General features: G+C 68.9%; 55 protein-coding genes, 3 tRNA genes and 1 pseudogene (1 of these 59 running past the window's edge). 39 read left to right on the top strand and 20 right to left on the bottom strand.

What is annotated here, in order from left to right; all coding sequences use genetic code 11:
- On the bottom strand, window positions 1-748 hold the 5' portion of the coding sequence (locus tag ACFYQ5_RS07365) for an aminotransferase class IV family protein (protein ID WP_389194399.1). The gene continues 47 nt to the left of window position 1, outside the view; 748 of the gene's 795 nt are visible here — the first part of the coding sequence; the start codon lies at window positions 746-748; the stop codon falls past the left edge of the window.
- A 76-nt stretch (window positions 749-824) separates the two neighbouring features.
- Here ACFYQ5_RS07365 and ACFYQ5_RS07360 point away from each other — a divergent pair, with 76 nt between their 5' ends.
- Genes ACFYQ5_RS07360 through ACFYQ5_RS07350 form a run of 3 tightly spaced genes read left to right on the top strand, consistent with a single transcriptional unit; the run spans window position 825 to window position 2,269 of the window.
- On the top strand, window positions 825-1,406 hold the full coding sequence (locus tag ACFYQ5_RS07360; protein ID WP_389194396.1) for an NADPH-dependent FMN reductase: 582 nt from the start codon (window positions 825-827) through the stop codon (window positions 1,404-1,406).
- 57 nt (window positions 1,407-1,463) lie between these two features.
- Window positions 1,464-1,802, top strand: a complete 339-nt coding sequence (cutA, locus tag ACFYQ5_RS07355) for a divalent-cation tolerance protein CutA (protein WP_389194393.1) — start codon at window positions 1,464-1,466, stop codon at window positions 1,800-1,802.
- On the top strand, window positions 1,799-2,269 hold the full coding sequence (locus ACFYQ5_RS07350) for a gamma-glutamylcyclotransferase family protein (protein WP_389194390.1): 471 nt from the start codon (window positions 1,799-1,801) through the stop codon (window positions 2,267-2,269). Before cutA ends, ACFYQ5_RS07350 begins: the two co-directional genes overlap by 4 nt.
- Here ACFYQ5_RS07350 and ACFYQ5_RS07345 read toward each other — a convergent pair.
- Window positions 2,232-4,307: a molybdopterin oxidoreductase family protein gene (locus tag ACFYQ5_RS07345; protein ID WP_389194387.1), complete on the bottom strand. Its 2,076-nt coding sequence runs from the start codon at window positions 4,305-4,307 to the stop codon at window positions 2,232-2,234. The two genes, ACFYQ5_RS07350 and ACFYQ5_RS07345, sit on opposite strands and share 38 nt — an antisense overlap.
- Window positions 4,308-4,402: 95 nt before the next feature.
- A complete protein-coding gene (locus tag ACFYQ5_RS07340; RefSeq protein WP_389194384.1) occupies window positions 4,403-5,131 on the bottom strand; it encodes a vancomycin high temperature exclusion protein in 729 nt (242 codons plus the stop codon).
- 181 nt (window positions 5,132-5,312) lie between these two features.
- On the opposite strand from ACFYQ5_RS07340, the gene ACFYQ5_RS07335 reads away from it, so the two are divergent.
- The 5 genes from ACFYQ5_RS07335 (at window position 5,313) to ACFYQ5_RS07315 (ending at window position 12,194) form a co-directional block, all read left to right on the top strand.
- Window positions 5,313-6,221 carry a sirohydrochlorin chelatase gene (locus ACFYQ5_RS07335; protein ID WP_389194382.1) on the top strand — a complete coding sequence of 303 codons (909 nt, stop codon included), beginning with the start codon at window positions 5,313-5,315 and terminating at the stop codon, window positions 6,219-6,221.
- A gap of 36 nt (window positions 6,222-6,257) precedes the next feature.
- The gene (locus ACFYQ5_RS07330; RefSeq protein ID WP_389194380.1) at window positions 6,258-7,568 is read left to right on the top strand and encodes a deoxyguanosinetriphosphate triphosphohydrolase; all 1,311 of its coding nucleotides are present in this window, start codon (window positions 6,258-6,260) and stop codon (window positions 7,566-7,568) included.
- A 118-nt stretch (window positions 7,569-7,686) separates the two neighbouring features.
- Window positions 7,687-8,946, top strand: coding sequence for an NAD(P)/FAD-dependent oxidoreductase (locus tag ACFYQ5_RS07325; protein WP_389194377.1), 1,260 nt, complete (start codon window positions 7,687-7,689; stop codon window positions 8,944-8,946).
- Window positions 8,947-9,041: 95 nt separating this feature from the next.
- Window positions 9,042-10,949 carry a DNA primase gene (dnaG, locus tag ACFYQ5_RS07320; protein ID WP_389194374.1) on the top strand — a complete coding sequence of 636 codons (1,908 nt, stop codon included), beginning with the start codon at window positions 9,042-9,044 and terminating at the stop codon, window positions 10,947-10,949.
- Window positions 10,950-11,126: 177 nt separating this feature from the next.
- Window positions 11,127-12,194, top strand: a complete 1,068-nt coding sequence (locus tag ACFYQ5_RS07315; RefSeq protein WP_389195346.1) for an RNA polymerase sigma factor — start codon at window positions 11,127-11,129, stop codon at window positions 12,192-12,194.
- A 16-nt stretch (window positions 12,195-12,210) separates the two neighbouring features.
- On the opposite strand, the gene ACFYQ5_RS07310 is transcribed toward ACFYQ5_RS07315, so the two are convergent.
- The 5 genes from ACFYQ5_RS07310 to ACFYQ5_RS07290 all read right to left on the bottom strand — a co-directional run bounded on the left by ACFYQ5_RS07310 (window position 12,211) and on the right by ACFYQ5_RS07290 (window position 18,059).
- Window positions 12,211-12,420 carry a hypothetical protein gene (locus ACFYQ5_RS07310; RefSeq protein ID WP_389194371.1) on the bottom strand — a complete coding sequence of 70 codons (210 nt, stop codon included), beginning with the start codon at window positions 12,418-12,420 and terminating at the stop codon, window positions 12,211-12,213.
- A 42-nt stretch (window positions 12,421-12,462) separates the two neighbouring features.
- On the bottom strand, window positions 12,463-14,388 hold the full coding sequence (locus tag ACFYQ5_RS07305) for an ABC transporter ATP-binding protein (RefSeq protein WP_389194368.1): 1,926 nt from the start codon (window positions 14,386-14,388) through the stop codon (window positions 12,463-12,465).
- Window positions 14,388-16,121, bottom strand: a complete 1,734-nt coding sequence (locus tag ACFYQ5_RS07300; protein ID WP_389194366.1) for an ABC transporter ATP-binding protein — start codon at window positions 16,119-16,121, stop codon at window positions 14,388-14,390. The genes ACFYQ5_RS07305 and ACFYQ5_RS07300 overlap by 1 nt, the downstream gene beginning before the upstream one ends.
- Window positions 16,122-16,233: 112 nt before the next feature.
- Window positions 16,234-17,679, bottom strand: a complete 1,446-nt coding sequence (locus tag ACFYQ5_RS07295; protein WP_389194364.1) for an FGGY family carbohydrate kinase — start codon at window positions 17,677-17,679, stop codon at window positions 16,234-16,236.
- A gap of 68 nt (window positions 17,680-17,747) precedes the next feature.
- Complete coding sequence (locus ACFYQ5_RS07290; protein WP_389194361.1) at window positions 17,748-18,059, bottom strand: YtxH domain-containing protein; 312 nt, start codon at window positions 18,057-18,059, stop codon at window positions 17,748-17,750.
- A gap of 183 nt (window positions 18,060-18,242) precedes the next feature.
- Between ACFYQ5_RS07290 and ACFYQ5_RS07285 the strand changes: the two genes are divergently transcribed.
- The 3 genes from ACFYQ5_RS07285 to ACFYQ5_RS07275 all read left to right on the top strand — a co-directional run bounded on the left by ACFYQ5_RS07285 (window position 18,243) and on the right by ACFYQ5_RS07275 (window position 18,687).
- Window positions 18,243-18,315 (top strand) — tRNA-Asn (locus ACFYQ5_RS07285).
- 5 nt (window positions 18,316-18,320) lie between these two features.
- Window positions 18,321-18,393 (top strand) — tRNA-Asn (locus tag ACFYQ5_RS07280).
- Window positions 18,394-18,613: 220 nt separating this feature from the next.
- Window positions 18,614-18,687: transfer RNA gene (locus ACFYQ5_RS07275), tRNA-Ile, on the top strand.
- Between the two features lie 552 nt (window positions 18,688-19,239).
- Here ACFYQ5_RS07275 and ACFYQ5_RS07270 read toward each other — a convergent pair.
- Both ACFYQ5_RS07270 and ACFYQ5_RS07265 read right to left on the bottom strand, forming a co-directional pair.
- The gene (locus tag ACFYQ5_RS07270) at window positions 19,240-19,716 is read right to left on the bottom strand and encodes a peroxiredoxin (RefSeq protein ID WP_389194358.1); all 477 of its coding nucleotides are present in this window, start codon (window positions 19,714-19,716) and stop codon (window positions 19,240-19,242) included.
- 55 nt (window positions 19,717-19,771) lie between these two features.
- The gene (locus ACFYQ5_RS07265) at window positions 19,772-20,647 is read right to left on the bottom strand and encodes an alpha/beta fold hydrolase (RefSeq protein WP_389194355.1); all 876 of its coding nucleotides are present in this window, start codon (window positions 20,645-20,647) and stop codon (window positions 19,772-19,774) included.
- A 239-nt stretch (window positions 20,648-20,886) separates the two neighbouring features.
- Here ACFYQ5_RS07265 and ACFYQ5_RS07260 point away from each other — a divergent pair, with 239 nt between their 5' ends.
- From ACFYQ5_RS07260 to ACFYQ5_RS07200, 13 genes are all read left to right on the top strand, one after another.
- A complete protein-coding gene (locus ACFYQ5_RS07260; RefSeq protein ID WP_389194352.1) occupies window positions 20,887-21,477 on the top strand; it encodes a TetR/AcrR family transcriptional regulator in 591 nt (196 codons plus the stop codon).
- Window positions 21,478-21,545: 68 nt separating this feature from the next.
- Window positions 21,546-22,385 (top strand): helix-turn-helix transcriptional regulator, encoded by an 840-nt coding sequence (locus tag ACFYQ5_RS07255; protein ID WP_389194350.1) that lies wholly within the window; start codon window positions 21,546-21,548, stop codon window positions 22,383-22,385.
- A gap of 98 nt (window positions 22,386-22,483) precedes the next feature.
- Complete coding sequence (locus ACFYQ5_RS07250) at window positions 22,484-23,464, top strand: helix-turn-helix transcriptional regulator (protein WP_389194347.1); 981 nt, start codon at window positions 22,484-22,486, stop codon at window positions 23,462-23,464.
- A gap of 173 nt (window positions 23,465-23,637) precedes the next feature.
- Window positions 23,638-24,666, top strand: a complete 1,029-nt coding sequence (locus ACFYQ5_RS07245) for a saccharopine dehydrogenase family protein (protein WP_389194344.1) — start codon at window positions 23,638-23,640, stop codon at window positions 24,664-24,666.
- Window positions 24,667-24,825: 159 nt separating this feature from the next.
- Window positions 24,826-25,284 carry a nuclear transport factor 2 family protein gene (locus ACFYQ5_RS07240; RefSeq protein WP_356324453.1) on the top strand — a complete coding sequence of 153 codons (459 nt, stop codon included), beginning with the start codon at window positions 24,826-24,828 and terminating at the stop codon, window positions 25,282-25,284.
- A 69-nt stretch (window positions 25,285-25,353) separates the two neighbouring features.
- On the top strand, window positions 25,354-26,253 hold the full coding sequence (locus ACFYQ5_RS07235; protein ID WP_389194341.1) for a helix-turn-helix transcriptional regulator: 900 nt from the start codon (window positions 25,354-25,356) through the stop codon (window positions 26,251-26,253).
- Window positions 26,254-26,309: 56 nt separating this feature from the next.
- Window positions 26,310-27,749 carry an NADP-dependent phosphogluconate dehydrogenase gene (gndA, locus tag ACFYQ5_RS07230; protein WP_389194339.1) on the top strand — a complete coding sequence of 480 codons (1,440 nt, stop codon included), beginning with the start codon at window positions 26,310-26,312 and terminating at the stop codon, window positions 27,747-27,749.
- A gap of 166 nt (window positions 27,750-27,915) precedes the next feature.
- Window positions 27,916-28,971 carry an aldo/keto reductase gene (locus tag ACFYQ5_RS07225; protein ID WP_389194336.1) on the top strand — a complete coding sequence of 352 codons (1,056 nt, stop codon included), beginning with the start codon at window positions 27,916-27,918 and terminating at the stop codon, window positions 28,969-28,971.
- Window positions 28,972-29,011: 40 nt separating this feature from the next.
- The gene (locus ACFYQ5_RS07220) at window positions 29,012-29,314 is read left to right on the top strand and encodes a hypothetical protein (protein WP_147963305.1); all 303 of its coding nucleotides are present in this window, start codon (window positions 29,012-29,014) and stop codon (window positions 29,312-29,314) included.
- 13 nt (window positions 29,315-29,327) lie between these two features.
- Window positions 29,328-30,443, top strand: a complete 1,116-nt coding sequence (locus tag ACFYQ5_RS07215) for a DNA alkylation repair protein (RefSeq protein WP_389194334.1) — start codon at window positions 29,328-29,330, stop codon at window positions 30,441-30,443.
- Between the two features lie 198 nt (window positions 30,444-30,641).
- A complete protein-coding gene (locus ACFYQ5_RS07210) occupies window positions 30,642-31,013 on the top strand; it encodes a hypothetical protein (RefSeq protein ID WP_147963303.1) in 372 nt (123 codons plus the stop codon).
- Between the two features lie 365 nt (window positions 31,014-31,378).
- Entirely contained in the window at window positions 31,379-31,786 is a 408-nt protein-coding gene (locus ACFYQ5_RS07205) for a cupin domain-containing protein (protein ID WP_202076274.1), read from the top strand.
- Between the two features lie 200 nt (window positions 31,787-31,986).
- Entirely contained in the window at window positions 31,987-32,367 is a 381-nt protein-coding gene (locus tag ACFYQ5_RS07200) for a VOC family protein (protein WP_389194332.1), read from the top strand.
- 88 nt (window positions 32,368-32,455) lie between these two features.
- On the opposite strand, the gene ACFYQ5_RS07195 is transcribed toward ACFYQ5_RS07200, so the two are convergent.
- From ACFYQ5_RS07195 to ACFYQ5_RS07185, 3 genes are all read right to left on the bottom strand, one after another.
- Window positions 32,456-32,830, bottom strand: coding sequence for a nuclear transport factor 2 family protein (locus ACFYQ5_RS07195; RefSeq protein ID WP_389194329.1), 375 nt, complete (start codon window positions 32,828-32,830; stop codon window positions 32,456-32,458).
- A gap of 175 nt (window positions 32,831-33,005) precedes the next feature.
- Entirely contained in the window at window positions 33,006-33,470 is a 465-nt protein-coding gene (locus ACFYQ5_RS07190; protein WP_202076284.1) for a cupin domain-containing protein, read from the bottom strand.
- Window positions 33,471-33,679: 209 nt separating this feature from the next.
- Window positions 33,680-34,291 carry a TetR/AcrR family transcriptional regulator gene (locus ACFYQ5_RS07185; protein WP_147963298.1) on the bottom strand — a complete coding sequence of 204 codons (612 nt, stop codon included), beginning with the start codon at window positions 34,289-34,291 and terminating at the stop codon, window positions 33,680-33,682.
- A gap of 338 nt (window positions 34,292-34,629) precedes the next feature.
- On the opposite strand from ACFYQ5_RS07185, the gene ACFYQ5_RS07180 reads away from it, so the two are divergent.
- The 6 genes from ACFYQ5_RS07180 (at window position 34,630) to ACFYQ5_RS07155 (ending at window position 40,422) form a co-directional block, all read left to right on the top strand.
- Window positions 34,630-35,106 carry a nuclear transport factor 2 family protein gene (locus ACFYQ5_RS07180; protein ID WP_389194325.1) on the top strand — a complete coding sequence of 159 codons (477 nt, stop codon included), beginning with the start codon at window positions 34,630-34,632 and terminating at the stop codon, window positions 35,104-35,106.
- Window positions 35,107-35,316: 210 nt separating this feature from the next.
- On the top strand, window positions 35,317-35,781 hold the full coding sequence (locus ACFYQ5_RS07175; RefSeq protein WP_389194322.1) for a nuclear transport factor 2 family protein: 465 nt from the start codon (window positions 35,317-35,319) through the stop codon (window positions 35,779-35,781).
- Between the two features lie 412 nt (window positions 35,782-36,193).
- Entirely contained in the window at window positions 36,194-37,183 is a 990-nt protein-coding gene (locus ACFYQ5_RS07170; RefSeq protein ID WP_389194319.1) for an aldo/keto reductase, read from the top strand.
- Window positions 37,184-37,396: 213 nt separating this feature from the next.
- Window positions 37,397-38,506, top strand: coding sequence for an alkene reductase (locus tag ACFYQ5_RS07165; protein ID WP_389194317.1), 1,110 nt, complete (start codon window positions 37,397-37,399; stop codon window positions 38,504-38,506).
- 1,209 nt (window positions 38,507-39,715) lie between these two features.
- The gene (locus ACFYQ5_RS07160; RefSeq protein ID WP_389194315.1) at window positions 39,716-39,979 is read left to right on the top strand and encodes a hypothetical protein; all 264 of its coding nucleotides are present in this window, start codon (window positions 39,716-39,718) and stop codon (window positions 39,977-39,979) included.
- Window positions 39,976-40,422, top strand: a complete 447-nt coding sequence (locus ACFYQ5_RS07155) for a hypothetical protein (RefSeq protein WP_389194312.1) — start codon at window positions 39,976-39,978, stop codon at window positions 40,420-40,422. Before ACFYQ5_RS07160 ends, ACFYQ5_RS07155 begins: the two co-directional genes overlap by 4 nt.
- A 543-nt stretch (window positions 40,423-40,965) precedes the next feature.
- Here the strand turns inward: ACFYQ5_RS07155 and ACFYQ5_RS07150 are convergent.
- Together ACFYQ5_RS07150 and ACFYQ5_RS07145 are read right to left on the bottom strand one after the other, a co-directional pair.
- Window positions 40,966-41,952: a DUF4387 family protein gene (locus ACFYQ5_RS07150; RefSeq protein ID WP_389194309.1), complete on the bottom strand. Its 987-nt coding sequence runs from the start codon at window positions 41,950-41,952 to the stop codon at window positions 40,966-40,968.
- Window positions 41,835-42,470: an acyclic terpene utilization AtuA family protein gene (locus ACFYQ5_RS07145; protein ID WP_389194306.1), complete on the bottom strand. Its 636-nt coding sequence runs from the start codon at window positions 42,468-42,470 to the stop codon at window positions 41,835-41,837. Before ACFYQ5_RS07145 ends, ACFYQ5_RS07150 begins: the two co-directional genes overlap by 118 nt.
- Before the next feature lie 296 nt (window positions 42,471-42,766).
- Between ACFYQ5_RS07145 and ACFYQ5_RS07140 the strand changes: the two genes are divergently transcribed.
- Both ACFYQ5_RS07140 and ACFYQ5_RS07135 read left to right on the top strand, forming a co-directional pair.
- Window positions 42,767-43,087, top strand: a complete 321-nt coding sequence (locus ACFYQ5_RS07140; RefSeq protein WP_389194303.1) for a hypothetical protein — start codon at window positions 42,767-42,769, stop codon at window positions 43,085-43,087.
- A gap of 191 nt (window positions 43,088-43,278) precedes the next feature.
- Complete coding sequence (locus tag ACFYQ5_RS07135) at window positions 43,279-43,671, top strand: hypothetical protein (protein ID WP_389194300.1); 393 nt, start codon at window positions 43,279-43,281, stop codon at window positions 43,669-43,671.
- 93 nt (window positions 43,672-43,764) lie between these two features.
- On the opposite strand, the gene ACFYQ5_RS07130 is transcribed toward ACFYQ5_RS07135, so the two are convergent.
- A complete protein-coding gene (locus tag ACFYQ5_RS07130) occupies window positions 43,765-44,982 on the bottom strand; it encodes an IS110 family transposase (RefSeq protein WP_389194297.1) in 1,218 nt (405 codons plus the stop codon).
- A gap of 321 nt (window positions 44,983-45,303) precedes the next feature.
- Here ACFYQ5_RS07130 and ACFYQ5_RS07125 point away from each other — a divergent pair, with 321 nt between their 5' ends.
- Complete coding sequence (locus ACFYQ5_RS07125; RefSeq protein ID WP_389194294.1) at window positions 45,304-45,588, top strand: hypothetical protein; 285 nt, start codon at window positions 45,304-45,306, stop codon at window positions 45,586-45,588.
- A gap of 322 nt (window positions 45,589-45,910) precedes the next feature.
- Here the strand turns inward: ACFYQ5_RS07125 and ACFYQ5_RS07120 are convergent, their stop codons facing one another.
- Window positions 45,911-46,441, bottom strand: a complete 531-nt coding sequence (locus ACFYQ5_RS07120; protein ID WP_389195343.1) for a transposase — start codon at window positions 46,439-46,441, stop codon at window positions 45,911-45,913.
- Window positions 46,442-46,491: 50 nt separating this feature from the next.
- Window positions 46,492-46,974 (bottom strand): winged helix-turn-helix domain-containing protein, encoded by a 483-nt coding sequence (locus ACFYQ5_RS07115; protein ID WP_389194291.1) that lies wholly within the window; start codon window positions 46,972-46,974, stop codon window positions 46,492-46,494.
- Window positions 46,975-47,810: 836 nt separating this feature from the next.
- Between ACFYQ5_RS07115 and ACFYQ5_RS07110 the strand changes: the two genes are divergently transcribed.
- The 3 genes from ACFYQ5_RS07110 (at window position 47,811) to ACFYQ5_RS07100 (ending at window position 49,605) form a co-directional block, all read left to right on the top strand.
- Window positions 47,811-48,143 carry a type II toxin-antitoxin system RelE/ParE family toxin gene (locus ACFYQ5_RS07110; protein WP_389194288.1) on the top strand — a complete coding sequence of 111 codons (333 nt, stop codon included), beginning with the start codon at window positions 47,811-47,813 and terminating at the stop codon, window positions 48,141-48,143.
- On the top strand, window positions 48,140-48,478 hold the full coding sequence (locus ACFYQ5_RS07105) for an XRE family transcriptional regulator (RefSeq protein ID WP_030585765.1): 339 nt from the start codon (window positions 48,140-48,142) through the stop codon (window positions 48,476-48,478). Before ACFYQ5_RS07110 ends, ACFYQ5_RS07105 begins: the two co-directional genes overlap by 4 nt.
- A 698-nt stretch (window positions 48,479-49,176) precedes the next feature.
- On the top strand, window positions 49,177-49,605 hold the full coding sequence (locus ACFYQ5_RS07100) for a hypothetical protein (RefSeq protein WP_389194285.1): 429 nt from the start codon (window positions 49,177-49,179) through the stop codon (window positions 49,603-49,605).
- Window positions 49,606-49,703: 98 nt separating this feature from the next.
- On the opposite strand, the gene ACFYQ5_RS07095 is transcribed toward ACFYQ5_RS07100, so the two are convergent.
- Window positions 49,704-50,102: a DUF302 domain-containing protein gene (locus ACFYQ5_RS07095; RefSeq protein WP_389194282.1), complete on the bottom strand. Its 399-nt coding sequence runs from the start codon at window positions 50,100-50,102 to the stop codon at window positions 49,704-49,706.
- Between the two features lie 177 nt (window positions 50,103-50,279).
- Between ACFYQ5_RS07095 and ACFYQ5_RS07090 the strand changes: the two are divergent.
- From ACFYQ5_RS07090 to ACFYQ5_RS07080, 3 genes and pseudogenes are all read left to right on the top strand, one after another.
- Window positions 50,280-50,576 (top strand): annotated as a pseudogene (locus ACFYQ5_RS07090) (transposase); the annotation flags it as partial.
- Window positions 50,577-51,798: 1,222 nt separating this feature from the next.
- Window positions 51,799-52,080 carry a type II toxin-antitoxin system Phd/YefM family antitoxin gene (locus ACFYQ5_RS07085; protein ID WP_164493698.1) on the top strand — a complete coding sequence of 94 codons (282 nt, stop codon included), beginning with the start codon at window positions 51,799-51,801 and terminating at the stop codon, window positions 52,078-52,080.
- Window positions 52,077-52,340: a Txe/YoeB family addiction module toxin gene (locus tag ACFYQ5_RS07080; protein ID WP_257849240.1), complete on the top strand. Its 264-nt coding sequence runs from the start codon at window positions 52,077-52,079 to the stop codon at window positions 52,338-52,340. The genes ACFYQ5_RS07085 and ACFYQ5_RS07080 overlap by 4 nt, the downstream gene beginning before the upstream one ends.
- 521 nt (window positions 52,341-52,861) lie before the next feature.
- Here ACFYQ5_RS07080 and ACFYQ5_RS07075 read toward each other — a convergent pair.
- The gene (locus ACFYQ5_RS07075) at window positions 52,862-54,175 is read right to left on the bottom strand and encodes an IS701 family transposase (protein WP_389195341.1); all 1,314 of its coding nucleotides are present in this window, start codon (window positions 54,173-54,175) and stop codon (window positions 52,862-52,864) included.
- Between the last annotated feature and the right edge of the window lie 232 nt (window positions 54,176-54,407).

The raw sequence follows: 54,407 nt of genomic DNA, 5'->3' as shown, positions 1-54,407 counted from the left end.
CCATCAGGTTCTCGTCGACGTCGAAGGGCGTGTCGTCGATCCGGTGGACCGGCGCGATGCCCTGCGAGTTGGTGACGAACGCGGCCCGGTACGCGCCCAGCCCGTCCAGGGTCACCCCGCGTCGCACGGAGGGCCGGCCCGTCCGCGCGAGCCCGCTCTCCAGCAGCGCCATCGTGATGCCGGTCAGCGCCGGTGCGTCCGGCCAGACCACCGACGTGCCGTCCCAGAAGCCGATGTTGGTGATCGCTCCCTCGGTCACCATGCCGCCGGGCGAGGTCAGCAGCGCCTCGTCGAAGCCCGCCCGCCGGGCCTGCTGCCCGTAGTAGGTCTGTCCGAACTCCCCGGGGCGCTTGATGTGCGGCACGGAGCGGGCGAACGGGACCGACATCAGGCTCTTCGGCGCACCGTCCATCCGGACCGGCTCCCGGACCGTCACCATGGGTACCGTCGCCGTGCTGTCCGGCGGCAGGAAGCCGTGCACCCGGACCGACGCGTCCCGGGCCCGGGTGCTGTCGAGCGCGTGCCCGATCAGCGCACGCACCCGTTCCCCGTCCAGGGGCAGTCCGAACAGCTCCCGGTTCGCGGAGTCCAGCCGGTCCAGGTGCAGGGCGAGTCCGCGCACCGTGCGGTCCCTGACCTGCATCGCGGTGAAATGGCCGTAACCGGCGAAGGCGGGGATCCGCAGGTCCTCCGCGGTCGCGGGGCGGCCGTCGAACTCGACGTAATGGTCCGGCGCGGGAATCGTCATGACCTCCAGCGTAGATGCCGGATGCCGGGAAGCGGCACTTGACCTCAATCGTGGTTGAGGGGCGAGGCTGCGGTGCATGGACCTCAACACACCTGCTCCCCCCTCGTCCGACACCGCCCCGCTGAAGGTGGCCGTCATCCTCGGCAGCAACCGCGAGGGCCGCTTCGGGCCCGTCGTCGCCGCATGGTTCCTCGGGCGGGCGGCCGGCCGCCCGGACATCGAGACCGAGCTGATCGATGTCGCCGAGACCGAGCCGCCCGCCACCGGAGCCGCGGAGGCGACCCCGCGGCTGGCACGCGCCGACGCCTTCGTCGTACTGACCCCCGAGTACAACCACTCCTACCCTGCCCCGCTGAAGAACCTCATCGACCGGCACTTCACCGAATGGCAGGCCAAGCCCGTCGCGTTCGTGTCGTACGGCGGGATCTCCGGCGGCCTGCGGGCCGTCGAGCATCTGCGCCAGGTCTTCGCCGAACTCCACGCCGTCACCGTGCGGGACACCGTCTCCTTCCACAACGCGGGCGCCCTCTTCGACGACCGGGGCGTGCCCGAGGACCCGGACCAGGTCGACGGGCCGGCCAAGCGGATGCTCGACCAGCTGGTCTGGTGGGGTCGCGCCCTGCGTGAGGCCAGGGCCCGGCACCCGTACGGTGTCTGACGCTTCGGGGACCGACAATCGAGGGGTCACGGACGCCGAGAACGAGGAGACCCGGGGATGACCGAGCCCGCATGGCTGGCCGTACTGACCACGACGGACAGCGAGGAGAAGGCCCACACCCTGGCCCGGGGCGCGGTGGACGCGCGGCTCGCCGCCTGCGCCCAGATCTCGGCGCCCGTCACCTCCGTCTACCGGTGGCAGGGGGCTGTCGAGACCGGCGAGGAGTGGCAGGTGCTGTTCAAGACGACGGCCGAGCGGTACGACGAGCTGGAGACCCACCTCGCCGCGGCCCACGACTACGGGACGCCGGAGATCATCGCGTTGCCCGTCGTGCGCGGCAGCGACCGCTACCTCGCCTGGGTGTCCGCGGAAACGGCGCCCGTGGCCTCGCTGTGACGGACGTCCGGCTGCCCTTCTTCGTATACGGCACGCTGCTCCCCGGAGAGCCCAACCACGACCGGTTCCTCCGGGGCCGGACCCACGAGGAACAGCCGGCCGTGCTGCCGGGCGCCCTCCTGTACGAGGGCCCCGGCTACCCGTACGCGATCGACGGCCACGGCACCGTCCACGGCGCCCTGGTCACCGCCGCGCCCGGTGCGTACACGGAACTGCTCGGGCTCCTGGACGACCTGGAGCAGTACCTCGGGCCGGGCCACCCGCGCAATCTGTACGAGCGGGTGACCCGCCGGGCGGTCCCAGGGCCGCTTCCGGACACACCCGGCGGCCGTTCCGGTGAGCCCGTCCACGCCTGGGTCTACCTCGCCGCCACCGCGGTGACCCGCTCCCTGCGCACCGGCGGCACACCCGTGCCGGGCGGCGACTGGCTCAGCCGGCGGCCTCCACCCGCACGGCGCACACCTTGAACTCCGGCATGCGCGACACCGGGTCCAGCGCAGGGTTCGTCAGGGAGTTGGCCCGGCCCTCGCCCGGCCAGTGGAACGGCATGAACACGGTGTCCTGCCGGATCGACACGGTGATCCGGGCCGGTGCCACCGCCCGCCCACGCCGCGAGGTGACCGCCACGCTCTCGCCCTCGGCCACCCCGATCCGCTCGGCGAGCCGCGGGTGCAGCTCCACGAACGGCCCGGGCGCGGCGGCGTTCAGCTCGGCCACCCGGCGGGTCTGCGCCCCCGACTGGTACTGGGACACGACCCGTCCGGTCGTCAGCACCACCGGGTACTCCGCGTCGGTCTCCTCGGCGGCGGGCCGGTGCGTGACCGGCACGAACCTGGCCCGCCCGTCGTCCGTCGCGAACCGCTCCAGGAACAGCCGAGGCGTCCCCGCGTGCTCCTCGTCCGGGCAGGGCCAGAACACCCCGTCCTCCGCCGCGATCCGGGCATAGGTGATGCCCGCGTAGTCGGCCGGCCCGCCCGCCGAAGCCCGTCGCAGTTCGTCGAAGACCTCCTCCGGATCGGCCGGGAAACCCTTCCCGTGCCCCAGGAGCCCCGCCAGCGCGTTCAGCACCTCCAGGTCGCTGCGCACCCCTTCCGGCGGAGTGACCGCACGCTGCCGCAGCAGCACCCGCCCCTCCAGGCTGGTCGTCGTCCCGTTCTCCTCCGCCCACTGCGTCACCGGCAGCACCACGTCCGCCATCGCCGCCGTCTCGGACAGCACCACATCCGCGACCGCCAGGAAGTCCAGCGACCGCAGCCGCTCCTCGACGTGCCCCGCGTTCGGCGCCGACACGACCGGATTCGACCCCATGACCAGCAGGGACCGCACATCCCGGCCCAGCGCGTCCAGCAGCTCGTACGCACTGCGCCCCGGCCCCGGCAGCGAGTCCGGGTCGACGCCCCAGACGCCGGCCACATGGCGCCGGGCCGCCGGATCCGTGAGCTTGCGGTAACCGGGCAGCTGGTCGGCCTTCTGACCGTGCTCCCGGCCGCCCTGGCCGTTGCCCTGGCCGGTCAGACAGCCGTAGCCGGACAGCGGGCGGCCCGCCCGGCCGGTGGCCAGGCAGAAGTTGATCCACGCCCCCACCGTGTCCGTGCCCTTGGCCTGCTGCTCGGGCCCCCGCGCGGTGAGCACCATCCCGCTCTCCGCCCCGCAGAACAGCTCCACCGCCTCGCGCAGCTGCGGCACGGGCACCCCGGTGAGCCGCTCCACCAGCTCCGGCCAGTGCGCCATCGCACCCGCCCGGGCCTCGTCCCAGCCGTTCGTCCGGGCGCGGACGAACTCCTCGTCCACCCGACCGTCGGCCACGACCAGATGCAGCATGCCGAGCGCGAGGGCCAGATCCGTGCCCGGCCGGGGCGCCAGGTGCAGATCGGCCTGCTCGGCGGTCCTGGTCCGGCGCGGATCGATGACGATCAGCCGCCCGCCGTTCTCCCTCAGCTCGGTCAGGTAGCGCAGCGCGGGCGGCATCGTCTCCGCGAGATTCGAGCCGACCAGGATCACGCACCCCGTCCGGGGGATGTCCTCCAGCGGGAAGGGCAGCCCCCGGTCGAGGCCGAACGCCCGCTGGTGCGCGGCAGCCGCCGACGACATGCAGAAGCGGCCGTTGTAGTCGATCTGCGAGGTGCCGAGCACCACCCGGGCGAACTTTCCGAGGGCGTACGCCTTCTCGTTGGTGAGCCCGCCCCCGCCGAACACGCCCACGGCGTCCGCGCCGTGCTCCGTCCGTGTCCCGCGCAGCCCGTCCGCGATCCGCTCCAGCGCCTCGTCCCAGCTCGCCGGCGCCAGCTCACCGCCCGCGTCGCGCACGAGGGGACCGGTCAGCCGCACACCGGCGGCGAGCACGGCGGGCGCGGTGCGTCCCTTGCCGCACAGCGCTCCCCGGTTGACCGGGAACTCGGTACGCTCGACGACCTCGACCACCCCGCCGTCGGTGACCGGTCGCAGCTTCATCCCGCACTGGAGCGCGCAGTACGGGCAGTGGGTGGACGTCTCGGTGCGGGCCATACGCCCAGCGTGCGAGGCCGGTATTACGAGTACCGGTGCGTCCGGTTACGCCCCCGGTACGCGCACCTCAGCCCGCCCCGCCCGCCGCCGTGAGGTCACCCGCCAAGCGCCTCCGCCACCCCCGGCTCCCGCGGCCCCAGGAAGTGCGGGTCCGGCTCGAACACCACGTCCAGGAGCGCCTTGCCCGCCGCGAACACCTCCCGCGTCCCGCCGTAGTACCAGGTGACATCGTGTACGTCGTCGGCCCCCACCCCGTACGCGTCGATGCCGGCGGACCGGCACAGGGCGATCGCCCGCCGTATGTGGAAGCCCTGGCTCACCAGGACGGCCCGGTCGACCCCGAATATCCTCTTGGCCCGGACACAGGAGTCCCAGGTGTCGAAACCCGCGTGGTCGCTGACGATCCGCCCGTCCGGCACCCCCCGCGCCGTGAGATACGTGCGCATGGCATCCGGTTCGTCGTACTCCACGCGGCTGTTGTCCCCGGTGACCAGCACGACCCGGACCGTGCCGGCCCTGTACAGCTCGGCCGCCGCGTCCAATCGGTGCGCGAGGTACGGCGACGGCCGCCCCTCCCACAGCCCCGCCCCGAACACCACCGCGACCTGCTGCGCCGGGGCGTCGGCCGTCGTCCGCACCCGGGCGTCGGCCGTGGTGTGCAGCCAGGCCGCCGGCGCCAGCGCCACCGCGCAGGCGACCATCAGCGCCTGCACCAGCCGCCGCTGCCCCCGCCGGGTCCGCGGCAGCCGAGGCCGTACGGCGGAGAGCCCTCGCAGGGCCGCGTGCCCCACGTCACGGAGCCTCTCCGGTGTCCTCAGCCGCATGCGGTGCCCCCCGCGCTCGTACCCGATCCCTCGGAGAAGGGGACGAACGACGCACGCGAAAGGTTCGCCGAACCGGTGTGAACAGGTACTGACACCGCACGCCCCCCTCCCGTGAGACAGAGGCAAACACCCGTCACCGGTGCGAAACGGCCCGGCAACGTGCGCCCGTCACCATCGGTTCATGACGGAGACGGCACAGGAACACCCCCGTGAACCCCTGCCCCTCGACAGCACAGCGCAACTCCTGACCCGCATCACCTCCCAGCTCGGGACGCAGCTCAGCCACGTCTCCCCGAACGGAACCCGCAGGCCCATGCACCGCATCCGAAGATCCGCCCCCACCCTGGTCGCCGTCGCGCACGGCAGCCGGGACCCGCAGGCCCTGCACACCGTCCTGGAGCTCCTGGACCGGGTGCGGGAGCTGCGGCCCGCCCTCGACGTCCGGCTCGGTCACATCGAGCTGAACGAGCCCCTGCTGCCGGACACCCTGGACGCCATCGGGCGGGGGGACGCCGTGCTCGTGCCGCTGCTGCTCGGCCGCGGACACCACGTGCGGCACGACCTGCCCCTCGCCGCGGCGGCCGCCGGCCACCTCCGGACCCGGGTGGCGGCCCCGCTCGGACCGCACCCCCTGCTCGTCGAGGCCCTGTACGAGCGTCTCCTCGAGGCCGGCTGGCGGGACGAGGACGGTACGGGCCGCAACGCCGCCGTGGTGCTCGCCGCCGCCGGGTCACGCGACCCCGACTCGGACGTCGACGCGCGCCGCACCGCCGCCATGCTCAGCGACCGCCTCGGCGGCGTACCGGTCGTCCCCGCCTACGCCTCGGCGGCCACACCCGACGTCCCGGCCGCCCTGCGCGCACTCGCCGCCCGTGGCCGCCACCGCGTGGCCCTCGCCTCGTACTTCACGGCTCCCGGCCGCTTCGCGACCGTCTCCGCCGCCGCCGCGCCGGGCATCGCCGCCGCACCGCTCGGCGCGCACCCGGCGATGGCACGCCTCCTGCTGCACCGCTACGACCAGGCCCTGACCGGCACCGCGCCCGTCTTCGGCGCCCTGATGACGCACCCGCCCCTCCTGGCCTCAGCCTGACCCTTCCTGTCGGTCCCCCGGTCTACTGTCGGGGACATGGACGGTACGCACGACCCCAGGGACACGCCCTACGGCGCCGCTGACACCGAGCGCTGGGACACCGAGCCCGACAAGCGGCCCGGCCGCACCGCGTTCCAGCGTGACCGCGCACGCGTGCTGCACTCCGCCGCCCTGCGCAGGCTCGCCGGCAAGACCCAGGTCGTCACGCCCGGCACCCGCGGCCGGGTCTGGGACGCCAGCCCCCGCACCCGCCTCACCCACTCCCTGGAGTGCGCCCAGGTCGGCCGGGAGCTCGGTGCCGCGCTCGGCTGCGACCCGGACCTCGTGGAGACGGCCTGCCTCGCCCACGACATGGGCCACCCACCCTTCGGGCACAACGGCGAACAGGCGCTCGACGACTTCGCGTCGGACTGCGGAGGCTTCGAGGGCAACGCCCAGTCGCTGCGCCTGCTGACCCGCCTCGAACCCAAGCGCTTCGTCCGCGACCCCCGCAGTGGTGAGCTCGTCAGCGTCGGACTCAACCTGACCCGGGCCGCCCTGGACGCCGCCACCAAGTACCCCTGGCCCCGGGGCGCGCACCCCACCGACCCCGGCTCACCCAAGTTCGGGGTGTACGAGGACGACCTGCCGGTCTTCGACTGGATCCGCAAGGGCGCGCCGCAGGACGGCAGATGCTTCGAGGCCCAGGTCATGGACTGGTCCGACGACGTCGCCTACTCGGTGCACGACTTCGAGGACGGACTGCACGCCGGACACATCGACCCCGGATACCTCTTCTCGGAACCGGAGCGCGCCGAGATCTGGGACGTCGCCATCGGCCGGTACGTCCCCGCGGGCACCGACCCCCAGGAGCTCGCCGACGCCCTCGACCGGCTCACCGCCCAGGAGTGGTGGCCGCACGGCTACGACGGCACCGCGGTCGCCCAGGCCCGGCTGAAGGACGCGACGAGCCAGCTCATCGGCAGGTTCTGCCTGGCCGCCGAGACCGCGACCCACGCCGCGTACGGGCCGGGCCGTCTCGGCAGATACGGCGCCGAGCTCATCGTCCCCCGCGAGGCGCGCAACGAGTGCGCCGTACTCAAGGCCGTCGCGGACCGTTACGTCATGCAGCGCGCCGAGCAGGGGGTCATCCGCGCCGGGCAGCGGATCGTCATCGCCGAGCTCGCCGCCGCCCTGACCGCCCGCGCGCCCGAAGGGCTGGAGCCTCAGTTCCGCGCCCTGTACACGGCCGCCCCCGACGACAGGGCCCGCAAGAGGGTCCTCGTCGACCAGATCGCCGCACTGACGGACGCCTCCGCCCGGTCCCTTCACGGAACACTCACGGGCATTGGGCAGACTGGACCATGACCGGGCCACATGCCAATGGCCGTGACCTGATCGGGGCACACCCTCTTTCGCCATCACGCTGCGTGCGGGACGCTCGCAGGTGGCGGCGCCGCACAGCCAAGTACTGAGGAGGCATCAAGTGGTCGACGCACATCGGACGTTCGTCATCATCGGCGGGGGGCTCACCGGAGCGAAGGCGGCCGAGACACTCCGGGCGGAGGGCTTCAGCGGCCGGGTGATCCTCATCGGCGACGAGCGCGACCATCCGTACGAGCGGCCTCCCCTGTCCAAGGGCTATCTGCTGGGCAAGGACGAACGGGACTCCGTCTTCGTCCACGAGACCGCCTGGTACGCGGGCGCCGACATCGAGCTCCACCTCGGCCAGGTGGTCACCTCCATCGACCGGGCGGGGCGGTCCGTGCAGCTCGGCGACAACACGGTCGTCCACTACGACCAGCTGCTGCTCGCCACCGGCGCCGAGCCCCGCCGCCTCGACGTCCCGGGCACCGACCTGGTCGGCGTACACCATCTGCGCCGTCTCGCCCACTCCGACCGGCTGCGCAACGTCCTCGCCGCGCTCGGCCGGGACAACGGCCACCTGGTGATCGCCGGAGCAGGCTGGATCGGCCTGGAGGTCGCCGCGGCGGCCCGCGGCTACGGCGCCGAGGTCACCGTCGTCGCCCCCTCCGCGACCCCGCTGCACCACGTCGTCGGCCCCGAGGTCGGCCAGATCTTCACCGATCTGCACGCCGAGCACGGTGTCCGTTTCCACTTCGGCGCCCGCCTCACCGAGATCACCGGACAGGACGGCCTGGTCCTCGCAGTCCGTACCGACGACGGCGAGGAGCACCCCGCCCACGACGTGCTCGCCGCGATCGGAGCGGCCCCGCGCACCTCGCTCGCCGAGGCCGCCGGGCTCGACATGGCGAGCCGGGCCCAGGGCGGCGGTGTCGTCGTCGACGCCTCCCTGCGCACCTCCGACCCGCACATCTTCGCCGCCGGGGACATCGCGTCCGTGGACCACCCGCTCTTCGGCGGCCGGCTGCGCGTGGAGCACTGGGCGAACGCCCTGAACAGCGGACCGGCCGCCGCGAAGGCCATGCTCGGCCAGGACGTGTCGTACGACCGGGTGCCGTACTTCTTCTCCGACCAGTACGACGTCGGCCTGGAGTACTCCGGCTGGGCGCCGCCCGGCTCGTACGACCAGGTCGTCATCCGGGGCGACGCCGGCAAGCGCGAGTTCATCGCCTTCTGGCTGAAGGACCGCCGGGTGCTCGCCGGGATGAACGTCAATGTGTGGGACGTCACCGAGAGCATCCAGAAGCTGGTCAAGGCCGCCCGGCCGGTCGACCCGGACGTCCTGGGCGACCCGTCCGTTCCCCTGGAATCCCTGCTCTGACCGGCGCCCGGGCATCCGGGACCGGCCGGCGCCCGGGGCGGGGCCCCCGCTGCCGGCCGGTCCCGGATGCCCGGCCCCACCCGTAGACTTCACGCGTGGCAGGCAGGATCAATGACGACGACGTGAAGGCGGTCCGGGACGCGGTCCCGATCGACGCCGTCGTGTCCGAGTACCTCCAGCTGCGCAACGCGGGCGGCGGAAACCTCAAGGGGCTCTGCCCCTTCCACGACGAGAAGTCCCCCTCCTTCCAGGTGAGCCCGGGCAAGGGCCTGTTCCACTGCTTCGGCTGCCAGGAGGGCGGCGACACGATCGCCTTCGTGATGAAGATCGATCACCTCACCTTCTCCGAGACGGTCGAGCGCCTCGCCGGCCAGGCGGGCATCACCCTGCGCTACGAGGAGGGCGGCTACAACCCCTCCCACCAGCGCGGCGAGCGCATCCGGCTGGTCGAGGCACACAAGATCGCCGCCGATTTCTACCGCGAGCAGCTGAACGGCCCCGAAGCGGAGATCGGCCGGAACTTCCTCGCCGCACGTGGCTTCGACCAGGACGCCGCGGCCCACTTCGCCGTCGGCTACAGCCCCGCCGGCTGGGACCACCTCACCCGCTATCTGCGTGGCAAGGGCTTCAGCGACAAGGAGCTCATCAGCTCCGGTCTCTCCCAGGACGGCCGCCGGGGCCCCATCGACCGCTTCCGCGGCAGGCTGATGTGGCCGATCAGCGACACCTCGGGCGAGATCGTCGGCTTCGGCGCCCGCAAACTCCGCGACGACGACAACGGCCCGAAGTACCTCAACACCCCCGAGACCTCGATCTACAAGAAGTCCCAGGTGCTGTACGGCATCGACCTGGCCAAGAAGGACATCGCCAAGGCGAGCCGGGCCGTCGTCGTCGAGGGCTACACCGATGTCATGGCCTGTCACCTCGCCGGGGTCACCACCGCCATCGCCACCTGCGGCACCTCGTTCGGCAACGACCACATCAAGATCCTCCGACGGCTCCTGATGGACAACGGCAGCGCCCGGGTCATCTTCACCTTCGACGGTGACGCCGCAGGTCAGAAGGCTGCTCTGCGCGCCTTCGAGGACGACCAGAAGTTCGCCGCCGAGACCTACATCGCGATCGCCCCGGACAACATGGACCCGTGCGACCTGCGGCTCGCCAAGGGCGACGACGCCGTCCGCGACCTCGTCGAACCCCGCACCCCGCTCTTCGAATTCGCCCTCCGCCAGATCGTCGGGCGGTACGACCTGGAGACCCCGGCCGGCCGCGCCGCCGCGCTCGACGAGGCGGGGCCCGTGGTCGCCCGCATCAAGAACAGCTCCTCGCAGCACGAGGTCGCGGTCCAGCTCGCCGGCCTGCTGGGCATCCTGGACACCCAGTTCGTGGTCAAGCGCGTCGGTCAGCTCGCCCGCTGGGCCCGCGACCGGGGCGAGCGCGGACCCGCGCAGGGCGGTCCCTCCCGGGGCGGCCCCCCGCACCAGCAGGTCCAGGCCCCGAAGGCACCGCCGGGCCCCGCGCTCAACCTCCGCAGCCCCGCCCACCGCACGGAGCGCGAGCTGCTCAAGCTGGCCCTGCAGAAGCCCGCCCTGGTGTCGCCCGCCTTCGACGCCTACGGCATCGACGAGTTCACCGCCCCGCCGTACGCGGCGGTGCGCCAGTGCATCGCGGAGGCGGGCGGCGCCGAACAGGGCCTCGCCGAGACCCGTGACTACCTGGTCAACGTGCTGGACGCGGCCCCGAACGACACCGTGCGCAACCTCGTCACCGAGCTCGCCGTCGAGGTGTTCCACGGCAAGACGATCGACGAGACCTACGCGGGCATGCAGCTCGTCCAGGTCCGCCTCCGCGCCGTCGACCGCAGGATCGACGACGTCCAGGGCAGCCTCGCCCGCCTCGGCAGCAATGTCGCCCCGGACCATCTGGCCGCCGCGCAGAACGAGGTCTGGGTCCTCCAGCAGTACGCCCAGTCGCTGCGGAGCCACGGCGCCGCCGCCCTCTGAGCCGTACCGGCACCCCGTCACACCCCGGACGCAAAAAGGCACCGCACGCCCCTCGTGGCAGCGATGTGTCGTACCCCACACTGGGTGGCGGTGCCTGAGTCATCGGAGCGCGGCGGCCCGCCCAGGGCGGACCTCCATCCCCCGCGATCCGGCAGCGATCACCTGGAGGTCGCCCCCGTGCAGACCCGGACCGTGCCGACCACGACCGAGCATGTCCCGGCGATTCCCGCGCAGATCCGGGTCACACGTCACCCGGAGACGGCGGGCACGCCCGAACCGGTGCTGGAGGAGCCGGTGGAGCCCGCAGAGCCGCGGAGCCGACCGGAAACAGCCGGCCCGACGTCCGACCTCTTCCGCCAGTACTTACGGGAGATAGGGCGGATACCGCTGCTCAGCGCCGCAGATGAGGTGGACCTCGCCCGCCGCGTCGAGGCGGGACTCTTCGCCGAGGAACGGCTCGCCGGCACCCCCGACCCCGACTCCCGTCTCGCCGTCGACCTGGACCGGCTCGTGGTCATGGGACGGATGGCGAAACGCCGGCTCATCGAGGCCAACCTCCGCCTCGTGGTCTCCGTGGCCAAGCGCTACGTGGGCCGGGGCCTGACCATGCTGGACCTGGTCCAGGAGGGGAACCTCGGCCTGATCAGGGCCGTCGAGAAATTCGACTACGCCCGGGGCTACAAGTTCTCCACGTACGCCACCTGGTGGATCCGCCAGGCGATGTCCCGCGCACTCGCCGACCAGGCCAGGACCATAAGAGTCCCGGTGCATGTCGTCGAGCTGATCAACCGGGTCGTACGCGTCCAGCGCCGCATGCTCCAGGAACGCGGCTACGAGCCCACCGCCGAAGAGGTCGCGGCCCAGCTCGACCTGACGCCCGAGCGCGTCGTCGAGGTCCGGCGCCTCGCCCAGGAACCCGTGTCCCTGCACGCGCCCGTGGGCGAGGAGGATGACGTCGCCTTCGGCGACCTCATCGAGGACGGCGACGCCGCCTCACCCGTGGAGTCCGCGGCCTTCCTGCTGCTGCGCGAACACCTGGACGCGGTGCTCTCCACCCTGGGGGAGCGGGAGAGGAAGGTCGTCCAGCTGCGCTACGGGCTGGACGACGGGCGGCCCCGCACGCTCGAGGAGATCGGACGGATCTTCGGCGTGACACGTGAACGCATCCGCCAGATCGAGGCCAAGACCCTCGAGAAGCTACGGGACCACGCCTTCGCCGACCAGCTCCGCGGCTACCTGGACTGAGCGGACCGGCACACGGTCAGGACTCTTCGCCCCGCTTCCTCCCGGAAGCCGACCCCAGCACGGCACCGACGGCCACACCCAGGGCCATCCCGACGCCGACGCCCAGCGCCAGACCGCCGGTCAGCGCACCGAACGCGGACCCGAGACCCGCACCCACGCCGACGCCGAGCGCCACGCCTGTTCCGGTCGTGCCGCCGTTCTGCCGTGCCTCGCCACTCTCCGCCACCGTGCCCACCCCGTCGTCGTGTTCCGCCGAAGGCCGAGGCCGTCAGTCGACCTCGGCCAGCGCCTGCGCGAACTGTGCGGCGTACAGCCGAGCATAGGCGCCCTTGGCCGCCAACAGGCCTTCGTGCGTGCCCTGTTCGACGATCGAGCCGTTCTCCATCACCAGGATCACGTCCGCGTCCCGGATGGTGGAGAGCCGGTGCGCGATCACGAAGCTCGTACGACCGTGGGCCAGCCGCGCCATCGCCTTCTGGATCAGCACCTCGGTCCGGGTGTCCACCGAGCTGGTGGCCTCGTCGAGCACCAGGATCACCGGGTCGGACAGGAACGCCCGCGCGATCGTGATCAGTTGCTTCTCGCCCGCGCTGACCCCGGCCCCGTCGTCGTCGATCACCGTGTCGTACCCCTCGGGCAGCGTCCGGACGAAACGGTCGGCGTGGGCCGCCCGCGCCGCCTCCTCGATCTCCTCCCGGGTCACCTCGCGCGAGGAGCCGTAGGCGATGTTCTCCGCGATCGTCCCGCCGAACAGCCAGGTGTCCTGGAGCACCATGCCTATGCCCGAACGGAGTGCGTCACGCGACATCTTCGCCGCGTCGACCCCGTCGAGGGTGATCCGGCCGCCCGTCACCTCGTAGAACCGCATCAGCAGGTTGACCAGCGTCGTCTTGCCGGCACCCGTCGGGCCGACGATCGCGACCGTGTGGCCGGGCTCCACGCTCAGCGAGAGATCCTCGATGAGCGGCTTCTCCGGGTCGTACCGGAAGGACACGTGCTCCAGCGAGACGCTGCCGCGCAACTCCTCCGGCCGCTCGGCCGGATCGGGGTCGGGCGCCTGCTCCTCGGCGTCCAGCAGGCCGAAGACCCGCTCGGCGGACGCGATGCCCGACTGCACCAGGTTCGCCATCGAGGCGACCTGCGTCAGCGGCATCGAGAACTGCCGCGAGTACTGGATGAACGCCTGCACATCGCCGATCGACAGCGCACCCGACGCGACCCGCAGCCCGCCGACGACCGCGACCAGCACATAGTTCAGGTTCGACACGAACATCATCAGCGGCTGCATGATCCCGCTGTTGAACTGGGCCTTGAAGCCCGCCTCGTACAACGCGTCGTTCTGCTCGGCGAAGTCCCGCGCGGACTCCTCCTGACGCCCGAAGACCTTCACCAGCGTGTGGCCGGTGTACATCTCCTCGATGTGGGCGTTGAGCTTGCCCGTCACCTTCCACTGCGCCACGAAGTGCGGCTGTGACCGCTTGCCGACCCGCGCCGCGACGAGAACCGACAGGGGGACCGTGACCAGCGCGACCAGGGCGAGCAGCGGCGAGATCCAGAACATCATGATCAGCACGCCGACGATGGTCAGCAGGGAGTTGATGAGCTGGCCCATCGTCTGCTGCATCGTCTGCGAGATGTTGTCGATGTCGTTCGTCGCCCGGCTCAGCACCTCGCCGCGCTGCTGCCGGTCGAAATAGGACAGCGGGAGCCGCGCAAGCTTCGTCTGCAGGTCCTCGCGCAGTTGGAAGACCACCCGGTTGATCACCCGGATCGACAGCCGGGTCGACACCCACATCAGCAGCCCGGCGGCGACGTACACCAGGAGCGCCGTCAGCAGGACCTGGCTCACCGCACCGAAGTCGATGCCGTCGCCGGGGACGAAGTCCACCCCGGTCAGCATGTCGGCGAGCCCGCCGTCACCCTGCTCGCGCAGGCCGTCGACGGCCTGCTCCTTCGTCGTGCCGTCCGGCATCTGCCGTCCGACGACACCCGCGAAGATCAGGTCCGTGGCCCCGCCGAGGATCTTGGGCCCCGCCACGGAGAGCCCCACGCTCAGCGCTCCGGCGCCCAGCATGAGCCACAACGAGGACTTCTCCTTGCTGAACCGTCTCAGCAGCCGCTTCCCGGACCCCTTGAAGTCCATGGACCGCTCGGTGGGCCCTCCGGCCATCATCCGTCCGCCCGGTCCTGCCATCAGGCGGCCTCCGCTTCCGTCAGTTGGGAGAGCACGATCTCCCGGTAGGTTTCGTTGCCGTCCATCAGCTCGTGGTGGCTGCCCGTCCCGACGACCCGGCCCTCGTCCAGGACCAGGATCCGGTCGGCGTCACGGATCGTGGACACCCGCTGTGCCACGATCACCACGGTCGCCCCCGCCGTCTCACGGGACAGCGCAGCGCGCAACGCGGCGTCCGTCGCGTAGTCCAGGGCCGAGAACGAGTCGTCGAAGAGATAGATCTCCGGCTGCTGTACCAGCGTCCGCGCGATCGCGAGCCGCTGCCGCTGACCACCGGAGACATTGGTGCCGCCCTGCGCGATCGGCGCGTCGAGGCCGTGCTCCAGCCCTTCCACGAAGTCCTTCGCCTGCGCCACCTCCAGCGCGTGCCACAACTCCTCGTCGGTCGCGTCCGGATTGCCGTAGCGCAGGTTCGTCGCGACCGTCCCGGAGAACAGGTACGGCTTCTGCGGGACCAGGCTCACGGTCTTCGCCAGCAGGACCGGATCCAGCGTGCGCACGTCCGTACCGTCGACGAGCACCTCGCCGTCCGTCGCGTCGAAGAGCCGCGGGACGAGACCGAGCAGCGTCGACTTCCCGCTGCCCGTCGACCCGATGATCGCGGTCGTCTCCCCGGGCCGCGCCACGAGATCGACCGAGCGCAGCACCGGCTCCTCGGCGCCCGGGTAGCGGAACTCCGCGCCCCGTACCTCCAGATGACCGTGGGCGAGCAGCTCCGTGACCGGAGCGGTGGGCGGCACCACGCTCGAATCGGTCTCCAGCACCTCCTGGATCCGCTCGGCGCAGACCTCGGCGCGCGGCACCATGATGAACATGAAGGTGGCCATCATCACCGACATGACGATCTGCATCAGATACGCGAGGAACGCGGTCAGCGCCCCGATCTGCATCCCGCCGCTGTCGATGCGGTGCGCGCCGAACCAGACCACGGCGACGGACGACAGGTTCACCACCGTCATCACCGTCGGGAACATCAGGGCCATCAGCCGGCCCGTCGACACCGCGACGTCCGTCAGCTCCGTGTTGGCGCCGCGGAAGCGTTCCTCCTCGTAGCCGTCACGGATGAACGCGCGGATGACGCGGTTGCCGGTGATCTGCTCGCGCAGCACACGGTTCACCGTGTCCAGCCGCTCCTGCATCGTGCGGAACAGCGGCCGCATCCTCCGCACGATGAGGCTCACCGAGACGCCGAGCACGGGCAGCACGGCCAGCAGCACCGCCGACAGCGGGACGTCCTGGCCGAGCGCCATGATGACGCCGCCGACGCACATGATGGGCGCAGAGACCATCAGGGTGAACGCCATCAGGACGAGCATCTGGACCTGCTGCACGTCATTGGTCGTACGGGTGATGAGCGAGGGCGCCCCGAACCGTCCCACCTCGCGCGCGGAGAACGACTGCACCCGGCCGAAGACCGACGCCCGCACATCGCGTCCGAGAGCGGAGGCGGTGCGGGCGCCGTAGTAGACCGCCCCGATGTTGCAGACGATCTGGATGATGCTGACGACGATCATCACGCCGCCGAATTCGAGGATGTACCCCGTGTCACCCCGCACGACCCCGTTGTCGATGATGTCCGCGTTGAGGCTGGGTAGATAGAGGCTTGCGCAGGTCTGCAGAAGCTGGAGCAGCACCAGCAGCACGATGGGACGTCTGTACGGATCCAGGTAGGTCCGCAGGAGTTTTATGAGCACACGAGTCTCTCGGAGTCGGCGAAGGGCAGAGGCCGGTCCATACTCCGGCACTCCGGACCGCTCCTGCCAACGCTTTTCCTCAAGCCCCGGTCAAAATTCCGGCCCGCGCTCCTCAGACGGTTCCGCCGAAGGCCCCGGGGTGGATCTGGTCCCGGGTCGCACCGTACTGCTGGCGCACCGCGCGGCCCACCGCGAGCTCCTCACCCGGCTCCAGCACCTGTGCCGCCGCACCCTGCCAGGCCGGGGGAGTACGCGCGTCGAGCGTCCCCTGCGAGACGCCGAGGGCCCACGCCGCCTGCCGGGCCGCACCCCGCGCCGCGTACTCGGCGGGCTGCGGCACGACGACCTGGGTGCCGAACACCGCGGGCGCCAGCGCCTGTACGGCGGGCAGTTCGGCGGCCGCGCCCAGCAGGAACACCCGCCGCACCTCCACGCCACGGTCCCGCAGCACGTCCAGCGCGTCGGCCAGCGAGCACAGCATCCCCTCGAAGGCGGCCCGCGCCAGGTGCTCGGGCTTCATCGACTCGCGGCGCAGCCCGCTCAGGGTGCCCGCGGTGTGCGGCAGCTGCGGGGTGCGCTCGCCCTCCAGGTAGGGAAGCAGGACGAGCCCCGAGGCACCCGGCGTCGACTTCAGTGCCAGGGCGGACAGTTCGTCCAGACCCTCCAGCCCCAGCATCTCGGCCGTGCCACGCAGTGCGCGTACGGCGTTCGACGTGTGGACCACCGGCAGATGCATCCCGGTCGCGTCGGCGAAGGAGGTGATCATGCCCGACGGGTCGGCCAGCGCCTCGTGGTGCACGGCCATCACCGAGCCCGAGGCCCCCAGCGACACGACGGCGTCCCCCACGGCGACACCCAGTCCGAAGGCCGCGGCCATCGTCTCGCCGGTGCCCGCCGAGATCAGCAGCCCCTCAGGCGTCATCCCGGCGGAATCGGCCGGGCCGAGGACCTCGGGCAGCGCGGCCTGATGGCCGAGGGCGAGCTCCACGAGTTCGGGCCGGTAGGACTCCGAGCCGGCCGACCAGTAACCCGTGCCGGACGCGGCCCCACGGTCCGTCGTCCGGCGGGCCGGACGGCCGAGCAGCTGCCACACCAGCCAGTCGTGCGGCTGCAGGACGGCGGCCACCCGCTGCGCGTTCTCCGGCTCGGACCGTACCAGCCAGCGCAGCTTCGCCACGGGCTGCGCGGCCTGCGGGACCGCCCCGACGGCCTCGGCCCAGGCCTGCCGCCCGCCGAGCCCGTCGACCAGATCCGCCGCGGCGGCCTGGGCCCGGCGGTCGTTGCCGAGCAGCGCCGGACGTACGAGATTGCCCTGGTGGTCCAGCGGCACCAGCCCGTGCTGCTGCGCGGACACACCGATGGCCTGCACGCCTTCGAGCAGCCCTCCTGAGGCCGCCTCACCGAGTGAGAGCAGCCACGCCTGCGGATCCACCTCGGAGGCCTTGGCCTCGATGGGATGCGCGGCGTACCCCTGCCGCAGCACCTCACCGGTGTCCGTGTCGCAGACGACGATGTGCGTGAAGGCGGATGAACTGTCCAAGCCGGCCACTATGCCCATGGCCTAGATTCTGCCGCACCCGCGGACCGTTCCCGTACCGGGCGGTGTGCCCGGCACGGGAACGGGCCTCAGGTGTTCGTCGTACCCCAGTCGTCGCTGCCGTTGTGGCCGCTGCGCTCCCGCAGCGAGCGCACCCGGTCGGAGACGGAAACGGGGACCTTGTCCCCGACCTTCTCGCTCACCGAGTGGTATGCCTTGCCGGCGAAGTCCCGGCTGCCGTGCGCGGCGGACTCCGCCGCGTTCCGCACAGCGGGATTCTCGGCCAGCGTCTGCGCGGCCTTCTTCAGCTGCTCGTAACGCTCGCGCCCGGCTCGCGTGCCGAGCACGTAACCGAGGGCCACTCCGGCGATGAACGTGAGCCGGTACCGCATGGCTGCCACCCTTCCTTCGCTCCGTGCGACGTGTGCGGGGACGTGTGCTGCCCGCCTACCCGCACACGCCGAGATCACCCCGGGAGATACCGATTGGCGGAGCACCCCCCTGCTTGCGCTAATGTATGTGTCGCAGCGAACGCGCGCCGCTCGGCAGCAGCCAGGCAGGTACGATTCGAGGCAACGCCACAATCCCCTGTAGCTCAATTGGCAGAGCAGCCGGCTGTTAACCGGCAGGTTACTGGTTCGAGTCCAGTCGGGGGAGCGCGATCCCCTGTAGCTCAATTGGCAGAGCATTCGGCTGTTAACCGGAGGGTTACTGGTTCGAGTCCAGTCGGGGGAGCGATACGGAAGAGGGCCCTTCGGGGTCCTTTTTCGTGTGCCCGCACCGGGCGCACAGGGCGGTCCGTGACTCTTTCGGGGCGATTCCGTGCCTCCTGGAACCGGGCAGCACGCAGCGAAGTCTTCATGGTCACGCGAAGCCGACCATCCGAGGCAGGAGATCGTATGACCGGCTATGCTGCGGCAGACGGCGCGCACACTTGTACGCGCCACGCCGAGACGGGGCGGTAGCTCAGCCGGTTAGAGCAGCGGACTCATAATCCGTCGGCCGTGGGTTCGAGTCCCACCCGCCCCACTCAGCATCCCCAGGCAGAATCGTTCTGACCTGGGGAAACGTGGATTTCGCGGCGGTTTTCCGTGCGGTACGAACCGTGCGCCGTGCGGTACTGACCCGCTGTTGCGGAGTGCCAGCGCACCTCAGATGCCTCTGACCTGGCCTTTTACGCCGGTTTCCTGAGGGAGTGTCGTGGCGCGGTCCCACGGCCGCCGCGGGAGGCTGCATACTCCGTCCGCGATCGGCCCGTCGCATGACGTCCCCGCTGTCCCTGCCGTGCCCAGTCTCCCAGGAGCGTTGGCGTGCTCTTGAAACACTGGGTACGGGCTGGACATATGCAGTTTGGCCAAGGGCACGCCCAGGGGCTCCATCGCGGCCGGCAATTGGCCTCGGCCATCCCGAACCGTGGACCGCGCACCACCTTGCTTCCTTTCGCCGGCATCTGTAGGACGAGCTCTGCAGCGCCGCCGCTGCTGCTGAGGCGGCGCTGTCGGGTGCTCAGCCGGCGAGCGCCTGGGCGCCGGCCTGGATGCGGCTTGCTGTCGCTGAAGCCGCACCGCTCGGGATCTAGGCTCAGAGCAGGGCGAGTTCCGTGGTGAGCTTCTCCAGGGGCTGCCAGATCAAGCCGACAAGCGCCGCGTGCTTCCACGCGATCCGCCCTCCGGGAGCGATGAGGAACACCGAGCGCCTGAGGCCGACGCCGGGAGCGGCGACGCCGAAGAGCTTGGCCACGGTGCGGTCCGGATCGCTGAGCAGAGGCACGCGGAGGTTGTTCGTGCGGGCGAACTCCTCATGACTGTCGATGTCCTGTGGGCTGATGCCCCAGACCTCGGCACCCAGTTCGGTGAACTGCTCCAGCCCGCTCGAATAGGAGCGCAACTGCTTGGTGCAGACACTTGAGTTGTCCTGCGGGTAGAAAGCGAGGACCAGGGGACGCGCGCGTCCGGTGTCGAGCCTGTAGGCCCCGCGGGCGAAGTCACCGTTCCGCAGCACCCCTCCGGAGAGGACGAACTCCGGTGCGGTACTTCCTGTTTCTATCGAGCCTGCCATTGCGTCTCCTTGTGTGCGGCCACTGCTGGGTGAGCCGGTGTGAACGTCGTGCCGTTCATCGGGTGGCCGTCGCCGCCTGCCGGATCAGACCGCTCACGGTGTCCGGGCGGGTCAGCATGACGGCGTGGGGCGCGTTGACCTCGGTGGTGTGGGCGTGTGCGCGCTGGGCCATGAAGCGCTGGGTGGTCGGGGGCAGCGCGTGGTCCTGGCGTGTGACCAGGTACCAGGAGGGAATGCCTCGCCAGGCGGCGTTCGTCGCGGTCTCTTCGAGCGCCGCGGCGCTGATCGGCCGTTGCACGGCGGCGAGGCTGTTGGCCTTGCGTGCGGACAGGGGCGCGGCGAACACGTCACGGTACTTGTCGGGCTTGATGGAGAGGTCAACGCCGCTCACCCCGTTGCCCATGTCGAAGGGGACGGGGTTCAGGGCGTCCGGTGTGGCGTGCGAGCCGGGATTCATGGCGACCAGCGCGCCGAGCGACTCGCCCTTGTCCGGCGCGAAGGCCGCAACGTAGACGAGTGCCTTCACATTGGGCTCCTCCGTGGCAGCCTCCCCGATGACCGCACCGCCGTAGGAGTGCCCGACCAGGACGACCGGGCCCTCGATGCTCTCGATCCGGCTCTTCACGTAGGCCGCGTCCGAGGCGAGCCCGCGCAGGGGGTTGGCGATCGCCTGTACGGGATATCCCTGGGCCTGCAACCGGTCGATCACCGGGCTCCAGCTGGAGGAGTCGGCCCAGGCGCCGTGTACGAGCAGGACGGTCGGCTTCGGCGCCGAGTGCGAGGCGGCAGCTGCGGCCGCGATGGTCTTCCCCCCATCGGAAGGGCTGCTGGCGAGGGCGGGGGCTGCGGCGGCGGCCAGGGCTGCCGCGCCGGCGACCGCAAGTACGGCGCGACGGGTACGGCGTACGGGCTGGGTGTGACGTCGGGACATGGTGTGCCTTCTCTGCTGGTGGCATGAGGAGACCCAGAGGGCTCCATAAGTAGATGGAACGTTCTATCTACTTCGCTGACCGTAGTGCTCGCTCTCGTGATCGTCAATCGACGACTGCATCGCTGGAAGCTGCGCTGGCTGCGGAGTTGGCTGGCAGTGAGTCATCTGCGCCCGAGGGGTCGAGGGTGCGGACGTCTCGCCGTCCTGGTGGAGAACGGTCGTTCCGGTAGAGTGGTGAAATGACCCCGCGCCAAGCCCCCGCGACAGCGTCTCCGGCCCGAGCCCGGCTCCTGGAGACGGCCTCCGCCATCTTCTACGCCGACGGCATCCGTCACGTCGGCGTGGACCGCATCATCGCTGAGGCCCAGGTCACCCGGGTCACCTTCTACCGCCACTTCCCCAGCAAGGAAGACCTCGTGCTCGCCCACGTCGAGCAACGCGACCAGCAGATCAGGTCGGTGGTGACGGAGGCATTCCGGACGAGTACCGACCCCGAAGCTCTGCTGCTCATGATGATGGCGGGCATCGGGGCGGAGATCTGCGGGCCGGGCTTCCGTGGCTGCCCGTTCATCAACGCCGCCGCCGAGTACCCGGATCCCGGGCATCCTGTCCGGCGGGCGGTCCAGGCCCACCGGACCTGGTTCCGGCAGACGGTCCTGAACCTCGCGACCGCTGCGGGCTGCACCGACAGCGAGCACACCACCGCAGTGCTGATCCTCCTGCGGGACGGTGCGATGGCTGGGGGAGACCTGGATGATCCGCAATCGGTGCGTGAGCACTTGATGCGGACTGTCTCCGCCCTCCTTGAGGACGGGCGGAAAGCCCGGTAGTGAGGGCGGTGTCCGCCCCGCCGGTCCCTACATCACCTTTCCGTTCGCCCCAACCGACAGGTCGGAAAATGCAGCAGCCGCAGAACGAACTCGGTGCCTTCCTGCGCGCCAACCGCGCCCGCACCGAACCGACCGACGTGGGTCTGCTCGCCGGTGGTGGCAGCCGAAGAGTCAAGGGCCTGCGGCGGGAAGAGGTGGCTGTGCTCGCCGGCGTGAGCGTCGACTACTACGCGCGCCTGGAACAGGGGCGCGAGCGCCACCCCTCACCGCAGGTGGTCGACGCGGTGGGGCGGGCGATGCGTTTGACACCGGACGCGCGGACCCACCTCTTCCGGCTGGCGGGCCTTCACCCCGCGCTCACCTCGGCCGCGGGCCGTGACCTGGTCCATCCTTCTCTGCTGCACCTGCTGGACGCCTTTCCCGCAGCCGCCGCCTATGTGCTGAGCCCCGCCTTCGACGTACTCGCGAAGAACGCCGTCGCCACCGCACTTCTCGCACCCTTCGAGGGCACCTCGAACATGGTCCGGATGCTGTTCCAGCACCCCCGTGCGCGCGAGGTCTTCGTCGAGTGGCCCGTCGTGGCGCGCGCCACGGTGCACGCGCTGCGGCTGCACGCGGGCCGGTTCCCCGACGACCCCGGCATCAGCGGTCTCGTGGCGGAAATGTCGCAGGAATCACCGGACTTCCGGGGGGTGTGGCAGGAGAACGAGGTCGAGAGCATGACCCGTGCGTACAAGGTCTTCGTGCTGCCCGGCGTCGGCCGTATCGAGCTGACGTACCAGACCTTCGACGTCCACGACGCTCCAGGACAGCAGCTCCTGGTCGGCGTGCCCGAGCCCGGCAGTGCGAGCGCCTCGGCGGTCACGTCCCTCGTGGCGCCCGCCGAGCGCGGCGCGACCATCGCGTGATGTCCTGCCGGCGCCGCGACGGCGGTGTGCGAGAGCTCCGCGCCGGCTCCGACCCACGCGGGGCCGCCCCGTTCGCGGCTCCCGGATAGGTTCGTTCCATGATCACCACCTCTGCTCGGCTGCTTCGGTTGGTGTCCTTGCTGTCGAGCAGGCCCACCTGGTCCAACGCGGAGCTGGCGCGGCAGCTGGACGTCACCGAGCGCACGGTGCGCCGGGACGTCGACAAGCTGCGTGAGCTCGGCTACGGCGTGGAGTCCGTACCGGGGCCGGGTGGCGGCTACCGCTTCGGCGCGGGCAATCGCATGCCGCCGCTGAACCTGGACGACGACGAGGTGTTCGCCGTAGCCGTGGCGCTCAGGGAAGCCGCACACGGAGCGGCACTGGGCGCCGACCCGGCAGCACTGTCGGCACTGCTGAAGCTGCGGCAGATCCTCCCCACCCGGATGGCGAGGCGGCTGGAGGGGCTCGATGCCACCGTCGAACACACTCCGCGCTGCGAGACCCCCCGGGCGTCCGCCGACGTGCTCCTGCTGCTGGCCTCCGTCTGCCGGGCCTCCGAGCGCACCACACTCACCTACCGCGACATGCATGGCACCACCACGGTCCGGTGCGTCGATCCGCACCGCCTGGTGTACACCGGCGCACACTGGTACTTCGTGGCCCGCGACGTAGAACGGTCGGCCTGGCGGACGTTCCGTGCGGACCGGGTCGTGGAGGTCGTGTCCACCGGAGAAGTGATCGAGGTGCCGGACGCCCCGGACGCCGCGCAGTTGGTCTCCGACACCATCACCCGCACCGGATATCCCTTCTTCGCCCGCGTCCGGCTTCCACTGTCCTACGACGACGCCCGGCGCTTGGTAGCACCCATCGTCGCCACCCATGAACCCGACGGGCCGAACGCGACGGTCATCAGCATCGGCGGGTCCGACCCCGACCAGCTCGCCGGCTACCTCCTGAGCCTGCGCACGCCGCTGGAGGTGCTGTCCCCCGACTCCGTTCGCGAAGCGCTGCTCGCCCGGCTCGACGCTCTGTACCGAGGGAACGAAGCGGGCCGGCAGGGAGCCGACGAGCAGCCGTGACGAGCCGCTCGTGACGACCGGGCGGGTCACTCGGCGACCGGTGAGAGACCAGGACCGTATGTGTCCGGATCTGCTCCTAGCCTGGATGTAAGGCACACAGCACCGAGCGCGTCACCGCTCGGGACGTGCCTTTCCCGCAGTCCCACCTCATTACCTGTCTATGGGAGCGCATCATGTCAGCCACCCCCCGCCTGCTGGTTTACGGAGCCACCGGTTACACCGGGAAGCTCGTCGCCGAGCACGCCAAGGAGTCGGGCCTCGACGTCGTCGTGGCCGGCCGCAACCAGGAGCGCGTCAAGGCACTCGGTGAGGAACTCGGTGTCGACAGCCGGGCATTCACGGTCGATGACCCCGCACTCCTGCGAGACGCGCTCGACGGCATCACCGTGGTCCTGAACGTCGCCGGCCCCTTCCAGCGCACCGCGGGCCCGCTGATGGACGCCTGCATCGACAAGGGTGTGCACTACCTCGATACCACCGCCGAATACGACGTGTTCGCCACCGCGCGTTCCCGGCACGCCGAGGCCGCGGCGGCCGGCGTGATGGTCATGTCCGGCGCCGGCTGGGACGTCGTGCCCAGCGACTGCGTGGCCGCCCATGCTGCGGCACGCGTCGACGAGCCCATCAGTCTGCGCCTGGCGCTCAAGCTCCTCAGCGCGACCCCCGAGGAGTCGGAGGGCTTGAATCTCTTCTCCCGCGGGTCCATCGTCAGCGCCACTGAGGGCATCGGTGACCTGGGCGTGCTGGTCCGCAAGGACGGGGACATCGTCGCGCTGCCGGAGCCCAAGGCCACCTCGTTCGACTTCGGTGACGACGGTCCGGAAGAGTGCGTATCCGTGTCCATGGGCGACCTGATCACCAGCCACTACGCCACGGGCGTCCCCTCGATCGAGGTGTACGTTCAGGTCGGGCAGCCGCTCCCCATCGACCTGGACCTTTCGACGCTGCCCGACGGCCCTACCGCCCAGGAGCGGGAGGTGGGACGCAGCAAGGTCGTGGCCGAGGTCACCGGCCGGGACGGCAGCGTGGCCCGTTCCCTGATCGACACACCGACCGGCTACCGGTTCACCCAGCTCTCCTCCGTGGAGATCGCCCGCCGCGTGCTGGCCGGCTCCTTCACGCCCGGCTTCCAGTCGCCTTCCTCCGCCTACGGCCCCGAACTGGCTCTCGCCGTCGGCGACTCGCAGATCAAGGACCTGTAGGGGACACCGTGGGTGGGCCGGCCCACCCACGGATCCGAGTGGAACATGGGTGTGTGGCACCCAGGAAGACAGGTCCTTCCTGGCCGGTCGTCGCGCGAACAGACTGAGGGTGTTCGCCCGCCGGGGCGAGCGAATCCCCCCTGTCGAAAGGCCACTGCCATGCCTGCTTCCACCTCCTCGATCTCCAGCGCCCGACAGATCGAGAACCTCATCGCCCGCTACTCGCACCTCGTCGACGACGGTGACTTCGCGGAGTTCGGCGCACTCTTCGAGAACGCGGAGTTCGTGTCCGGTGAGGTGAGCCTCCGCGGGGGGAAGGCCATCGAAAACCTGATCAGCTCGATGCTGGTCGTGCACGACGACGGAACCCTGCGCACCCGGCACCTCACGACGAACATCCTCATCGAAGTGAACGAGGACGACGGCAGCGCCGAAGCGCGGTCGTACTACAACATCCTGCAAGCAGTGCCCGGCCTCCTGCCGCTGCAGATGGTGGCGGGCGGACGCTACCGCGACCGCTTCGAGCGGCGTCAGGGAACGTGGTCCTTCGCCCGGCGGGAGGTCACCATCGACTTCACCGGCAACACCCGCTACCACCTCAAGACTCCGGATGCCTGAAGCGCACCGAAGGGCCGGCTCGCATCGGGCACGCCGACTTCCGGTGCGCCGAGCCGGGAAGGAATGCGGATGCGCATGCATGTGCCCTCCATGGCGCCCGTGGGCTCAGCACGAACCCGCGGGCCCACCGAGGAGCCACAGGAGAACTCCCTGGGGGAGTTCCTCCGGGCCCGCAGGTCCCGGCTGGCTCCCGCGGACGTCGGCCTGAGCACCGGTGGTCGTCGCCGGGTGGATGGACTGCGCCGGCAGGAGGTGGCGGTCCTGGCACACGTCAGCGCCGACCACTACAGCCGACTGGAGCAAGGCCGGCAGCGACACCCTTCGCCCCGGATCGCCGAAGCCCTCGCCCAGGCCCTTCGTCTGGCCCCGGATGCGCGAAGCCACCTGTTCCGTCTCGCCGGGCTCAACCCGAACCTGCGTCCCGACACCGCCCGCGGACAGGTGCACCCGGAACTACTGCGCATCCTGGACGCTTCTCACCAGGCAGCGGCCTACGTACTGAGTCCCTGCTTCGACATCCTGGCGGCCAACGCGCCCGCCCGAGTACTGCTGTCCCCTTTCGCCGACGCGGCCGGCACCGATCGGAACCTGCTCCGGATCCTCTTCACTCACCCCGGGGCACGGACCTACTTCACCGAATGGCCTGTGGCCGCCGCCGGCTCGCTGCACACGCTGCGCCTCAACGCCGTCCGGCTGCCCAACGACACCGAAATCATGGACCTCATCACCGGCCTGTCCGCAGAGTCGGCCGACTTCGCAGGGAGCTGGGAGAACAGCGCCGCGATCGGCCTGGACCACGCGTACAGAAAGGTGGTCCACCCAACAGCCGGACACATCGAGCTCTCGTACCGCGTCCACGGCGTGGCGGCCGTCCCGGGACAGCACCTGCTGGTCGGAGTCCCCGCCCCGGGAAGTCGCAGTGCCGAGGCCTTCACCTACCTCGCGGCCGTGGGCGGACAGCAGCGATGACAGCCACGACCGCCTACTCGTCTTCCGCCGTACAGGTGGCAGAGAAAGAGATCATCGTGAACACACGCGCGCACATCGGAGTCACCGGACTCGCGGTGATGGGCCGAAACCTGGCCCGGAACTTCGCACGCCATGGCTACACGGTCGCCGTCCATAACCGGACCCCGTCGCGTACGAAGGCCCTCATGGAGGAGTTCGGTCACGAGGGCGCCTTCGTGCCGGCCGAAACCGCCCGGGATTTCGTCGATGCCCTGCAGCGCCCTCGCCGACTCATGATCATGGTGCAGGCAGGCGCCGCCACGGACGCGGTCATCGATGAATTCGCCCCGCTACTGGAGTCCGGGGACATGATCATCGACGGCGGGAACGCCCACTTCGTCGACACCCGGCGCCGTGAGGCGGATCTACGCGAACGCGGCATCCACTTCGTCGGAGCAGGTGTCTCCGGCGGTGAGGAGGGTGCCCTGAACGGGCCGTCCATCATGGTGGGCGGTTCGAAGGAGGCCTACGCCGTCCTGGGCCCCATGTTCGAGACCATCAGTGCCCCTGTCGGCGGGGAGGTATGCAGCACACACATCGGGTCCGACGGCGCCGGCCATTTCGTGAAGATGGTCCACAACGGCATCGAGTACGCCGACATGCAGCTCATCGCCGAAGCCTACGACCTGCTCCGCCAGGTCGCCCAGTACAGCCCGGCTGAGATCGCCGGGATTTTCCGCACCTGGGACAAGGGGCGACTGAACTCCTATCTGATCGAGATCACCGCCGAGGTCCTCTCCCACACGGATGCCGATACCGGCAGGCCCTTCGTCGACGTGGTCGCTGATGCCGCCGGGCAGAAGGGCACCGGCCGCTGGACCGTACAGACCGCTCTCGACCTCGCCTCACCCGTCACGACCATCGCTCAGGCGACCTTCGCACGCGCAGCCTCCGGCCAGTCCGCCCTGCGTACCGCATACCGTCCGCTGCCCGGCGGCATGCGCATACCGAAGAGTCGCTCCGAGGCAGAACGCTTCACGTCGCAGGTCGAGCAGGCGCTGTACGCCTCCAAGGTCATCGCGTACGACCAGGGCTTCACGATGATCCAGGACGCCGCGCTCGCATACGGCTGGGACATCGACTTCGCAGCGGTGGCCGGCATCTGGCGAGGCGGTTGCATCATCCGCGCCGCTTTCCTCGATCGCATCCGCACGGCGCACCAGGCCGCCCCCGACCTTGTCAGCCTGCTGGCCGAGCCCGGGTTCGCGGAGGAGATCACCGCCGCCCAGGTTCCCTGGCGCGAGGTCGTCGCCACCGCTGCCCGACGTGGGGTCCCCGCTCCCGCGTTCGCCGCGGCACTGTCGTACTACGACACACTGCGGGCCGACCGGCTACCGGCCGCGTTGCTGCAGGGCCAGCGGGACTACTTCGGCGCTCACACCTACCGGCGTATCGACCGGCAGGGCGCCTTCCACACGCACTGGGCGCATCCCGACCGTCCTGAAACAGACGTCTGAGCCTCGCGTCCACGATCACCGGCGGTCTGCCTGGGTGTGGCACACCCACCCTCGCGCAACCTCCCTCTTCGGGGCCCTGTCGGCGAGTGTGGAGTCCACGCCCCACCGCGGACCATCGCCGCATCCGCAGTTCTGAGACTTACTCCAGAATCCAGAAGGAAACACCATGTCACTCACCTCGTACCGCACCCTCGGCCGCTCGGGGCTCCGCGTGAGCCCTCTCGCCTTCGGCGCGATGAACTTCGACGACGGTAGCTGGGGCTCCGGCCCCGAAACCTCGTTCGGTCTGCTGGACCATTACCTCGACGCCGGCGGCAACTATGTGGACACCGCCAACATGTACAACGGCGGCGCCTCCGAAGAGACCCTGGGCCGCTACTTCGCCCAGCGTCCCGGCCGCCGTGACCGCGTCGTCCTGGCGACGAAGTTCGGCGGCAGCATGGCAGCCGACGATCCCAATTCCGGCGGTGCCGGCCGCAAGGCGATCCGCACTCAACTGGACGCATCACTCCGGCGGTTGAGCACCGACTACATCGACCTGTACTGGATGCACCAGTGGGACCGGCACACTCCCGTCGAGGAGACCCTTTCCACCCTCACCGATCTGGTCCGCGCGGGCAAGATCCACGCCATCGGCCTGTCCAACGCGCCCGCCTGGTGGGTCGCCGAGGCCGCCACCACCGCCCGGCTGCGGGAATGGGAGCCCGTCGCCGCACTCCAGGTGGAGTACTCCCTGCTCGCCCGCAGCGTCGAGGGCGAGACCTTCGGAGCCGCCCGCCGCTTCGGACTCGGCATCACACCATGGAGTCCGCTGGCCAGCGGTGTCCTGTCCGGCAAGTACTCGCGCACCGCCACCGAGGTGGCCGGCTCCGGGCGCACCGCGTACGCCGCCTCCTACCTGAGCGAACCGACCTTCGTCCTCCTCGACGCCCTGCAGGAGATCGCCGGCAGCCTCGGTACGACAGTGGCAGCGGTGGCGCTCGCCTGGGTGCGGCAGCGCTCCGAGGTGACGTCCACCCTGGTCGGCGCCCGGACACAGGAGCAGCTGGCCGCCAATCTCGCCTCGCTCGACGTCACGCTCACCGACACGCAGATCGCCGAACTGAACAGCCTCACGGCACCCACCCTCGACTACCCGCACAGCATGATCGAGTCCATGGTCGGCTTCCAGCAGGGCGACACCACGGTCAACGGCCTGTCCGCCAAGGCATTCGTCCGCTGACCGCCGCCAACAGCACTGCGTGACGAGAACGGAACACATCATGGCCGAGACACTTGAGATCACCACCTTGCGCCCGGCCCCGGGCCTCTCCGCCGCCGACTTCGTCAAGGCGAACGCCGATATCGACGCCTACCTGAAGCGACAGTCCGGCTTCCTGTGGCGACGCATCGTCGAGACCGACGACGGACGCGTCATCGACATCGTCGCCTACGACAGCCTGCCGCACGCCCGCACCGGCGCCGTCGGCATCACCGGCGAGATGGCGGACTCTCCCGTCCACGCCACGATCGACCACGACAGCGTGGACTGGCAGCTCACCACCGCGCTGCACCACGTCACATGACGGAGAGACCAGCATGCCGTTCGCCGACGAACTCATCAGCCGCCACACCGTGCAGAACCTCACGCACGCCATCCGGGCCGCCGCTCCGGACACCACCCTCACGGCACTGCACGCGGCAGCACGGCAGATCGGCCCGCTGGCACTCAGACAGCGCGCCGACCTGCTGCGCGACGCACTGCTGACCGACCTGCCGGGCGATTACGCCACACTCGCCCGGACGGTTCGAACAGCCCGGGACAACGCACCTCAGTTCACCGGATGGTTGATCTGGCCGGTCACCAGCGCGCTCGCCACCCGCGCCGTCCAGGAAGGCGAGACCGCCCCCTTCGACGACGCCATGGCACTCCTCGCCGACCTCACCGGGCGACTCTCCTCCGAGTTCGCGATCAGGACACTGCTGCGACACGATGTCGACCGGGCGCTCAACACCATTGAAGTTGACTGGGCCGGATCGGCGGACCCCGACGTGCGCCGGCTCGCCTCTGAAGGCACCCGTCCCTACCTGCCCTGGGCGGTACGGGTGCCGCAGATCCTGGGCCGTCCCGGAGTGACCGTCCCCATCCTGGACGCCCTCTACCGGGACGAGAGCGCATACGTACGCCGCTCGGTCGCCAACCACCTCAACGACCTCAGCCGCGACCACCCCGAGCTCGTCGTCGACACGGCGCGCCGCTGGCTGGACAGTCCTGATGCCACCACGGAACGCCTGGTACGGCACGGGCTGCGCACGCTCATCAAGCGCGGCCACCTCGGTGCACTGGAACTGCTCGGCTTCGCTCCCGCGGTCCTGGACGTGGACGGGCCTCGTCTGGACCGGGATGTCGTCCTTCTTGGCGAGAGCGTCCAGCTCACCGCCTCGATCCGCAACGTAGGTGCCTCTGCGGCGCGGCTGACGATCGACTACATCGTGCATCACCGCAAGGCCAACGGAAACCGGGCCGACAAGACCTTCAAACTCACCACCCGGACCCTCGCACCGGGCGAACAGATGGAGGTAATGCGGGAGCATTCGTTCCGGCCGATCACGACACGCCGCTACTACCCCGGGCGACATGCAATCTCCCTCCAGATCAACGGAGTCGAGTCCGAGCGGTCCGAATTCGAACTGGCTCCCACGGACACACCGTGACGTGCGGCACGGAGGGAAGCCGGGCGGTCTCCGGGCCCCTGTAGGCGATCACCGGCCACGTCCACCTCGCATCGGTCACGTGCGTCACCCGTCCGCCGACAGACCGCATCACCACACCGACAGACCAGGACCAAATCCGTCCGCATCTGCCTTTAGCGTCGTCAACGACACCGACCATCTCCCTGGAGGGACACCTAGATGAACGAGACGCCGGCACACGACGAAAAGGCCGGCCTCATCGAGGCCGATGAGAAGGCACTGCAGGTCCGAGCCCAGTACGAGCAGATCGAGCAGCGCGTACTGGGCCGGACCTGGACCCTGCCCGAGCTCGCGCTCGGCTTCACCAACGACGCAGCCTACGTCGGGCGCCTGGTGCTCGCCGCTGAGCGCACCTGGGGCATCGACGGTGACGTGGACGCCGAACTGCGGCACAAGCTGGCCGAGTGCCTGTGGTGGGTCTTCGTGCTCGCCGACCGGCTCGACGTCGACATGCCGGAAGCCTACGAGGCCACCATGGACCGCATCGGCGACGGCCTGCGGCGGACCCTGCAGAGCATGCCCAAGGGCTGACACACTGCTGGCGCGCCGTTCGCCGGCGGCAGCGCCTCACAGCGCCTGAAGCAGTTCGTCCATTCGGCGCTGCAGTGCCTCTCGTACGGTGTCGGGTGACAGGACCGGCAGAGACGCAACCCGGCAGAGGAGGTAGTGGGTAAGGCCGTCATCGGTCGTAGCCGCCGATTTCCACGAGGGTGCCGTCGGGCCCTTCCGGGCGGTGGACGCCCACCGTGGTGGGGATGAGCTGCACTGTTCGGTCCTGGGGCGAAGGCATACGAACCGTCGTGTCGCAACAGGCGGGCAGAGGCACTGATCACAGGTGGGGGTCTTCCCCATGACCAGGACTGAAGCTGTCCTGGTCTCGCCGTAGCGTCTTCTCCATGACCACAGAACAGAGCACCGCCCACGAACTCGGCCGGCCGCAGCACCGGATCTGGAGTGAGATCGAGCCGACGCCTCTGGGGGACTTCGGCAACCGGATCATGATCAAAGCGCTGACCGCCGACAAGGCACAGGTACTGCACGTGGCGATCGCGGCGGACACGGTAATCCCCAATCCCGCGGATCCGAGCGAGCAGGAAGTCCACCCGATGGAGCAGATCGACGTCATCCTGACCGGTCGCATGGCGTACGTGGTCGACGGTAAGGAGCGTGTCCTGGGGCCGGGCGAGGCACTTGGCATTCCGGGTGGAGTGCCCCACTCCGCGGTCGCGCTCGAGGACACCACCATGATCGAGGTCTTCACACCGATCCCGGACTTTCCGACCGGTGAAGTGCGCACACCGTGAGCGCGGTGTCGCACCGATCACATGTGACGGCACCTCAGCGCGAGTGCGCGGGCGCTTCGTCAGGTCCGGCACGTGCTGAAACGGAGCATGTGGACGGCCGCACAGAAACGTGAACATTCGGCGGTGCCGGGCTCAGCCCGGCACCGCCGAACGACAGTCATCACCACGCGTGGCCGGCCACGCCAGCAAGGAGTCCTCTGATGAGCACCCACACCGATACCGATCCTGCGATCCGCTACCTGGCCGTCACCTTCGACTGTCCCGACCCTGCCGAGCTGGCCCGCTTCTACGGTGAGGCACTCGGCCTGCCCGTCACTCTTTCCACCGACGGTTTCGTGCTGCTGGGCCGTGAAGGGGCACCCGGGCTGGGCTTCTACCGCGTCGAGGACTACCAGCCCCCCAGCTGGCCGGACTCCTCCGTACCGAAGCAGGCTCACCTCGAACTGGGCGTGGAGGACCTGGATACCACCCAGGCCAGGCTCATCGCGCTGGGAGCCGTCGAAGCCGAGGTGCAACCGCTTCCCGAGCGGCGGCGCATCCTGCTGGACCCGGCGGGGCACCCTTTCTGCATCATTCTGTGAGGCCACGCTCTCGTTCCGCCGGCGCAGACCGTGGGCCTTGGGGTCCGAGTGTCGTCGTTCGCCGGTGCGGTGAGCACGCGCCGGCGCCTCAGCTCTGCTGACTGACGGGGATGTAGTTGGCGTACGCCTCGATGCGGGTGATCAGACCGGTGCCGTCGAAGCCGAAGTGGACCGCGGCATGCACCTCACCACGGCTGCCGTCGTTCGTTGTCACGCGTACGACGTGCTGCTGGAGGACCTCGCCCGGCTGGGAGAGCTGGCGGAGAATGTCGTAGCGGATCGATTCGTAGGAGCCGATCTGCCGTCTCAGCCCCTCGAAGTACTCATCGAGCGTCTCATCACCCTTGCCGTCGTTGTGCCAGACGGTGGCCGCCTCGGAGCACAGTGCACGCGCGGTCTCCCAGTCGGACTTCTCCAGTGCGCGGAGGTAGGTGATGACCTTGTCTTTGAGGTTCTGGCTCATGGAAGTCCATTTTCTGATGGAAGCTGCGGGGCGCCGACAGGGCAGGGGGCGGGTCCGGTCCGACCGTACGCTCAGTGCGGCCGACGTGGGGAGCGGCGACCTGAGTCGGTGGACGATTCCCTGGTTTCTCGGGGCGTTGGTCTCTCGGTGACGATGACCAGGCGCCGCCCGGGGCTCAGGCGGGCGGCGGGCCGTCGTGGTTCACGATCCCGTACTCCGACGCGAGGTCGGTGTGCTCGGAGTCTGCACGCGCGTCGGCGGGTCCTACCGTGTGGAAGAGCCCCTCGACTGCTCCGGGGTTGTTGATGACGAGGACCTCTGCGGTCGGTGTGATCGTCTGAAAAGTGTGTGGGACCAGCCTGGACACGTAGATGTAGGCCCCTGCTTCGGCGTCGTGTACCTCGCACTCGTCCAGCGAGGTCGACCCGACCCAGAACCGGACGCGGCCGGACAGGACCACCCAGCTCTCGTCCTCCCGGCTGTGAGTGTGCAAGGGCGGCGCATCCTCGCGGCCGACGGTGAGACGCATGACGCTGACCGCCCCGCTCGTCTCGGCGTTGGTCGCCACCTGCTCGATGACGTTGTCGTAGTAGGGGAAGTCCTGGCCGTCGCCTGGGTTTCGTACAAGGGCGATGCTCATGTTGTTGTCTCCTTGCGACGAGTGGCGGCAATGAGGCGGCCGGTTCGTCGAAGCCGATGTGGTTGGCGCTGCGGCGCACGGGCGGGATTCGCCGGTGCGGTCGTACGGCGGGTGTTCCCGCGCGCCACGGTGATGAGGGCACACCGGCGGAAGAGCGCACGGTGATGCCTTGAGGCTGCTCGGGGTCACGGCCGGCCGAGCCGGTCGGCTCAGGTCGTCGGCGACTGCGGTGGCTGACGGATCCAGTCGGGGAGGAGGGCGTACAGACGGACAGCGATCTCTTCCGGGTCGCAGTCGGTGTTGCCCCCGACGGCGGCAGAGAAGACTCCGTGCACGCCGGAGGCGGTAAACACGTCCTCGACCGAGTTGTGCGGGCCGGATTCCCGCTCGTCGGTGCCGAGGTCGCGCCGAAGAGCGCGGAGCTGCTCCAGGAGAAGGTCGCCGATCCCCATCAGTCCGCTCGGCGATCGCCAGGTCGAAGCCAGCAGGAAGAGGCTTCTGCGCTGCCTGAGGGAGTCGAGCATGGCGTTCAGCGTCGCCACTGCCACGGCGGTCGGGTCCGCGCCCATCCGCCGATCGCTGATGTTCAGGTCGTGAAGAGAGCGGAAATCGTCTGCGATCACGAATACCGCCGCCTCTTCGACGGAGTCGAAGTGGTTGTAGAAGGTGGCGCGGTGGATGCCGGCGGCTTCCGAGAGGGCGGAGACCGAGGGGCACGACTGTGTCCGCTGCATGAGGTCGGCAAGTGCATCGGCGATCGCCCGTCGCGAGCGCGTGAAGCGCGGGTCCGCGTCGTTTGCCGGGGGCTGATCACTCACCATGGACGCACTTTACTTCGCGGGTGATCGCAGCGCTTCACCCCCCGGGGCCGCTGGGGCAGGCGTCGAGGACCGGCCATCGGCAGGTACGCCAAGGGCGCGTCGCAGGCGCCGACAAGGAGACCCAGGCTTCGCCTCCGTGTGGCGTGTGGCCGACAGGGCGGCACGGGAAGCCCCGAGTCCCTGACGCCTCCGGCGACGGCCGCCGTTCGAGCACGGGGATTCACGTCGGACATGTCGCTCCTTCGATCGGGTTCGCTCTCGACGCTACCACTATTCGACACCTGTCGTTTAGTGGTCTACGGTTAATCGTGTACCGGCCCCCCAAGTAAGGAAGCACCATGTCGACAACAGGCAGCAGCACCTCCACCGCGGCAATCACGGACAAGTTCGCCGTGGTGGAGACCATCTACCGATACGCAGCCGGCCTCGACCTGCGTGACGAGGAACTTCTCTCGTCCGCGTTCACAGACGATGCCGTAGCCGATTTCGGTCCGGCCACGAAGAAGGCCGGCCAGGAGTACCCGCCGGTGGAAGGCCGCGAGACCATCGCCGCAGCCCTGTTGACCTCGCTCGGTCACCTGGACACCACGCACTCCGTGAGCAACCCGCGCGTCAGCCTGGACGGCGACAAGGCGAGCCTCGAAGCGATCGTGGCGTGCCAGCACCTGCCCCGGGAGGACCACTCCCGCCACGTCCTCATGACCAACCGCTACGACGTCGAACTTGTCAGGAGCGGGGACGTCTGGCTCATCCAGCACGTCACCGTCGACAACGCCTGGACCCAGGGAGACCCCACCGTCCTCGCCGGAATCTAGGTACCTGGTGACGGACCGTCTTCGCATCGCTCTCGGTCAAAGCCCGCGCCCCCAAGCTGCCGTGGTGCAGCAGTAGATCCGCCGCGGACGCACTCCATGCCTGCGGCGCACTCCCTGTCCATGTCGTCGCCAACAGGTGGCCGCGGCCGAGAGGTGCCGCCGCAGGCAGCCGGGACGCCTTGTCACTCTCTCCATCACGATCGGAATCCCATGAGCGAAACCCCCGGTCCGGACAGCTCGGACCGCAGCGCGATACTCGGCCTGCTCACGGCCTACGTTTTCGGCCTTGACCACCGCGATTTCACCAGCGTTGCCGCCGTCTTCACCGAGGACGCGGAGGTGGAGAATGTCTTCGACGCCTACCTTGCGGAAGGAACGCAGTTCAGCGGCCTGACGACCGGTGGCAGCGCGGTCGCGGACGGCGCCCGCCAATTGTTCAGGAGCCTCGACGCGACGCAGCACTTGCTGGGTGCCCAGACTGTCGAGTTCACGGATGCGGGAGCGCACGCGTCCACGCAGATCGTCGCCCATCACCACCGGGGTGGAGAGCACTACCACACCGGCGGCACCTACGAGGACGACCTCGTGCGCGCCGCCGATGGCTGGCGCATTTCACGCCGTACTCTGCGCATCCACTGGACAACCGGCAGCCCTGACGTATTCCTCCCGTCATGAATCCTCGGCACGGCCCCAACCGCTCCGGCGGCCGGTGAACCCAGCACACAGCCCCCGGCGCGGGTCCAGACCGCAGGCCTCGCATGGCGCTTCATCTCTCCGGCAGGCTGACACCTCTCCGCGGCTGCGGTCTTCAGCCGCGCCCCACCGGTTCTCATGTGCTCCCCCGTCCCGGTGCGGCCTCCGCACAGGACGTCAGGCCCGCCTGGGTGCGGCGCACCCCCCTTCGCGCAGCCTCCCTCTTGTGCGTCGCGTCCATGAGCGTGGAGTTCACACCGCACAACATCCCCACGGCGCCCCGGCCCGGGCGAGGTTCGGCACCACGGGCCCGGAGTCGAACCCCTGTCCCGGCAGGCATCCCGGGCCGGCCGGGGACGAACACAGCCGGCTCAATTCGACCAGAGGAGACGTCATGCAGCGCAGGACACTCGGCAGCCAAGGCCTCGAGGTTTCGGCGATCGGTTACGGAACGATGGGCCTGACGATGTCCTACGGCCCCAGCGACCCTGAGCAGGGCATTGCCGCAATCCAGCGCGCCCACGACCTGGGTGTCACCTTCTTCGACACCGCCGAGTTCTACGGTTGGGGCACCGGCTCCAACGAGAAGCTGCTCGGTCAGGCCGTCAAGGACTTCCGCGAGGAGGTCGTCCTGGCCACCAAGTTCGGCTTCGACATGTCGCTGCCCCCCGAGGAGATCGGGGTCGCCCTCGACAGCCGCCCGGAAAACATCCGCAAGGTCGCCGACAACAGCCTGCGCTACCTCGGCGTGGACCACATCGATGTCTTCTACCAGCATCGTGTCGACCCGGAGGTGCCCATCGAGGACGTCGCCGGCACCGTGAAGGAGCTCATCGACGCGGGCAAGGTGAAGTACTTCGGCCTGAGCGAGGCCGGCCCCGAGACCGTCCGCAGGGCGCACGCTGTGCAGCCGGTCTCTGTTCTGCAGACCGAATACTCCCTGTTCGAGCGGGACATCGAGCAGGTCTTCCCCACGCTCGACGCATTGGGCATCGGCTTCGTCGCCTACGCCCCGCTCGGACGCGGCTTCATCACCGGGGGCGCCAAACCGGCCGGTCAGTACGACGCAACCGACATGCGCAACGTCGATGCCCGCTGGCAGCCGGGCCACTTCGAGAAGAACGTCGAGGCCGTCAGGCAACTCGCCGACCTCGCAGCCGCCAAGGGGGCCTCGGTCTCCCAGCTGGCCCTGGCCTGGCTCCTCGCGCAGGGTGAGCACAAGGTGCCCATCCCCGGCACCCGCAGTCCGAAGCGCGTGGAGGAGAACACCCGTGCTGCCGATTTCACGCTGAGCAAAACCGACTTGGCCGCGATCAACGACATTCTGCCGCACGGCGGCTACGGCGCCCGCTACGGCGAGGACTACGCGCCCACCTGGGTGTGACCCCAGACTGCGATCACACCGCGCACGCCTGAACGCTGTGGCCCTCGCCAGGAGAGGGCCGCAGCGCAGTACACCCGCACCTCCCGCACCGTACGGGCCGGCGAGCGACGCAGTGCCGGTGGGAATTCGTTCGCAGTTCGGTACTGCCGCAGTGCTTCAGCGGTCGGGTTCCATGTCGTATTCGTGTACTCACCTCAGAACGGAGTCAGATCAGTGACGTCAGCATCGATATCCGAGGGAAAATCTCTCTTCAGGCCTGTTTCCCTCGGTGACATCGAGCTTGCGAACCGCGTCGTCATGGCCCCGCTGACTCGGATGCGCTCGGGGCCCTCCGGAGTCCCAGGTGACCTGGTGATCGAGCACTACAGGCAGCGAGCGAGCCTTGGACTGATCGTCACCGAGGGCGTCTACCCCAGCCACGAGTCACAGGCCTTCGTGGGGCAGCCAGGCATCGTCACTGACGAACAAATGCTGGGCTGGCGGCGGGTGGCCGACGCGGTGCACGCTCAAGCCGGCCGCATCGTGATGCAGATCGTGCACGCCGGCCGCGTCACCCACCCTGATGTCAACGGCGGCCGGCGCATCCTGGCTCCCAGCGCGATCGCGATCAGCGGCGAGGGACACACAGAGAAGGGCAAGCAGCCCTACCCGGTGCCGCAAGCACTGACCGCCGCTGAGGCCGGAACAGTTCTTGAGGACTTCGTCGCCGCCTCCCGCCGGGCGATCGAGTCCGGTATGGACGGCGTGGAGATCCATGCCGCCAACGGATACCTGCTGCACGAGTTCCTGGCCCCGGCGTCCAACCGGCGCACCGACAGGTACGGGGGCACGCCGACGAACCGGGCCCGCTTCGCCCTCGAAGTGGTGACGGCGGTCGCGACGGCCATCGGCGCCGGACGAGTCGGGCTCCGCATCTCACCCGAACGCAACATCAAGGATGTCCTGGAACCCGACAGGGACGAGGTCCTGGCTACCTACGGCCGACTGCTGGACCACCTGCGCCCGCTGGGTCTGGCCTACCTATCCGTCCTGCACGAGGAGTTGCAGGGACGCCTGGTCCAGGAGCTGCGCCGACGCTTCGGCGGGAAGTTGATGGCCAACAGCGGCTCCCTCTCGATCACCTCGCGCGAAGAAGCAGTGCGGCTGATCGAGGCCGCCTACGCCGATGTCGTGGCCGTGGGCCGAGCCGCCATAGCCAACCCCGACCTGGCCGAACGCTGGCAGGGGGGACATCCGGAGAACGAGCCGCGCCCGGCACTCTTCTACACAGCCGGCGCCGAGGGGTACACCGACTACCCGACCACCCAGGCGAACCGAGCCTGAAATGACTGAGGTGGCGGCTATCGGGTGGGCCTCTATGAGGATGCGCCGGGGTGGTGCTACGCCGCTGTTGCCGGACACCACCCGCCATAGCTCGGCGGCGCAATGAGCTGGAGCCCGGTGACAACCAGGATCTCGACATCGCAGCCCTACGCGACGGGGTCCGCCTGGCCAGCGATGTCCTGGTGCGCCTCGGAGGGCGCACCAGGCAAACCGGTGGGCGGCCCACGAGGGACGTCGTCATCCTGTGACGCCTCGATCCCGGTGTCGCAGGGGAGAGACCGGCGGCGCCCTCAGAGGCACCGGTGATGCACGAAGCTGGAAGAAGCCTGCACTCGATATCGAGCTTGGGCCGGCGGCTGACCTTGCCCACAGCCTGTGGCGGGAAGCCCAGGACACGGTTGGCCCCGAAGCAGCCCTCAGCCTCTGCGGGGACATGGCATCGCGTCAGCCCAACACCGATCCGCTGATGCCGGCGACGGCCCCATGGTCCGAAGCCCGTAACTGTCCCGGATCAGTGGCGTTGTTCGGGGCCGGAGGCAACAGTGGAGCACCTGCTCCCACAAGTCGTATGAATGTGGACGGCGCCATCCGCCAAAATTCTTCGACTGGCCTGGTCCATACGGAGGGTGACTGACAGGGGTAAGGGGCGGGTCGGTAACCGAATCGGCGGCGTGCGCTGCGGGCGGGCCATCATGGGTCGCTGAGCGGCAGATGCACCCCAGGCGGATTTCCTCCCGCTACTGGCGCAGGCCGCGCTGTAGCCGTGCGGTACGTACCGCACCGCACCTCCGCTGCCCGGGATCGAGCCGGATGCAGCGGGATCCAACAGGATGTGAATGTCCGCCTCTGTGACGTTTCCGCAGGTGAGAGGCGTCACCCTTTTGGGTTCGAGTCCCACCCGCCCCACCCAGCATCCCCAGACAGAATCGTTCTGACCTGGGGAAACGCGTTTTCTGGGGGCCTTCAGGCTGGTGTTCGCCTCGCAGGGGTGTGGCGAGCGCGGGGTCCCACGCATCCAAGAGGAGTCCCGCATGGCTCTGAACTGGCCTTTTGTGGCGATGTCTCGGTGGGGGCGTCGTTTGAGCGGTCCCACGGCCGCTGATGCCATGCAGATGCGGAGCACCCCTCTACTCGGCCGGCGCGAAAGTGCGCGCACGCGACTGGCGTTTACGTGCCCGTGCGGGTGGGGACGCGTGGCATACTTCGAGTATGGCGACTCGGAAGATCACGATCACGGTGCCGGATGAGCTGGTCGAATCGATCAAGGGGCGGGTCGATGCCCGTGGGGTGTCCGCCTACATCGCGGCAGCCGCGGCCCATCAGGACGCCATGGACCGGCTCCGGGAGCTGACGGACCGCCTGGAGTGCGAGTACGGCTCGGTCACGGCCGAGGAGGAGCGGGCAGCGCTGGAGCGCATCGCGGCCATCGACGACTGGCATGACGAGAAGCGCTCGCCCGGAGCCGCGGCGTGAACCGCTCGAAGCGCGCCGGGGTCCCAGCAGCGCGTCGGCGCGCCTTCGTCCTCGATTCCCAGGCGTTGTCCAAGACGGTCCAGGGTGACCGTCAGATGGCCGCCTTGATCAAGGCGGCGCCACGTCTGGACATCGCTGTCGTCACCAGCGCGCTCACGACCCTGGAGGCGTGGAACCCTCAACAGGGTGCGCGCCAAGGGCTGTGGGACTGGGCGTTGTCCCGGATCGATGTGGAGCACACCGACGACAAGGTGATCTCCCTGGCCCGCAGCATGATGAAAACTGCTGGGCTGCACGGGCACAAGTACGCCATTGATGCCGTCTTGGCTGCCGTAGCCGTCAAGACAGCGGAGCGTGGTTTCGAGGTCACTGTCTTCACATCGGATGTCGACGACATGGACAAGTTCCTGGCGGACCATCCCATTCGGGTGGAAAGAGTCTGACCGCAGGAGTCGGACCCCTCTGCACCGGGTACAGAGGGCGGGCCAACCGCGCAACGGTTGTTGGTTCTCGGCTCGGTACGGACTGTGCTGCCCCGACCGCCCGTGCGCCGGGTCGAACTTCGGCCACGTGTGAACTCGCGGCACTCGCCCCAAACGCCTTGTCGCCCCGCAGCGGAGTAGCTCCGGCGTCGCCGGATGGTCTCCGGTCAGTCTTCTGCGCCCGGTATGGGGGATGGCGGGCCGAGACGTCGTAGGCCATCTCTGCGGGGATGGCGGGCCGAGACGTCGTAGGCCATCTCTGCGGGGATGGCGTCCAGAGTGCCGACTGCGCGGCCGGGCACGAGCACGTTCTCAGTCGTCAGCGGCCGACGCGCCATCGCATGGGGCTTCGTGGGCGGTGCGGACGCGGACCAGCAGTGAACGCAGGGTGCTGCTCGCGAGGGGTGAGGTCTGCCCTGCCGTCGACGAGGAGCATGCTCTGGAACGATGCTTGCCGCGGATCGACCACGGCCGTTCGTGCGACCAGGCGCTGATCGTTCAGGCTCAGAGCGGGTGGCCCCGCCCGACCGTTGCCGTACTGGCGGCTGGTCGTCTGGGGGCGACTTCCATGTCCATGAGGGGTGCGTACTGCTGCCCGGCGTAGCAGTCGGTGTCGCGCAGTTCGCCCTGTACCGCTGGACGTGGCAGGGACACCTTCACGGCGAGGGGGTGGTTGACCAGGAGGATGTTGTCGGGGGCGGTGTTGTAGAGGGTGGCGAAGAGCTGCTTGTTGAGGAACCCGGTGGCCACCAGGGCCTCGTAGGTCTGTTCGGTGGGGGTGACGCCGGTGGTGACGTGGTTGAGGGTGAAGCGGTACAGCGGTCCTCGGTCCATTTCGGGTGGGGAGTAGGGGTAGGCGAGGGTGGAGACCAGGCCGTCGTACTCGGGAATCGGCAGGTGGCTGCTGGCGTGGGCGACGAACGTGGCGACGGCGTGGGCGGTGGCCTGGTCCGGCGCGGTGACGGTGATGAGCACTCCGAGTTCCCGCGGATCCAGCGGGTCGGGCTCGTGGCCCGCGAGAACAGCGCCGGTGCCATAGAGGCGGTAGTCGATGTCGACGTCGGCGGGGTCGACCTTGCCGCCGAAGATGTCGGCGATTTTGGCGTCGAAGTAGTGCTTGGCCATGGGCAGGAGTTCGGGAAGGGTCTTGATGACGATCCGGTCGCGGACTCCGCCGATGATGACGGTCTGGTAGCCGACGAGCTCGGCGCCTTCCAGCTTGTTGGTGTAGCCGTCGGCGGGCACGTAGCGGGCTCCACGGACTCGGACGGTTCTGTCGTCGACGGCCTCGTAGGTGGCGTCGGTGGTGTCCAGGACTCCGGAGGGCTCGGCGATGTGGAAGGGGTCGGCGTTCTCGTACAGGGTGTGCGCCGCTACCGACCGTGGGGTGAGGCGGCTGCCGTCGGCAAGGGCGGTGACGTCGAAGTGGTCCTCGCGCAGAGTGACGAGCAGGCCGTCCGCGGACGGGGGATGGCGCAGGCGGCACCGCATTCGATGGTCTTGGCCATGTGCCAGGTCAGACCGGGGTCGGCGCCCTTGAGATGCGGGACGGCCGCGAACAGGGCGGTGTCGCTGGCGCGGCCGGCGAGGATGACCTCGCAGCCGTCCTTCAGGGCTTCCTGTATGGGTTCGACGCCCATCATGGCGACGGTGTGGCTGCGCTCGAAGAGTTCACGGTCGATCTCGGGGGTGTTGGCGAGAGGGGTGATGCGGCCGGCGTCGTAGAGCTCTCGCAGACGTTCGGGGGGCTGGTCGGAGTAGATCAGGCCGAGTTTGAAGTGCAGCTTCTCCTCGGCGGCTATGGTGCGGGCGATGTTGGCGACCCAGTCGACGCCGATGTCGCGGCCGGAGGTGCCGCAGGAGCCGATGATCAGTGGCACGCCGAGCTGGTCGCGGGCGCGCAGCAGGAGCCGCAGGTCGCGTGTGACGGTTTGGACGGACAGTTTGGGGGTGCCGGAGCCCAGGGCGGCGGGGCCGGAGTCGGTGGAGCCGGCGTCGCAGGCGATCACGCAAGCGGCGTGACTCCCAGGTCGACTACAACAACAAGGTGGGCCGCAGCATCGGCTCCCAGATCACCGCGTGGACGCGCGGGGGAGCGCACACGGCTGCCTGCAAGCGCTGTAAGCGCTGCAAGCGCTGCAAGCGCTGCAAGAAGGCACTGAAGAACGGAAAACTGGCCATGCGTTGACCGGGTGGGCCTTTCACCGCCGGAGGGTGCGGAAACGGCCGCCCGTGCCCTCCGGCGCCATCGATGTACGGAGACACTGCTGTGCGAAACCAAGCTTCTTCCCCGGCCGGGCGGCGTATGCCGGTCACCTGGACGGTGGCCCTCTCGCTCGACTTCGTCCTGACCTGTGTAAGCGCCATGGTTCTGGCGGGCATCGGCCTGCTGATGCCCGCCTTCACCGAGGAATACGACGACTCCACGGCGCTGTGGACGGCGGGCTTCCTCACGGGAGCGGTGATCCTGCTCGGCTCCCTGGCCTTGAGTTTCGTCGTGTTGCGCAGTGACAAGGACGGCACGCGGCGGATCGGACTGCTGCTGTCACTGCTGCGACTGGGCCTGATCGTCCTCACTGCGGTGGGGTACGTCATGTACGGCGTAGTCGTCGTCGAATCGGCCTGAGCTTGACTCTGTCGGGGATCTTGGTTGCGCCGTGAGGCGCTGTGGTTCGAGTGGAGATGGAAGACCATCACCTCCGGCCTGTCGCAGCAGATCGATGTAGCTGAGGGCAGCCTGATCCGGGTGGTGCCGGGGCGGCAGGCGCACCCCTGTACCAGCGCGGGCCATTGCGCCGCGCGCTGCTGGACACCTCTGTGCTGACCACCGATCACCGGCCGCTGCCCCGTCTGCAAGCGCACGGGACCATCCGCGAGGGCAGCACATCCAATGTCAAGGCCAATGGGAAGAAGTACGGCAAGTTCGGCCTGCAGCACATTAAGGACAGGCATGTAGGAAAGGGAAAGAAGTCCAACTGGCGCTCCAGCTCCACTATGCTCAGCGATCTTAAGAAGACGCTCATATCCGGCAAGTGGAGGAACGGATGGGGCGGCATCTACGACGGTGCGTGGAAGGTCACGTACTCGTACTGGACCGGCTGTGGCTGCCGCAAGAAGAAGAAGTACACGGTCACTGCGTTCTACCGCACCACAGCGGCACCTGACGGAAAGTCGCTCGGCGTCACCACCGCCTACATCAACCCCCGCTGACACGTTGTGCGTCGCGGTGGTGGTGGTGGGGGGGCCTCTATGTCGTTCGTCAAGGCGCCCCTGTCGGGTTTGGGGTGGTTCGGGGTGGTGGGGCTATGTGGCGAGTTCGACGCCCTTCGGTGTCCGGGATTCGTAGAAGGTGCCGTCGCGGAGCATGGCGAAGAGGACGCTGATGCGCTGGCGGGCGAGTCGGAGGAGGGCTTGGGTGTGGGTTTTGCCGCGGGCTCGTTGCTTGTCGTAGTAGGAGCGGGAGGCCGGATCGGCGTTCATGCAGGCGAAGGCGGAGAGGGACATCGCGCGTTTGAGCTGCCGGTTGCCGCCTCGGGGCGCGTGTTCGCCGTGGATCGAGGTCCCGGACTGCCGGGTGGTCGGGGCGAGGCCGGCGTAGGAGGCAAGGTGGGCGGCAGTGGGGAAGCTGGTGCCGTCGCCGACGGTGGTCAGCAGGACTGCGGCGGTCCTGACGCCGACGCCGGGCATCGAGGTCAGGACCTGGGAAAGAGGGTGGGCCTCCAGCAGGGTGTTGATCTGTGCTTCGAGGGCCCGGCGCTGTTCGTGGACGGCGGCGAGCGAGCGGGCCAGGGACGGCACCACGATGTCGAGGGTGCCGGTGCCGGGAACGATCACGGTCTGCTCGTCCAGGGCGTCGAAGACGTCGTCGATCAGCCGCACGGCCATGCGCGGGGCCTTGGGCCGGATCAGCTCGACGAGGCGGCGTCGGCCGGCTTTGCGCAGGGCGGCCGGGGAGCCGTGGCGTTCCAGGAGCCAGGTGACGGCCTGGTGATCCAGGCGGGGGCCCAGGACACGCTCCAGGCTGGGGTGGAACTGGGTGAGCAGGCCCCGTATCCGGTTGCTGGTGCGGGTGGCCTCGGCGGCGAGATCCTGGTCGAAGCCGGTCAGCACGGTCAGCTCGGCGGTGATCTCGTCGGTCAGCTCGAGCGAACGCAGGGTGTGCGGCATGGTTCGCGCGGCGTCGGCGATGACGGCCGCGTCCTTGGCGTCGGTCTTCGCCTCGCCCGGGTAGAGGTCGGCGATCCGTCGCATCGCCAGGCCGGGCAGGTAGGCGACGCGGCAGCCGGCGTCGCGGGCGACGGCCGGGGGCAGGGCGCCGATGGAGGCGGGCTGGTCCACGATGACCAGCACGGTGCCGAACTTCGCGGACAGTTTGTCGAACACGGCCCGCAGCTTCGGCTCGCTGTTGGGCAGCGGCTTGTCGAAGATCTTCTTCCCGGCCGGGGTGAGCCCGTGCCCGTGGTGGGCGGACTTGCCGACGTCCAGGCCGAGGAACACGCCCACGTCTTGAATCTCGAACATCGCACCCCTCCAAGGGCGTTGACGGTGCCGGCCTCGGCTCGGGTGTCGTGCTCGCGCATCCACGTTATGCAGACCTGCCGCCCGCGAACTGTCCGGCATTGCGCCGGACCGGACGGTGGCCGGACCTCTGATCAGCGTCTCCGACGAACACCCCCGGACCCGGGGACACCACCCCCCAGGTCATGCCTTCGACAGGGGGACACAGTCATGCCGGGCCCGGAGGCCAGCGGCCCCGTTGCAGGACCGCGAAAAACATAACGGGGATGGGACCTCCCGCCACCGCGGCATCCCGTGCAGCCTCCACGGAAAAGGTTTCTTGACATGCAGCCACTGGACTCGCCCGACGCCCTTTTGTATTCCACTACTGAAGGCATCGCTCGGCGGCTGGTTAAGGAGGGGCGGCCAATCACGTCGATGACATCGGTTCTAGAACTCATCGGCAACGACGAAACGGAATTGGCCTTGGATGAACTAGTGCGAATCATCGAGTACTTCCGTATCTCGATTATGCAGGAGGAGTACAGCTGTCTTGTCGCGGCTGCGACCCGATTGGACTCCATGGACTCGCTGCTGGAAACAGGTGTCGACCGATTCATCATCACGTGAAGCGGGACTGCTGCGCGATGTGGTGAACGCAGCCCCTGCAGGGCTCGGCCGGCCGGCTCTGCCCTGATCGGTGCAGTAGCCCTCGAGCGTGGTCATCCGAACGAACAATGGACTGCCTTGGCGCGCAGCCCGCCGTTCACGATGGAGCGTAACCGTGCGCGGCAGCCCGATTCCAGCGGTGCCCTCTGCAACGCGGCGGCGATCCGGTGATGCCGAAGACGAGATCGTTTCCTACTTCTCGAGAGCGGTGCTCGTTCGGGGTGGATACGAACCGGTGTGGCGAACGCCTACTGAGGTTGAACTCGGGATGTCGTGCGGCTGGTCAGGTGGGTCGGATGGTCAGGCCGGTCTCGGTGAGACAGCCGTCTATGAGGTGGCTGCGGTACTGGATGTGCCGCAGGCCGCGCCGGACGGTCTGGATGAGGTGTTCCGGGGTGCTGAAAGCGACGTTGGAGAGCCAGCCGCGCCGCAGGAGGGACCAGATGCCTTCGACGGGGTTGAGGTCGGGTGCGTAGGGCGGCAGGTAGTGGATGGTCAGCCAGTCGCGGGATTCGGCGAACTCCCGCAGACCTGCGGCTTTGTGGACGTTGAGGTTGTCCCAGATGAGGACGATGGGGCCGTCGAGTTGCTGGTGGGCGGCGATCAGCAGGTCCCGGTAGTCGCGCCAGGAGAAACTTTTGCGCCCGTCACGGTTGCCGTCGTCGCGGCGGGGCCGGTAGATCAGCCTCGATCGGTGGCCGGGTTTGTAGCAGGTCAGCGCGGCTATGGAGAGTCGGCGGCGGGAACGGCCGCGGACCCGGACCACCGGGGTGCGGCCGCGCTGGGACCAGGTCCTGGCGTGCGGCGGCGTCATGGAGAAGCCGGCTTCGTCCTCGAAGACCAGCCAGGCCCCATGGGCCGCCGCTAGCCTTCCGCGCGGGGCCACACCTCCTTGACCCACCCCGCGACCGCGTCGTCCCGCTCCATGGCACGACGGGCCGGGACCTGGCAGGACCAGCCGTTGCGCACCAACAGCTTCCGCACACCCTGGATCGTGTACGTCAGGTGAAAGCGCCGGCCGATCACCGTTTTGACCCGGGCCAGAGTCCAGCGCTGGTCCTGCCAGCCGTGCGCGGCCGGCCCCTTGGCCAGCTCCGCCTCCAGCTGAGCGAACTGCCGATCGCTGAGCCTTGGCAGGGACGCCGGCCCCTGCGACCGCAGGGATCGCGGGCCGCCCTCGGCCCACGCGTGACGCCATCGCTGGACCGAACGGACACTGACCCGCAGATCTCTGGCGATCGCGGTACTGCCCTCACCCCGGGCGAACCGCTCGGCCGCCTGGAGCCGTAACTCTTCGCGGAACTGCTGCCGTTCGGCGGTCAGCCCGCCCCCCTGTGGATACCGCATGCCTTCGGTGATACCGCAGCCGACGGCCAGCCGTCACCCCCTACGACACCACGCGTTCAATCTCAGTAACCGACCCCCGTTCGAGCCGGACCGAGCGGGACGCAGCCGGATGGAAACGGGCCGCTTTGCCTGTTGTTTTTGCATCGTCGCAGGTGAGAGGCGTCACTCTTATGGGTTCGAGTCCCACCCGCCCCACCCAGCATCCCCAGGAAGAATCGTTCTGACCTGGGTAAACGCGTTTTTCTGGGCGTTTTTGCGTGCAGCGTTTACCGTGAGGTGCAGCGAACGTGAGGCATCGGTCCTTCAAGACAGGCCTTGCGCGGCTGTGAACTGGTCTTTTGTGGCCCTGGCCTCTGTGGGAGCGTTAAGGGCGGCCCCACGGCCGCTGAGGCCGGATTGTGGGACTCGGCGGGTAAGTGCGGCACCGGTCTCCGGAGCCCTTTCGATCACCCCCGGGCCGTGCGGGCGCCCGGGTGCCGCAGTCGAGCCGTACTGCGGGCGGTCACGTGGGCCCCGCGAAGGGCGGCGGTTCAGAAGATGAGAACGATCCGGCCGCGCAGGCCGCCCGCCTCCAGCAGTCGGTGTGCCTCGACGGCCTCCCCGGCCTCGAGATCACTCATCACGTCAGGAATGAACTGCCGCTTCCAGCTCGGAAGTCACATCGTTCATCACCGTACAGGCACCAGCTCGGCGCAGAGGAGCGCGCCCTCTGTGAGGGCCATAACTTCTCTTGTTATTACATCAGTGGTGTATGCTGCCAGGGTAATAATGTGTAAGTGGGGGGGCGGGCATGGCTTGGAAGATCGTCGTGGCCGAACCGGCTCTTTCGTGGCTTCATGATCTGCGCAGGACTGACCGCGACACCCCTGATTCAGGTCAGCCAGGCGATCACCGCCCTTCAGGAGGAAGGCCCCGCCCTGGGCCGGCCTCTGGTGGACACGATCAAGGGCTCCGTGCTGCCGAACCTCAAGGAGCTCCGCCCTGGCTCCGCAGGAGCTACGGAAGTGAGGTTGTTGTTCGTGTTCGACCCGGAACGCCAAGCCGTGATCCTGGTCGGTGGCGACAAGGCCGGCAACTGGTCCGGCTGGTACCGCGTTGCGGTGCCTCAGGCGGAGCAGGCGTACGCGGAACATCTCAAGCGAATCGACGGAGAGGACGGGGCACGATGACTGATCACCTCAAGGACCCGCAGGCCGTCTCCTGGGCGGATCTGGCCGAGGAGTTCTCCTTCACCGACGCGGAGAAGCACCGCATCCAGAAGGGGGCACAGGCGTTGGTCCTGGCCTCCCGTGTCCACCGCCTCGCCGAGTTGCGGAAGCGGCAGCACACCACACAGGTCCAGGTCGCCGAAGTCATGGGTGTCACTCAGGCCCGCGTCTCACGCATCGAGAAGGGCCAACTGGAGCGCAGTGAGGTCGACACCCTGGCTGCCTATGTCAAGGCGCTCGGCGGCAAGCTGAAGATCGTCGCCGACTTCGGTGATGAGACCTACGTCCTCGGCTGACCCGATGTACACGCGACTCGCGGCAGGTCACGGTCGGACCTGACATCCCCCACGGGCTCAGCGCGGGTGGGCGCCGCTCATTGCGGAGTGTGAGGACGGATGCTGTTGGTTCCCGCCGTGCCTGCCCAAATTCCTGCGGTGCCGTGCAACCTGAGCGATTGCCGCTCCGACGAGGCTGGAGCGGGGAGTGCTCGGTGCCGTGAACCCTGCGGGTTACTGGAAAGGTGGTGCAGCGAACGCTGCACCACCCCCGATCGAGCTGGATCGAGTAGGACGCAACCGGATCGAAAAAGGGGTATAAAGCAGGCACTGGGGTAAAGCCACAGGTGAGACGCGTCACCGATTTGGGTTCGAGGCCCACCCGCCCCACCAGTTTCACTCTGCGGAAGCGTTCTGACCTGCGGAAACGTGGTCGTTGCGCCCTTCGGCACCTCGAATCGGTGCAGCGGATGTGCGGCGTTCTGATTGCTCGTGAGCTTTCGTAGGGCTGTGACCTGGCGCTTTGGCCAGTTCTCCGTGGGATGTGTGGTGGACGGTCCCACGGCCGTCGGGCGGGATGCTCAGCCCCGCCTGGCCCCATCGGGATCGTCCCTCCGTACGTGGCTTGCGAGGTCGAATTCCTGGGTCCTGCGTTCCCGTTACTGACCGGGAACAGGGCATTCCGTAGCCGCCAGGGATGGGCGGAGAAGATCGCGGTGATGAAGACGCCGATCGCCAGGTATCCAGCGGCATACGCGGCCAGGGTGGCGGAAGGGAAGCTGTTGGTGGCGGTCGGTCATGTCCGGGTGGCGCGGGAGCAAGCGAGTGCGCCCAGTGTTTCGGCGCGGCTGCTGGTGCTTGGCGGTGCGATCGCCGCGCAGGCGGTGATCGCACAACTCATGCACGGCGGCGTCGGCATCAACATCCACGCCCCCGTCGACCAGCTTCAGGGCGGCGCTCAGATCATGTACTACTGCGGCGACATCGCCGAGTCACTTCTGGGCGTCGCCCTGGTGGCGACCTGGTGCCCGCAGCCCGCCGGGCGCCGCAGTGCCGGCCGGGGGCGCGGCCCGCGGTGCCGTAAGCCGCTCATCCCCTTTGCTGCCGTCGATGAGTGGCAGCTCTACGAACTACTGCGCGGGCGCTGAAGCCCACCCGAACCCGGGCGCGGCGGGCCCACCGTGCGGAGCCGACGAACCGGTTGCCGAGCAGGCTGGTGCCTTCCGAGGCGCGGCGGCGCATTGCGCTATTCCTTGCCCCCGGTGAGCGCGGACAGGGCGGCGTCCAGTCGGCGGGTGGCTTCCTCGGCGACGGGCTTGAGGGTGTCCTGTCCGGTCAGCGTGACCATGGTGTTGGGGTCGAGGGCCTGGACGGTGATGCGCTCGCCCTCGGATCGGACGACGACGTTGCAGGGCAGCAGCAGGCCGATGGAGCGATCCGCTTCGATCGCCCGGTGTGCCAGGGGTGGGTTGCAGGCGCCGAGGATCAGGTAGTCCTCCATCTCGTGGCCCAGCTTCTCCCGCAATGTGGCCTGCACGTCGATTTCGGTCAGGATCCCGAAGCCCTGTTCGGCCAGTGCCTCGCGCACGGCAGTCACAGTCTGTGCGAAGTCACCGTCCACGTGCACGGTGCGGCTGTAGTTCATGGCCGTTTGCCCTCCTTCTCGTCTGGTGCGCTGATGCGTCCGTAGTTTTACGCCCCTCGCGCGGCAGCGTCGCTCGGCCGGGGAACCGCCGTGCACCGCGACCGAGGCCGCCGGAGAGAAGCTCCGAAAGAGGCCGGTCCTGCCATCAGGGGCATTGCGCAATCGGGATGAGTCCGGTTCGCCGGTCTCTTGAGTGTCGTGGCGTCATGTCCGGTCCCGCGCGACTCCGGCAAGATCAATGGCAATCTCCGCCGCCCTCGCCGCTACAACCGCCGACTCCAACGCGTCTTCTACATCTCCGCGTTGTTCAGCATCCGTCACTGCGAGGACTCGCGCCGGTTTTACGAACGCAAGCGCGCCGAAGGCAAACGACACATCCAAGCCGTCCTCGCCCTGGCACGCCGCCGCGTCAACGTCCTCTGGGCCCTCCTCCGCGACGGACGGACCTACGAACCCCAGCCGCCCACAGCTTGACAGACCGCATGAGGAATCAGTGAGACGCCCTCACCTACGGGACGGTCTGTGATGCTGCGACACAGACTGCCGGACAGTCCCCCGCCCGTTGGCGTGGAACGCCACGGTCACCATTGCTCGATGGCGGACGCCTGCGCACACGGAACCGGCCGCCGCTCGGTCGGAGAAGGAGACGTCGGCGCCCGCCCTTCCTAGCCCGACCAAGGACCTCGCCCTCAGGTCCTGCCCCGGGCACCGCAGAACAGACGGAACTCGACTTCATGAAGCAGCGCAACGGTACTGCTGACACGACTGCACCGCGCCTCCACGGAACGCTGCCCCCGACGAGCGCCAGTACCTCCCCGACAAAGACCGCGCCGGAAATGCCCCCTTCCCCGTCAAGGAGGACGACAGAGCCAGAAAGGTGTGGGTGACCAGGCATCTCGCCGTTCAGACGGCCGTGGGAGCAACCACCACGCATCCCACCGAGGAGCGACCAAAAACCCAGTTCACAGACCTATGGCATGCACTGGGGGCCTCAGAACGCTGCACGCCGCTGCACCGATTCGGGGTGCCCGCGTCCGCGAAAACAGCGTTTCCGCAGGTCAGAACGTTTCCGCAGGGAAAAACTGGTGAGGCGGGTGGGACTCGAACCCAAATCGGTGACGCGTCTCACCTGCGGTTACCTCTAGGAGTCCGACATACCCACCTGTTTCCATCCGGCTGCATCCTACTCGATCCGACTCCAGCGGGTTGCGGTGCAGCGTTCGCCGCACCGACCCGAGAGGCACATGAGGCCGCATCCGGGCCGTCCGATCACGTTCCTCTCAACCGCACTGAGCGGAAGTCTCGCTTCCGGCCGCCAGACCGACCAGAGAACCTGAGACATCGGCCAGCCGAACGTCCGGCATAACCATCAGTAACGGTTCATCGAACGCCACCGAAGACTGCCGCAGACGCGGGTCAAGGAGCACGCCCCCCAACTGCGCCCGCCGCGAACGCCGCCAACTCCGCGCAGGCGAAGTCCGCTACCACCATGTCCGTAAGTGATCATTCCCGAGTTCGCGACGATCACGCTCATGGAGCGGGTCGACCTCGAAAACGACGAGGCCACCACACCAACTGAGCCGCCCGACGGGCTCTGCCGCACCCCAATGTCACCGAAGGCTGAACCGCATGGCCGTCCGGAGGTGGATCGCGATCAGCCGCACGGAGATCCTCTCTGTACGTTATCGTGTACGTCATGAAGACGATGAGTGTCACCGAGCTACGCGCGGGCATCGCCGACGCCCTCGACGCGGTGGAGAACGACGCCGAGGAACTGGTCATCACCCGGACTGGCCATGAGCCGATGGTCGTCGTCTCGCTCGCCGAGTACGAGGCACTGAAAGAGACCGATTACCTGCTGCGGTCGCCCGCGATGGCCGAGCGCCTGCGCAGGTCCATCGAGCAGGACCGGGCCGGCCAGGGTGCACTTCGCGAGCTGGTGGATCCCGATGACGAGGCCGGGCGGGGCGCCGCGTGAAGGTGCTGTTCGTCGACGACGGCTGGAACGATTACCTGTGGTGGCAGGGGAACGACCGCAAAATACTGAAGCGCATCAACCAGCTGATCGCCGACATCGACCGGGGCGGCCACGAAGGAATCGGCAAGCCCGAACCGCTGCGGAACGACCTCTCCGGCTACTGGTCGCGGCGCATCAACTCCGAACACCGACTGGTGTACCGCATCGATGAGAACACCATCATCCACGTGGTGGCGTGCCGCTTCCACTACGAACGGTGAACCAGGCGCATACCCACGGGCCATGCCTCGGCTCTTGACAGCACCCGTCAGCCTTCGCAGGACGCAGGCACGGGCTCACGATCCACGTGACCAGGGCGCGACCGTTTGCTCGGGGCGTATCGGACGCTGAGCATGGTCGTGATCCCCTGCTCCATGATGACCTCGCGGGCATCCGCTCCTGGAAGCGAGCATCGCCCCTACCCACCGCGGAAGGTCAGGAATCCAGGCGACGCGCGCTCAGCCAGGCGACCGTCTCCGGGTCGCGGTGGTCGAAGAAGAGCTACGTGCCGGCTTCCGGGGTGGCGATGGCGTCCCTCTGGGCCTCGGTGAGCTCCAAGTCGAAGGCGTCGATGTTCTCCGGCGCCCAACGAGACCCCCCGTCAGCAGGAGGCGTTCGACAACCCCATGCACCAAAACCCACACCGGTCACACCGGTGAGGTGCACTCAGTGGCGGTCTCGCCTGACGGAACCCGGCTCGCCACTAGTACTGCAACCGTGTTTGGCGTGATGGTGGTTCAGGTCAGGGGTTGTGGCCTCGTCGTTTGTAGTGGCTGATGCGTGCTCGGTGTTGTGCTTGTCGTCGCCAGTGGGACCAGTGCAGGACATGGGCGATCGGGGGAAGGAGGCGTGCGGTGAGGTGTGCGGTCAGGCGGCGGATCTCGGGCAGGCTCAGCGGGACGAGGTGCTGGTCACCGGGTTGTGATCCCCTTTTTTTGAGCTCCTGTGAGCGGACCGTGGTCAGGTAGGCGTGGGCCGCCATGGCGAGGGTGATCCGGTACCAGGCGTGGTATTTGCGGACCTGGTAGTGGTCGAGGCCGCATTCGTTCTTCGCGGTCTGGAAGCACTCCTCGATCGTCCACCGGCGGCCGGCCACGGCCAGGAGGGTGTTCAGGGTGGCGCCTTCGGGTGCGAAGCACACGTAGTAGGCGATCTCGGTGGGATCGGTGATGCTGCGGCGGGCCAGGACCCAGTGCTCGACGCCCTCCTCGCGCCAGGGGCGGATCGGGGCCCGGGCCCAGTCGTAGACACGCTCGCCGTGGGCTCCCCGCCCGCACGAACGGCGCTTCCACGCCTGCCGGGGCAGGCCGGCGACCAGCTCGTCCACGGGGTGGTCCATGCGTGAGGCGGTGACGACGGTGTCGGTGCGGCGGGTCGCCAGCACGTGGAACGCCCCGCGCTGTTCGAGCCAGTACCGCAAGCCCTTGACCTGCCCGTATGCCTCATCAGCGGTCAGCCACGCGAACGGCACCCGGGCCGCGAGGGCCCGCTCGCTCATGGCCTTGGCGTGCTCGTTCTTCGTGGCGAAGGCGACCTCGTCGGGGACCGCGGCAGTGCGGCAGCGGTCCCGGTCCTCGGTCCAGGACGCGGGCAGGTACAGCTCCCGGTCGATCAACGTGTGACCGGCATCGGTGGCGTAGGCCAGGAAGGTGCCGACCTGGCTGTTCTCGACCCGGCCCGCCGTGCCGGTGTACTGACGTTGGACCCCGGCCGAACGGGTCCCCTTCTTCAAAAACCCCGTGTCGTCCACAACGAGCACCGCCTGCGGATCACCGAGATGCTCGATCACGAACTCCCGGATATCGTCGCGGACTTCGTCAGCGTCCCAGTCGCACGTATTGAGCAGTCGCTGCAAGCGGTCCGGCCGGTCATGCCCTGCCTGCTCAGCGACTGTCCACGCGTTCTTCCGCTCCAGCGACGACACCAGCCCGCTCATATAGGCCAACGCCGACTCCCGGGGCTCCGAGCGCTGAAAACGGTGCACGAACCGCTCATGCACCTCCTTCAACCCTGCCGCCCACCGCCACACGTCACCGACTCCGACATCCCCACCCATGACAGGAACAACGACCACGACGACACATCGTCACGCCAAACACGGTTGCAGTACTAGGACCCCATACCGAGATGCGCTCCACCGGCGACATCGAGAGAGACGCCGGTGATGTACCGGTTGGCCCGGTCCGTGAGGAAGGGTCTATCAGGATTCAGGTGTGGTTCGTCTTTTTGGCCTACGGGTTTCTGGTTGGGCTGTGCGGCCTACACTCGTCCGGCGGTAAGGCGGCCGT

Origin of the sequence: Streptomyces sp. NPDC005794, from assembly GCF_042871445.1 — a bacterium.
Classification (GTDB): domain Bacteria; phylum Actinomycetota; class Actinomycetes; order Streptomycetales; family Streptomycetaceae; genus Streptomyces.
The sequence above is the reverse complement of the archived record's forward strand: the minus strand, read 5'-3'. Positions and strand labels throughout refer to the sequence as shown.

Excerpts from the sequence above, each read along its gene's own strand:
- ACFYQ5_RS07360 (WP_389194396.1), top strand. The coding sequence starts at position 825 with ATGGACCTCAACACACCTGCTCCCCCCTCGTCCGACACCGCCCCGCTG.
- cutA (WP_389194393.1), top strand. The coding sequence starts at position 1,464 with ATGACCGAGCCCGCATGGCTGGCCGTACTGACCACGACGGACAGCGAG.
- ACFYQ5_RS07345 (WP_389194387.1), bottom strand. The coding sequence starts at position 4,307 with ATGGCCCGCACCGAGACGTCCACCCACTGCCCGTACTGCGCGCTCCAG.
- ACFYQ5_RS07340 (WP_389194384.1), bottom strand. The coding sequence starts at position 5,131 with ATGCGGCTGAGGACACCGGAGAGGCTCCGTGACGTGGGGCACGCGGCC.
- ACFYQ5_RS07335 (WP_389194382.1), top strand. The coding sequence starts at position 5,313 with ATGACGGAGACGGCACAGGAACACCCCCGTGAACCCCTGCCCCTCGAC.
- ACFYQ5_RS07330 (WP_389194380.1), top strand. The coding sequence starts at position 6,258 with ATGGACGGTACGCACGACCCCAGGGACACGCCCTACGGCGCCGCTGAC.
- ACFYQ5_RS07305 (WP_389194368.1), bottom strand. The coding sequence starts at position 14,388 with ATGGCAGGACCGGGCGGACGGATGATGGCCGGAGGGCCCACCGAGCGG.
- ACFYQ5_RS07295 (WP_389194364.1), bottom strand. The coding sequence starts at position 17,679 with ATGGGCATAGTGGCCGGCTTGGACAGTTCATCCGCCTTCACGCACATC.
- ACFYQ5_RS07270 (WP_389194358.1), bottom strand. The coding sequence starts at position 19,716 with ATGGCAGGCTCGATAGAAACAGGAAGTACCGCACCGGAGTTCGTCCTC.
- ACFYQ5_RS07265 (WP_389194355.1), bottom strand. The coding sequence starts at position 20,647 with ATGTCCCGACGTCACACCCAGCCCGTACGCCGTACCCGTCGCGCCGTA.
- ACFYQ5_RS07260 (WP_389194352.1), top strand. The coding sequence starts at position 20,887 with ATGACCCCGCGCCAAGCCCCCGCGACAGCGTCTCCGGCCCGAGCCCGG.
- ACFYQ5_RS07255 (WP_389194350.1), top strand. The coding sequence starts at position 21,546 with ATGCAGCAGCCGCAGAACGAACTCGGTGCCTTCCTGCGCGCCAACCGC.
- ACFYQ5_RS07250 (WP_389194347.1), top strand. The coding sequence starts at position 22,484 with ATGATCACCACCTCTGCTCGGCTGCTTCGGTTGGTGTCCTTGCTGTCG.
- ACFYQ5_RS07245 (WP_389194344.1), top strand. The coding sequence starts at position 23,638 with ATGTCAGCCACCCCCCGCCTGCTGGTTTACGGAGCCACCGGTTACACC.
- ACFYQ5_RS07240 (WP_356324453.1), top strand. The coding sequence starts at position 24,826 with ATGCCTGCTTCCACCTCCTCGATCTCCAGCGCCCGACAGATCGAGAAC.
- ACFYQ5_RS07235 (WP_389194341.1), top strand. The coding sequence starts at position 25,354 with ATGCGCATGCATGTGCCCTCCATGGCGCCCGTGGGCTCAGCACGAACC.
- ACFYQ5_RS07225 (WP_389194336.1), top strand. The coding sequence starts at position 27,916 with ATGTCACTCACCTCGTACCGCACCCTCGGCCGCTCGGGGCTCCGCGTG.
- ACFYQ5_RS07220 (WP_147963305.1), top strand. The coding sequence starts at position 29,012 with ATGGCCGAGACACTTGAGATCACCACCTTGCGCCCGGCCCCGGGCCTC.
- ACFYQ5_RS07215 (WP_389194334.1), top strand. The coding sequence starts at position 29,328 with ATGCCGTTCGCCGACGAACTCATCAGCCGCCACACCGTGCAGAACCTC.
- ACFYQ5_RS07210 (WP_147963303.1), top strand. The coding sequence starts at position 30,642 with ATGAACGAGACGCCGGCACACGACGAAAAGGCCGGCCTCATCGAGGCC.
- ACFYQ5_RS07205 (WP_202076274.1), top strand. The coding sequence starts at position 31,379 with ATGACCACAGAACAGAGCACCGCCCACGAACTCGGCCGGCCGCAGCAC.
- ACFYQ5_RS07200 (WP_389194332.1), top strand. The coding sequence starts at position 31,987 with ATGAGCACCCACACCGATACCGATCCTGCGATCCGCTACCTGGCCGTC.
- ACFYQ5_RS07195 (WP_389194329.1), bottom strand. The coding sequence starts at position 32,830 with ATGAGCCAGAACCTCAAAGACAAGGTCATCACCTACCTCCGCGCACTG.
- ACFYQ5_RS07190 (WP_202076284.1), bottom strand. The coding sequence starts at position 33,470 with ATGAGCATCGCCCTTGTACGAAACCCAGGCGACGGCCAGGACTTCCCC.
- ACFYQ5_RS07185 (WP_147963298.1), bottom strand. The coding sequence starts at position 34,291 with ATGGTGAGTGATCAGCCCCCGGCAAACGACGCGGACCCGCGCTTCACG.
- ACFYQ5_RS07180 (WP_389194325.1), top strand. The coding sequence starts at position 34,630 with ATGTCGACAACAGGCAGCAGCACCTCCACCGCGGCAATCACGGACAAG.
- ACFYQ5_RS07175 (WP_389194322.1), top strand. The coding sequence starts at position 35,317 with ATGAGCGAAACCCCCGGTCCGGACAGCTCGGACCGCAGCGCGATACTC.
- ACFYQ5_RS07170 (WP_389194319.1), top strand. The coding sequence starts at position 36,194 with ATGCAGCGCAGGACACTCGGCAGCCAAGGCCTCGAGGTTTCGGCGATC.
- ACFYQ5_RS07160 (WP_389194315.1), top strand. The coding sequence starts at position 39,716 with ATGGCGACTCGGAAGATCACGATCACGGTGCCGGATGAGCTGGTCGAA.
- ACFYQ5_RS07150 (WP_389194309.1), bottom strand. The coding sequence starts at position 41,952 with ATGCGGTGCCGCCTGCGCCATCCCCCGTCCGCGGACGGCCTGCTCGTC.
- ACFYQ5_RS07140 (WP_389194303.1), top strand. The coding sequence starts at position 42,767 with ATGCCGGTCACCTGGACGGTGGCCCTCTCGCTCGACTTCGTCCTGACC.
- ACFYQ5_RS07130 (WP_389194297.1), bottom strand. The coding sequence starts at position 44,982 with ATGTTCGAGATTCAAGACGTGGGCGTGTTCCTCGGCCTGGACGTCGGC.
- ACFYQ5_RS07125 (WP_389194294.1), top strand. The coding sequence starts at position 45,304 with ATGCAGCCACTGGACTCGCCCGACGCCCTTTTGTATTCCACTACTGAA.
- ACFYQ5_RS07120 (WP_389195343.1), bottom strand. The coding sequence starts at position 46,441 with ATGACGCCGCCGCACGCCAGGACCTGGTCCCAGCGCGGCCGCACCCCG.
- ACFYQ5_RS07115 (WP_389194291.1), bottom strand. The coding sequence starts at position 46,974 with ATGCGGTATCCACAGGGGGGCGGGCTGACCGCCGAACGGCAGCAGTTC.
- ACFYQ5_RS07110 (WP_389194288.1), top strand. The coding sequence starts at position 47,811 with ATGATCTGCGCAGGACTGACCGCGACACCCCTGATTCAGGTCAGCCAG.
- ACFYQ5_RS07105 (WP_030585765.1), top strand. The coding sequence starts at position 48,140 with ATGACTGATCACCTCAAGGACCCGCAGGCCGTCTCCTGGGCGGATCTG.
- ACFYQ5_RS07100 (WP_389194285.1), top strand. The coding sequence starts at position 49,177 with ATGAAGACGCCGATCGCCAGGTATCCAGCGGCATACGCGGCCAGGGTG.
- ACFYQ5_RS07095 (WP_389194282.1), bottom strand. The coding sequence starts at position 50,102 with ATGAACTACAGCCGCACCGTGCACGTGGACGGTGACTTCGCACAGACT.
- ACFYQ5_RS07085 (WP_164493698.1), top strand. The coding sequence starts at position 51,799 with ATGAAGACGATGAGTGTCACCGAGCTACGCGCGGGCATCGCCGACGCC.
- ACFYQ5_RS07075 (WP_389195341.1), bottom strand. The coding sequence starts at position 54,175 with ATGGGTGGGGATGTCGGAGTCGGTGACGTGTGGCGGTGGGCGGCAGGG.